At 48.9% G+C, this 57,671-nt stretch carries 47 protein-coding genes (2 of these 47 running past the window's edge); 25 read left to right on the top strand and 22 right to left on the bottom strand.

What is annotated here, in order from left to right; all coding sequences use genetic code 11:
* Positions 1-341 carry the end of a pyridoxal-phosphate-dependent aminotransferase family protein gene (locus BCT27_RS15665; RefSeq protein ID WP_102396185.1) on the top strand. Its footprint begins 778 nt before the window's first position, so the window shows 341 of its 1,119 coding nt (coding positions 779-1,119); the start codon falls outside the window, past its left edge; its stop codon occupies positions 339-341.
* Between the two features lie 77 nt (positions 342-418).
* On the opposite strand, the gene BCT27_RS15660 is transcribed toward BCT27_RS15665, so the two are convergent.
* The 21 genes from BCT27_RS15660 to BCT27_RS15560 all read right to left on the bottom strand — a co-directional run bounded on the left by BCT27_RS15660 (position 419) and on the right by BCT27_RS15560 (position 28,461).
* The gene (locus BCT27_RS15660) at positions 419-1,951 is read right to left on the bottom strand and encodes a Wzy polymerase domain-containing protein (RefSeq protein ID WP_198597575.1); all 1,533 of its coding nucleotides are present in this window, start codon (positions 1,949-1,951) and stop codon (positions 419-421) included.
* A 242-nt stretch (positions 1,952-2,193) separates the two neighbouring features.
* The gene (gene uvrA / locus BCT27_RS15655; protein WP_017008089.1) at positions 2,194-5,028 is read right to left on the bottom strand and encodes an excinuclease ABC subunit UvrA; all 2,835 of its coding nucleotides are present in this window, start codon (positions 5,026-5,028) and stop codon (positions 2,194-2,196) included.
* A 163-nt stretch (positions 5,029-5,191) separates the two neighbouring features.
* Positions 5,192-6,052, bottom strand: a complete 861-nt coding sequence (gene galU / locus BCT27_RS15650; protein WP_102260008.1) for a UTP--glucose-1-phosphate uridylyltransferase GalU — start codon at positions 6,050-6,052, stop codon at positions 5,192-5,194.
* Positions 6,053-6,169: 117 nt separating this feature from the next.
* Positions 6,170-7,480, bottom strand: a complete 1,311-nt coding sequence (locus tag BCT27_RS15645) for an oligosaccharide flippase family protein (RefSeq protein WP_102396183.1) — start codon at positions 7,478-7,480, stop codon at positions 6,170-6,172.
* Between the two features lie 7 nt (positions 7,481-7,487).
* Complete coding sequence (locus BCT27_RS15640; protein ID WP_102318031.1) at positions 7,488-9,209, bottom strand: SLC13 family permease; 1,722 nt, start codon at positions 9,207-9,209, stop codon at positions 7,488-7,490.
* A 3-nt stretch (positions 9,210-9,212) separates the two neighbouring features.
* On the bottom strand, positions 9,213-10,277 hold the full coding sequence (locus tag BCT27_RS15635; protein WP_102396182.1) for a glycosyltransferase family 4 protein: 1,065 nt from the start codon (positions 10,275-10,277) through the stop codon (positions 9,213-9,215).
* Complete coding sequence (locus BCT27_RS15630) at positions 10,277-11,089, bottom strand: putative capsular polysaccharide synthesis family protein (protein ID WP_102318033.1); 813 nt, start codon at positions 11,087-11,089, stop codon at positions 10,277-10,279. Before BCT27_RS15630 ends, BCT27_RS15635 begins: the two co-directional genes overlap by 1 nt.
* Entirely contained in the window at positions 11,089-12,372 is a 1,284-nt protein-coding gene (locus BCT27_RS15625) for an O-antigen ligase family protein (protein ID WP_102396181.1), read from the bottom strand. The genes BCT27_RS15630 and BCT27_RS15625 overlap by 1 nt, the downstream gene beginning before the upstream one ends.
* A complete protein-coding gene (locus BCT27_RS15620; protein ID WP_102318035.1) occupies positions 12,356-13,408 on the bottom strand; it encodes a glycosyltransferase in 1,053 nt (350 codons plus the stop codon). Before BCT27_RS15620 ends, BCT27_RS15625 begins: the two co-directional genes overlap by 17 nt.
* Before the next feature lie 71 nt (positions 13,409-13,479).
* The gene (cysN, locus tag BCT27_RS15615) at positions 13,480-14,889 is read right to left on the bottom strand and encodes a sulfate adenylyltransferase subunit CysN (protein ID WP_102396180.1); all 1,410 of its coding nucleotides are present in this window, start codon (positions 14,887-14,889) and stop codon (positions 13,480-13,482) included.
* 54 nt (positions 14,890-14,943) lie between these two features.
* On the bottom strand, positions 14,944-15,861 hold the full coding sequence (cysD, locus tag BCT27_RS15610) for a sulfate adenylyltransferase subunit CysD (RefSeq protein ID WP_102260015.1): 918 nt from the start codon (positions 15,859-15,861) through the stop codon (positions 14,944-14,946).
* A 13-nt stretch (positions 15,862-15,874) separates the two neighbouring features.
* Positions 15,875-16,846 carry a DHH family phosphoesterase gene (locus BCT27_RS15605; protein ID WP_102396179.1) on the bottom strand — a complete coding sequence of 324 codons (972 nt, stop codon included), beginning with the start codon at positions 16,844-16,846 and terminating at the stop codon, positions 15,875-15,877.
* Positions 16,847-16,878: 32 nt separating this feature from the next.
* Positions 16,879-19,104 (bottom strand): GumC family protein, encoded by a 2,226-nt coding sequence (locus BCT27_RS15600; RefSeq protein WP_102396178.1) that lies wholly within the window; start codon positions 19,102-19,104, stop codon positions 16,879-16,881.
* 33 nt (positions 19,105-19,137) lie between these two features.
* Positions 19,138-19,656 (bottom strand): polysaccharide biosynthesis/export family protein, encoded by a 519-nt coding sequence (locus tag BCT27_RS15595; RefSeq protein ID WP_102318039.1) that lies wholly within the window; start codon positions 19,654-19,656, stop codon positions 19,138-19,140.
* On the bottom strand, positions 19,657-20,859 hold the full coding sequence (locus BCT27_RS15590) for an outer membrane beta-barrel protein (RefSeq protein ID WP_102318040.1): 1,203 nt from the start codon (positions 20,857-20,859) through the stop codon (positions 19,657-19,659).
* Between the two features lie 10 nt (positions 20,860-20,869).
* Positions 20,870-22,267 (bottom strand): undecaprenyl-phosphate glucose phosphotransferase, encoded by a 1,398-nt coding sequence (locus BCT27_RS15585; protein ID WP_102318041.1) that lies wholly within the window; start codon positions 22,265-22,267, stop codon positions 20,870-20,872.
* 419 nt (positions 22,268-22,686) lie between these two features.
* The gene (locus BCT27_RS15580) at positions 22,687-23,976 is read right to left on the bottom strand and encodes an HlyD family type I secretion periplasmic adaptor subunit (protein WP_102318042.1); all 1,290 of its coding nucleotides are present in this window, start codon (positions 23,974-23,976) and stop codon (positions 22,687-22,689) included.
* Positions 23,976-25,685, bottom strand: a complete 1,710-nt coding sequence (locus BCT27_RS15575; RefSeq protein WP_102318043.1) for a type I secretion system permease/ATPase — start codon at positions 25,683-25,685, stop codon at positions 23,976-23,978. Before BCT27_RS15575 ends, BCT27_RS15580 begins: the two co-directional genes overlap by 1 nt.
* Before the next feature lie 124 nt (positions 25,686-25,809).
* The gene (locus tag BCT27_RS15570) at positions 25,810-26,427 is read right to left on the bottom strand and encodes a calcium-binding protein (RefSeq protein ID WP_102390669.1); all 618 of its coding nucleotides are present in this window, start codon (positions 26,425-26,427) and stop codon (positions 25,810-25,812) included.
* 530 nt (positions 26,428-26,957) lie between these two features.
* On the bottom strand, positions 26,958-27,575 hold the full coding sequence (locus BCT27_RS15565; RefSeq protein WP_102390668.1) for a calcium-binding protein: 618 nt from the start codon (positions 27,573-27,575) through the stop codon (positions 26,958-26,960).
* 208 nt (positions 27,576-27,783) lie between these two features.
* The gene (locus tag BCT27_RS15560) at positions 27,784-28,461 is read right to left on the bottom strand and encodes a LuxR C-terminal-related transcriptional regulator (protein ID WP_017008108.1); all 678 of its coding nucleotides are present in this window, start codon (positions 28,459-28,461) and stop codon (positions 27,784-27,786) included.
* Between the two features lie 396 nt (positions 28,462-28,857).
* On the opposite strand from BCT27_RS15560, the gene ssb reads away from it, so the two are divergent.
* Positions 28,858-29,394, top strand: coding sequence for a single-stranded DNA-binding protein (gene ssb, locus BCT27_RS15555; protein ID WP_017014374.1), 537 nt, complete (start codon positions 28,858-28,860; stop codon positions 29,392-29,394).
* A gap of 273 nt (positions 29,395-29,667) precedes the next feature.
* Here the strand turns inward: ssb and BCT27_RS15550 are convergent, their stop codons facing one another.
* A complete protein-coding gene (locus tag BCT27_RS15550; RefSeq protein ID WP_102396177.1) occupies positions 29,668-30,546 on the bottom strand; it encodes a LysR family transcriptional regulator in 879 nt (292 codons plus the stop codon).
* A 252-nt stretch (positions 30,547-30,798) separates the two neighbouring features.
* Here BCT27_RS15550 and csrD point away from each other — a divergent pair, with 252 nt between their 5' ends.
* The 23 genes from csrD to BCT27_RS15435 form a co-directional block, all read left to right on the top strand.
* On the top strand, positions 30,799-32,751 hold the full coding sequence (gene csrD, locus BCT27_RS15545) for an RNase E specificity factor CsrD (protein ID WP_198597574.1): 1,953 nt from the start codon (positions 30,799-30,801) through the stop codon (positions 32,749-32,751).
* 142 nt (positions 32,752-32,893) lie between these two features.
* Positions 32,894-34,345 carry an MSHA biogenesis protein MshI gene (locus tag BCT27_RS15540; protein ID WP_102396175.1) on the top strand — a complete coding sequence of 484 codons (1,452 nt, stop codon included), beginning with the start codon at positions 32,894-32,896 and terminating at the stop codon, positions 34,343-34,345.
* On the top strand, positions 34,342-34,998 hold the full coding sequence (locus BCT27_RS15535; protein WP_102318049.1) for a type II secretion system protein GspM: 657 nt from the start codon (positions 34,342-34,344) through the stop codon (positions 34,996-34,998). The genes BCT27_RS15540 and BCT27_RS15535 overlap by 4 nt, the downstream gene beginning before the upstream one ends.
* A complete protein-coding gene (locus tag BCT27_RS15530; RefSeq protein ID WP_102318050.1) occupies positions 34,982-35,308 on the top strand; it encodes an MSHA biogenesis protein MshK in 327 nt (108 codons plus the stop codon). Before BCT27_RS15535 ends, BCT27_RS15530 begins: the two co-directional genes overlap by 17 nt.
* Positions 35,309-35,313: 5 nt before the next feature.
* Entirely contained in the window at positions 35,314-36,936 is a 1,623-nt protein-coding gene (gene mshL / locus BCT27_RS15525; protein WP_102318051.1) for a pilus (MSHA type) biogenesis protein MshL, read from the top strand.
* Positions 36,937-36,950: 14 nt separating this feature from the next.
* Positions 36,951-37,784: an ExeA family protein gene (locus BCT27_RS15520; protein WP_102396174.1), complete on the top strand. Its 834-nt coding sequence runs from the start codon at positions 36,951-36,953 to the stop codon at positions 37,782-37,784.
* A gap of 6 nt (positions 37,785-37,790) precedes the next feature.
* Positions 37,791-39,071 carry a tetratricopeptide repeat protein gene (locus tag BCT27_RS15515; RefSeq protein ID WP_102396173.1) on the top strand — a complete coding sequence of 427 codons (1,281 nt, stop codon included), beginning with the start codon at positions 37,791-37,793 and terminating at the stop codon, positions 39,069-39,071.
* Entirely contained in the window at positions 39,061-40,776 is a 1,716-nt protein-coding gene (locus BCT27_RS15510) for a GspE/PulE family protein (RefSeq protein ID WP_102396172.1), read from the top strand. Before BCT27_RS15515 ends, BCT27_RS15510 begins: the two co-directional genes overlap by 11 nt.
* Positions 40,776-42,008 carry a type II secretion system F family protein gene (locus tag BCT27_RS15505; RefSeq protein WP_102396171.1) on the top strand — a complete coding sequence of 411 codons (1,233 nt, stop codon included), beginning with the start codon at positions 40,776-40,778 and terminating at the stop codon, positions 42,006-42,008. Before BCT27_RS15510 ends, BCT27_RS15505 begins: the two co-directional genes overlap by 1 nt.
* Positions 42,009-42,017: 9 nt before the next feature.
* Positions 42,018-42,623, top strand: coding sequence for a hypothetical protein (locus BCT27_RS15500; RefSeq protein WP_102396170.1), 606 nt, complete (start codon positions 42,018-42,020; stop codon positions 42,621-42,623).
* Positions 42,620-43,042, top strand: coding sequence for a type II secretion system protein (locus BCT27_RS25980; protein WP_102396169.1), 423 nt, complete (start codon positions 42,620-42,622; stop codon positions 43,040-43,042). The genes BCT27_RS15500 and BCT27_RS25980 overlap by 4 nt, the downstream gene beginning before the upstream one ends.
* Positions 43,043-43,495: a type II secretion system protein gene (locus tag BCT27_RS15490; protein WP_102396168.1), complete on the top strand. Its 453-nt coding sequence runs from the start codon at positions 43,043-43,045 to the stop codon at positions 43,493-43,495.
* Positions 43,482-44,102, top strand: coding sequence for a type IV pilus modification PilV family protein (locus BCT27_RS15485; protein WP_102396167.1), 621 nt, complete (start codon positions 43,482-43,484; stop codon positions 44,100-44,102). The genes BCT27_RS15490 and BCT27_RS15485 overlap by 14 nt, the downstream gene beginning before the upstream one ends.
* Positions 44,102-44,860 carry a PilW family protein gene (locus tag BCT27_RS15480; protein ID WP_102390656.1) on the top strand — a complete coding sequence of 253 codons (759 nt, stop codon included), beginning with the start codon at positions 44,102-44,104 and terminating at the stop codon, positions 44,858-44,860. The genes BCT27_RS15485 and BCT27_RS15480 overlap by 1 nt, the downstream gene beginning before the upstream one ends.
* Entirely contained in the window at positions 44,850-45,290 is a 441-nt protein-coding gene (locus BCT27_RS15475; RefSeq protein ID WP_102396166.1) for an MSHA biogenesis protein MshP, read from the top strand. The genes BCT27_RS15480 and BCT27_RS15475 overlap by 11 nt, the downstream gene beginning before the upstream one ends.
* Positions 45,287-48,280 carry a DUF6701 domain-containing protein gene (locus BCT27_RS15470; RefSeq protein ID WP_241908581.1) on the top strand — a complete coding sequence of 998 codons (2,994 nt, stop codon included), beginning with the start codon at positions 45,287-45,289 and terminating at the stop codon, positions 48,278-48,280. Before BCT27_RS15475 ends, BCT27_RS15470 begins: the two co-directional genes overlap by 4 nt.
* A gap of 116 nt (positions 48,281-48,396) precedes the next feature.
* On the top strand, positions 48,397-49,440 hold the full coding sequence (gene mreB / locus BCT27_RS15465) for a rod shape-determining protein MreB (protein ID WP_002537278.1): 1,044 nt from the start codon (positions 48,397-48,399) through the stop codon (positions 49,438-49,440).
* A gap of 41 nt (positions 49,441-49,481) precedes the next feature.
* Entirely contained in the window at positions 49,482-50,420 is a 939-nt protein-coding gene (gene mreC / locus BCT27_RS15460) for a rod shape-determining protein MreC (protein WP_102396165.1), read from the top strand.
* A complete protein-coding gene (mreD, locus tag BCT27_RS15455; RefSeq protein ID WP_017008130.1) occupies positions 50,413-50,901 on the top strand; it encodes a rod shape-determining protein MreD in 489 nt (162 codons plus the stop codon). The genes mreC and mreD overlap by 8 nt, the downstream gene beginning before the upstream one ends.
* 12 nt (positions 50,902-50,913) lie before the next feature.
* Positions 50,914-51,501, top strand: a complete 588-nt coding sequence (locus BCT27_RS15450; RefSeq protein WP_102390652.1) for a Maf family protein — start codon at positions 50,914-50,916, stop codon at positions 51,499-51,501.
* The gene (rng, locus tag BCT27_RS15445; RefSeq protein ID WP_017008132.1) at positions 51,498-52,967 is read left to right on the top strand and encodes a ribonuclease G; all 1,470 of its coding nucleotides are present in this window, start codon (positions 51,498-51,500) and stop codon (positions 52,965-52,967) included. The genes BCT27_RS15450 and rng overlap by 4 nt, the downstream gene beginning before the upstream one ends.
* Before the next feature lie 16 nt (positions 52,968-52,983).
* On the top strand, positions 52,984-56,904 hold the full coding sequence (locus tag BCT27_RS15440; RefSeq protein WP_102390651.1) for a YhdP family protein: 3,921 nt from the start codon (positions 52,984-52,986) through the stop codon (positions 56,902-56,904).
* A protein-coding gene (locus tag BCT27_RS15435; protein WP_102318065.1) for a carbon-nitrogen hydrolase family protein crosses the window boundary here: on the top strand, positions 56,904-57,671 show its 5' portion. The gene runs 51 nt beyond the window's last position; the window shows 768 of its 819 coding nt (coding positions 1-768); its start codon is at positions 56,904-56,906; its stop codon lies beyond the right edge, outside the window. Before BCT27_RS15440 ends, BCT27_RS15435 begins: the two co-directional genes overlap by 1 nt.

Below are 57,671 nucleotides of genomic sequence, written 5' to 3'. Positions count from 1 at the left end.
TGCATGAATCATTGCTGATGCTACAACAAGAAGGCTTGGAGAATGCATGGCAACGTCATCGTGATATGCATGAATTGTTGAAATCAGAACTTGAAGCATTAGGCATTAAATTTTTGGTTGATGAGGCTTATCGCCTTCCTCAACTCAACGCCGTGGCGATCCCTGACGGGGCTGATGATGCGCTCGTTCGTCAGCGCTTGTTGAATGAATATAACCTTGAAATTGGTGCTGGCCTTGGCGCGTTAGCGGGCAAAGCATGGCGTATCGGGTTGATGGGATATGCCGCGAGAAAAGAGAACATCGCGCTGTGCGCCAAAGCGCTGAAAGACGTGCTCGGTTAACGGATTTATCCTCGCCGTTACCAACACTAAAATCAAAAAAACGCCCTGATTTGTCAGGGCGTTTTCTATGGGAGCATTTACGATTTTTCAGCGTCAGGCTCTGACTCTTCAAAATGTGAAAAGTTAGGCTGAAACGTCACGTACGGAAACAATGCGCTGGCTTCTTGTTGTATCTGTTTTGCAATCTCGCGATCGCCTGTCAGCAGCGCCAATTCAATCAGAGATTGATATCCTTCTGCCGCTGGACGTGTTGAAAGGTGTCGGATTTGCTCTCTGAGGTATGTCGTTTGAGCGCGTTTGTCGTTATGTTCGACATTTTCCAAAAAGGCGCGTTTCCCTGCTTCTTGTTGATAAAACGATGTCCACCAAGGGTGTGTTTGATACTGGGTTAACTTGTTATCGCTGATGTCATAGGTGCGCAGTGCTTGCTCGCCTAAATAGATAGAACTCACCACCAAGCAAATACTTGAAGCCAACAGCGTTGTCGAGCCAATGGCGAGCAGTTTAACGCGTGTTAGGTTGATGCGCTCGTAGCGTGCAGACAGGTTATCAATCCAGTAGACCAAGACAACAAACAGCAGAGCCAGAACAGGGTTGGTTGACACAAAAGATGTTGCTGCAATGCCGACAATGGAAGGAAGGATGATTGCCGTAAGCATCAATCGTGTGCCGCCCGGTGCGTCAGCGATACGTTTAATGATCAACCCACCTAAGAGTGCAAAGCTTCCCCATATGGCGATCCCCCCCTCTGTGATAGTCGCAACTAACCAGCTTGGATAAGGCTTATCAATGGGCAACGTGTTTCCTTGTGAAAGCCCAAACTGCAATTGCGCCAACGTAAGCTGACCAAGACCTACGCCTTCAAAGTGAGCCGTTTTCGCTAGTGCTGTTGTTTGTGCCAAAAGCTGCCATTCGTTTGGTGAGAATCTTTCAGCAAACAGCGCGCTTGTTGGGAGCCAGTTTGCTTGTCCTGCAATCACAAATGCAGCGAAGACAACGAGGTTCCAAAGCCCATGATGTAGTTTGGGGCTGAAGCGAAACAGGAAAGGCTGTGCGAGCGCAATCATCAACAGGGTGAACGTAATTAGCCAAGGCTCACGAAGTGCCATCAACGCGGTAATGCACAGCAGAGGCGTGAGCAGTAATACAATGTGTTGAGAGATGATGGTGCGTTTGTAGGCGCGGGTTCGTGCAAGCAGGTAGGCCGACAAGGCGAGCGCTGTGAGCAACACCATGGCGGTGGTGTTTTTTGCAATGCCTACGCGCTGAACCGTTAGAAAATAAGGAGCATCGTGTTCGAATGCTTCAATGAGAGGCGGTACAACGAAAGGCAATGCGAATATCCACCCAGCGATCAGTGGCAGCCAAAGCAAATACTGGCGTTGGACATGGTTGAAACTAAATTGCTGTAAAGTAATAAACAGCAACAAGCTCAACAGCGCGAGCCCTGTATGCCAAAGCGCTGCGCTGGTATCCGCATGAAGATAAAACGCGGGTAACACGGCGAGCAAGGCACTGAGTGCAATCCATCCCGTGAGTTTGGTCAGGCTAAATCGGTGCTGTCGAGCCACCTCTAAGCCACCAAAGCAGATCATTGCAATTGACAACATGAACGATGTCGATATCGCGGGATGTTGAATCCCCGTGACTGACAGCGGTATTTGATTGAGTGGAAAACAGAGTAAAAACAGTGTCGCCAGTACAATGAGTACCGGTTTAACTAAAGGTTTGTTCGCCACTTTGGATGGCCAGTGAAAAGGAATACGCGTTGTCGACATGCTTTCTACTATCAATATAAAACCACCTCTTACGAGGTGGTGAGTGAGAGGGATAGGTTACCGAAAGTATCGCTCTATTTACCCTTTTTCTTCAATAAGGGTTTTAAGAAGCGTGCGGTGTGTGAGCCTTTCACCTTCGCAACGTCTTCAGGTGTGCCTTCTGCGACAATCAAACCGCCACCGTTTCCGCCTTCAGGGCCAAGGTCAACGATCCAGTCCGCCGTCTTGATAACATCCAAGTTGTGCTCGATGACCACAATGGTATTGCCGTGATCACGTAGGCGGTGAAGCACGGTCAGCAATTGTTGAATGTCGTGGAAGTGCAGACCCGTTGTTGGTTCGTCGAGTATATACAGCGTTTTGCCTGTGTCTCGTTTTGACAGCTCTCTCGCCAACTTCACGCGCTGCGCTTCACCGCCGGACAAGGTGGTTGCCGCTTGGCCTAAACGGATATAGGACAGGCCCACGTCCATCAAGGTTTGAAGTTTACGGGCAATCGCTGGCACGGCGTCAAAATACTCGCGTGCATCCTCAACGGTCATTTCCAACACTTCGTCGATGGTTTTGCCTTTGTAGCGAATTTCCAAGGTTTCGCGGTTATAACGCTTCCCTTTACACACATCACAAGGCACATAAACATCCGGCAGGAAGTGCATTTCAACCTTGATAACACCATCACCTTGGCAGGCTTCACAGCGTCCGCCTTTCACGTTAAAGCTAAAGCGTCCTACTTTATATCCGCGAGCGCGAGATTCTTGCGTGCCTGCGAACAATTCACGGATTGGCGTGAAAATCCCTGTGTACGTGGCAGGGTTAGAGCGAGGTGTGCGTCCAATCGGGCTTTGGTCAATATCGATCACTTTATCGAAATGGCCAATGCCTTCAATGTCTTTAAACGGCGCGGGTTCGCCTGTGGTCGCGCCATTCAGTCGCTGGTGGGCGATTTTGTAGAAGGTGTCGTTGATCAGTGTGGACTTACCCGAACCGGATACACCTGTGACACAGGTAAACAAGCCGACAGGGAGAGTCAAATCCACACTGTTAAGGTTGTTGCCCGTCGCGCCAAGCAAGCGCACGACTTTTTCTGGGTCATACGGCGTGCGCTCGGCAGGCATCATGATTTGTTTTTTGCCGCTGAGGTATTGACCCGTCAGCGAGTTTTCATTGGCAATGATGTCTTCATACGTGCCTTCAGCCACGACATAGCCACCATGAACACCGGCGCCTGGGCCAATATCAATGATGTGGTCAGCGGCGCGAATCGCATCTTCATCATGCTCTACCACCAAAACGGTATTGCCAAGGTTTCTCAGGTGATCCAGCGTACTTAGCAGTCGCTCGTTGTCTCGCTGATGAAGACCAATAGAGGGTTCATCTAACACATACATCACACCGACAAGCCCAGCACCTATTTGGCTAGCAAGACGAATACGCTGCGCCTCACCGCCTGAAAGGGTATCGGCGCTGCGGTACAAACTCAGATAGTTAAGACCCACGTTGACCAAGAAACGGAGACGGTCGTGGATTTCTTTCAGTATCTTGTCGGCGATTTGTGCACGTTGGCCTTCAAGCTGCAAACCTGCGAAGAAATCGAGTGCATCGTGAATACTCATCTCACAGACGGTCGGAAGATTAGTATCGGCAACAAACACGTGGCGAGCTTCTTCACGAAGGCGAGAACCGCCACAGCTTCCGCATGATTTATTCGCAATGTATTTTGCGAGCTCTTCACGCACAGCCATGGATTCAGTATCGCGGTAGCGGCGATTAAGGTTATTCAAAATGCCTTCAAATGGATGTTTGCGTACCGTGATATCGCCACGGTCGTTAACGTACTTAAAAGCAACCTCGGTGGTACCTGAGCCGTTTAGCACCACATCGCGGATCTTGGGTGTCAGGCTTTCCCAAGGCGCTTCAATGTCGAACGCATAATGTTCGGCAAGTGAGGTGAGCATCTGAAAGTAGTAAAAATTGCGTCGGTCCCATCCACGTATCGCACCGCCTGCAAGACTCACGGCTTCGTTTTGCACCACGCGGTTTTCATCAAAGAATTGTTGAACCCCTAAACCGTCACAGGTTGGGCATGCCCCTGCCGGGTTGTTGAAAGAGAACAGGCGGGGTTCCAGCTCTTGCATGCTGTAACCGCAATGCGGGCAGGCAAAGTTAGCCGAAAATACCATGTCATCACCGTCGCCATCCATGTGGCTGACCACGGCAGTGCCGCCTGTTAGTTCAAGGGCGGTTTCAAACGATTCAGCCAAGCGCTGCTGTAAATCATCGCGAACTTTAAAACGGTCAACGACGACTTCAATGGTGTGCTTTTTATGAAGCTCCAGTGTTGGCGGATCGGACAAATCACACACTTCGCCGTCGATGCGCGCACGGATAAAACCATGTGCGACCAAGTTTTCGAGTGTTTTAACGTGCTCACCTTTGCGTTCTTTGACGATAGGGGCGAGCAACATCAACTTGGTGCCTTCGTCACGTTCCAACACTTTGTCGACCATCTGGCTGACGGTCTGTGCCTCCAGCGTGACATTGTGTGTTGGGCAGCGAGGATCGCCGACGCGTGCATACAGTAGACGCAGATAGTCATACACTTCGGTGATGGTGCCTACAGTAGAACGCGGGTTGTGCGACGTGGATTTTTGTTCAATAGAAATGGCCGGTGATAAACCATCAATATGGTCAACGTCTGGTTTTTCCATCAGTGACAAGAACTGGCGAGCGTAGGCGGAGAGCGATTCAACGTATCGGCGCTGTCCTTCAGCGTACAAGGTATCAAACGCGAGTGACGACTTACCTGAGCCTGACAGACCGGTAATCACAATCAGCTTGTCCCTAGGGATAGTCAGATTGATGTTCTTTAAATTGTGGGTGCGAGCCCCTCTGACGTCGATCGTATCCATGTCCACCTTGCCTATTGGTCAGCGCGTTGTCTGATGAAGTGACTAATGTATTGAGTATCCCATAAATAGACGCCATGAAAAAGAACAAAGCTGTATAAACATACAGCTTTGTTTGAGTCTACTCTGAGCAGATATTAGCGTCTAAAAGCGCAAAGAAACGTGATTAACACTTCACGGTTTTTGGCTGGTTTGGCGCGTCAGATTGCAGATAGATGTTTTGGTAGCAGTAGTTGGTGGCTTCAATAAAGCCTTCTACGCTGCCGCAATCGAAACGCTCGCCTTTGAATTTATAGGCCAGTACACAACCGTCTTGTGCTTGCTTGAGCAGTGCATCGGTAATTTGAATCTCGCCATTTTTACCTGGCTCAGTATTTTCGAGAATGTCGAAAATGTCTGGTGTCAGGATGTAGCGGCCGATGATTGCAAGATTACTTGGCGCTGTGCCCGGCTCGGGTTTCTCAACCATGTTATCTACGCGGAACAAGTCATCTTTGATCTCTTGTCCTGAAATAACACCGTATTTGTGGGTTTCGTCTTCTGGTACTTCTTCAACAGCCACGATTGAACAACGGAATTGCTTATAAAGCGCAACCATCTGAGTCAATACACCTTCACTTTGGTTTATGCACAGATCGTCCGCCAGTACCACAGCAAACGCTTCATCACCAACCAAATCACGCCCTGTTAGGATGGCATGACCCAAACCGCGCATTTCTTTTTGGCGAATGTATGTGAAAGAAGCGGCATCGATCGTTGCACGGATATCTTCAAGAAGGGCTTCTTTGTTAGTGCCTAGAATTTGATGCTCGAGTTCGTAGTTTTTATCGAAATGGTCCATTAGGCTGTGTTTGCCACGGCCGGTGACGATACACATGCCATTGATGCCCGCTTGAATAGCTTCATCAACACCGTATTCAATCAACGGTTTGTTCACGATTGGCATCATTTCTTTTGGCATGGATTTAGTTGCTGGCAGGAAGCGTGTTCCGTAACCAGCCGCTGGAAATAGGCACTTGTTAATCATCAGATATCCTTACTTAATTACATCCGAGCTATCAGCATTTGTGTGCAAAAGTAGACAGCGCAAATAGTATCATTTACCAATTATAAAATTATTTATTTCTTTCAGTATGGGGTGAGGTTAACCAATAGGCCAAAAGCCTAAGCGCGATTTCACTTTATGGAAGGCAAGTAAGTTCTGCGTACTTAGCCCCACACTGACGGCGATAGCTGCACCGAGCGTGCCCCAAATGTGCGTGAGTATGAAGGTCAACGCTAGGGTGAGCAAGCCTGCGAATACCGTAACATTCCTCATGTCTCGTTCGTGGCCGCACATGGTGAGAAGAAACCCAACGGAGCCTGTCATCACATTAATGGTTTGACCTATAGCGAGGATCACTAATAGCGGTGCGCCGAGAACAAAATCTTCCCCAAACAATCGCATAATCTGCTCAGGCCATACCAGCACGGCGAGCAGTACGGGCAGCGAAAAGGCGATCATTAACCGCGTTGAAAACTGCGCAAGGCGTTTTAGCTTCTCCATTTCCCCTGCGTGAAATAAGGCAGAGAAACGGGGCGCTGCAACGAAATTCACAACCATCAACATAAAGGTGATGAGCAACGAGGTACGTTGTGCGGCGGAGAAATACGCCACATCCTGCGACTGCGTATAAAACCCTACGATAACGACAGACGCCCACGGGATGGCTTGACCTGTTGCTGCAATGAGCCACAAATTTGGGGCAGCTTGCCACAGGGCAGGTTTGCCCAAATCGCTGCTATCGATGCGGTGTGCGGGTTGTCGGAACCACAACACCAAACCTGATAGCACCACAATGGCTGCGGCCTCCGTATACAGCGTGGCGGCAACACTGGCACTTGGCTCGATGGCATAAAGGGATAAGCCATACAGTGCGGGTAGTAGCAGAACCGTTACCCCGAGTTGCATGGAGCACACTGAGGCAATGACGCGTCGGGTTGCTTGCAGCGCATAGCCATTGAGGAAAAACAGACTGATAAGCGGTATCGCCACTGCGAATGCGCGCATGGCATCAACGGCATCGGGTTTATCGAACACGCTGGTTGATAACCAAGGTGAGAGAACAAACACGATGAGACCAACAACAGTGCTGGTGGGCACAACCACGGCATAGGCGTTGGTGAACACCTGGTTGGTTTCTGTTGCATCTTCCGTCGATGACTTTCCAATGAACCGCAATAGCGCGTTATCCATACCCAGTAAGCTTAGGGTGCCGAGTAAGGTTGCTAAGCTCAACGCAAGGAAGAACAGACCTGATTGGTGTGTTCCCAGCGTTCTAGCTGCCACAACACTCAGCAGAAAGGCAGCGCCTGCAGAAAATACCCGAAACAACGCCGCAAGCGCAGCGTGAAACAGGAACTGCCGACGCTCCGCAGGGAGCTGTTGGAATCGGCTGACAAGGCTTGCGATCATAATTACTTCACCAAGGAAAAACGTAAGGCACGAGAGTAATGACACCCAAGCCATAGGCCAGTGTTAATGGAAAACCCGCTTTCAGATAATCCTGTGTTTGGTAGCGGCCGGCTGTAAACACCATTAAATTGGTTTGATAGCCAAACGGCGAGAGAAAGCTCGCACTTGCTCCAAACGCAACCGTCATGATGTAGGGCAGCGGATCCACCCCATACTGACCCGCCAAAGCAAGGCCGATGGGGAAGGCAATCGCTGCTGCTGCATTATTGGTAATAAGCTCCGTCATTAGCCACGTAGCAATATACAAAATGACCAAGGCACCAAAAGGCCCCCAATGCTGGCTAACTGACATCATGCTGGTGGCAATGATGTCTGCTAACCCTGTCGTCGATATTGCTTGAGCAAGGCCAAGTGCAGCGCCAATCACCACCACCAATTCGAACGGGAACCGACGGCGTAAATCATGAATAGTGACAATACGTGATGCCACGGCTGCAGCGATCAAAAGTACCAATCCTTTGTACAAGGGCAACACGTCCATCGCGCCTGCCAGCAACACGGTAACGGCCCCTAAGCAAAACAGCGTTGATTGGCGCGACGTGAGCAATGCATGTCGACTGCGTTCACCCACCAACACAAAGTTCTGAGTGATGTTCTCTCGACTGTGAAAGTCAGCGCCGACTGCCAGCACCAACAAATCACCACCACGCAAACGCACTTGACCGAGGCCACCCCGAATTTGGTGGTCGCCCCGTTTTACCGCCACCACTGCCGCGTCAAACTGCGAGCGGAAGTTCAACGATTTAATGGTTCTTCCCGCCACCATGGCTTGGGGGGTAACGACCACATCCACCAAGTTATCCGATGGCGTTTCTTCCCCTTGTGTCACCAAGGTTAAGCCCTTGAACCTTGCCAGTAATGCGGTAGCTTCAAGATCCCCTGAAAACACCAACACATCATTGGCTTGCAATGGCTCTGTCGGGGCAACAGGAGAAATCACGCGATGTTTGCGAATGATTTCGACCAAAAACAAACGCTCGAGGTGCCGCAAACCGCTGGCCTCTACCGTTTGTCCGATAAGTGGCGATTCCGACTCCAATCGACTTTCCAGCAAATAGGACTGTGAGGTTGATTGTTGAGTCACGTCATTTGTAGGCAAAAGACGAACAGAAATTAAGACAATGAGTGCGATGCCAATGAAAAACAGTGGCGCCCCAACTAAGGTGAAATCGAAAAAGCCCAGCCCTGGCAGGCCAGCGCTGAGCGTAAAACCGTTGACCAGAAGGTTGGTGGACGTTCCTATCAAGGTCATGGTGCCACCCAAGATGGCAGCATAAGAAAGGGGTATCAGGAGTTTGCTGGCAGGGTACGCCGTGTGAGTGAGGCTTCGCATCAAGGTCGATACCACTGCCGTGTTGTTTATCACCGCAGACAACAAACCTGCCGCTAACGTCGATTGCAAGGTGACACGGCGAAGGCTTCCGCGTGTGCACCAATGTCCGAGCGCGCTAATCAAGGCTGTGCGTTCGAGTACCACTGACACCAGAATCAGCAATACCAGTGTAATCAGTGCAGGGTTCGTGAAATGGTTAAACAGTTGAGTGGCAGGCACGATGTCGAGCAGCAGCAATACAGCAAACACAGCACCAAATACCAAAGCTGGGCGGACGCGGGTGAGCATCAAAGTCACAAGAAGCCCGACAATGAGCAACGCCACCACCCATATCATGGTTTATGCCCCATAAATCTCAATGAGCGCACTGCGTTGTTTTTCCGCGCTGAACTCTTCGTTAATGGACACCAATGAAGATTGATAGTCAGGGTGGTGAGGGTGTCGGCAATACTCCACGATTTGCTGCGCCATGGCATCCGGTGTGCTGACGAGGAAGGGATAATGCAGGCTCTGCGTTGCGCCGATGATCCGTAACACCATCGGAACCTTGAGGCGCGCAGCTTCAAGCAAGGTCAACGGCATGCCTTCCCACGCCGCGGTGTGTAAGTACAAATCTGCGTCTTTCAGGGTTTTCATGAGGACGTGATGGGGAATCATGCCAGTGACCTCAACGCCTGCTGCTCGTAGTTCTTGCTCTTTGTCTTGATCGCCACCACCAAGCCACTGCAGTTGGATGTGGTTAAACTCAGGAAAGCTTCGGAGGTGATCAATGGTTTCTAACAAAAACTCAGGATCTTTTTGTGGTGAAACACGGCCCACAATGACCACTTTAGTGCGTGGGCTTTCTGCGTTTTCATCGCTGTCTTGAGAGGGCGCTTGCGAATCCGCCATCAATTCAGGACTGAGTTCGGCATAGTTATTGAGATGAACCGCGCGCTTTGCCCCCAGTTCTAAACCCAACTGACACTCTCGCTCGCTACACCCTGCAATCACATCAATGCGTGATAAACCAAAGGTCTCCAAACGCATGTAGACTTCTTGTTTCCAATCAGGGATGTCGCGACGCTCAAAGGCATAGCAATGCGGGGTATATACAAGCTTTGCATTGCCTTTGGGAAGAAAACGGCACAGAAATCCGGCGAAGCTTGAGTGAAGGTGAATCACATCCGGTTTGTGCTGAAGCACGGCTTTACGCGCGCAGCGATAAAAGTGAAGCAAACCGCCATCGACCGTTTCGACTTCGTCAAACAAGTTCTTGATGGCCAGGCCCGTGTCATCTTGAGGGCGCAACCTCGCCAAAAGAAGGTGACGTATAGGGTCACCTTCGGTGGATTTTGCGTAGCTGCACAGTGCTGTCTGAATGCCGCCACCAAAGGCTTCTGTAATATGAAGAATCGTCTTCATTAGCGTCCCCACTTTTGCTTAAAGCGTGCGATTTCATCGTCGCTATAAACGGCCTTGTAAATCGGCGCGTCGTAAAGGCAAAACAAACGCTCGAATGGGTACGTCTCTTTGAAACGTTGATACAAGGCTGAGTACCATTTGTTGGAGGCCTCATTGCTTGATTGCAGCGAGAAATCCGTTTGATCCAAAAACGTCCCCAACACCTCTGCGGATTGGTTGATGGCTTCGCATTTCATCAGCAGCACATCACAACCATTTTCTTGAATACGCCAATGTGTTTGCGTCGCATCCGTCAGGTGTGGCATCACATCTACGCCAAACTGACGCTTTAGCTCTCTGTCGAACCATTCCGTAAAGTAGTCATGGCGCAGCTTGTTATCAAACGCATCGATGAGGTGGTTGAGGGTGGCATCCATGTCGCCATGAATGGCATTGTTTTTCTTTCCTTCGATCAATTGAATGTGAAGGTCTTGGAAAAAGCGTGAAACCACGGTGGCAACAGGATCGCGAACAAGCGTGATGATCTTAATATGATCGCGCTTTTTGAGGATACGCAGTCTGTGCGCGAGCGTGAGTCGGTAAGCCGCGCGGATGTGCCAATCAAAGAAACAGCCTACATCGGACGTATTGCGGTACATCTGAAATTCTTCGTTATCGTCGAAGGTATGAATGTGCCAGCTTGGAATGTTGCAATGCTCTAATGATGCCTCAATGGAGGATGAGCCAACTTTACCCATTTGGTACACCAACACAAAATTAGGCTCTCGCAGTGTTTGGTCAAACGCGCGTTGTCGGGCAAGGCTGAACTTCATTACTTCTCCTCGTGAGGGGGGATTGGGTCTGTGATAATGGATGCACTCGTCGGGAGCGATGAGGGTGTTGATTCGCGATTCGTTGAAACAGCACGATAACGGCTTGTTTTCTGAGAGAGACGTCGTGCGAAAGATTCACTGCGAACATTGATAAATAAGGGCAATAAGAACATCAACATGATGGTGCTGTTTACGGCAACAAATAACACCATAGAAAGAATGTATACCCCCAGTAGGAAGGCAACAGGGTTTTCCATGCGAGCGCGAAAGAGGCGCATGAGTGCAAGCAGAAAGCCACCGATCAATATAGATAAGCCGACCGCGCCGTATTCAATGGCCACGTCAAGTGCAAAGTTGTGGGTGTAAATGGCCAGCGCTTCATTTTGAAAGTAGGGAGCTATGTGCTCAGGGAGCATTTTGGGGCCAACACCAAAAATGGGATATTCCAAAAACAGTGACAATCCATTGGCAAGCAGAAGTTTGCGCCAGGCTTCCGAGTCCCAACGCGCCGCTTGTTGGTCGGCAAACAAAATATCAAATTGGGTGAATTCGAACCGGTCTAAAATGGCCGGCAATCCAACAATATACCAAATGGAGAATGCTGTTAGCAGCCCACCAAACAACACAAAAGTCATGATGGCGACACGAGTGGTTCTCTCTCTTGGGTGATGAGTTTGTTGGCAAAAGAGGTGATCGCAGGCAATCATCATCACAACCCCTAACAACGCTTTACGCTCTTCTGACATCACCAATAGAACAAATGCGACAGCAAATAAAATACGGCTATAACTGATGTGATGTCGAAGCAAGTAGAGCATTGCGCAGGTAAACCCAAAGAAGTACTTAGTATTGGAGAGCTGCTTAAAGTCGGGCAAACCGGGCTGAGCCAAGTGCCAAACCGCGGTGTACAAAGAGCCCGCTAGCGCATACAAGGCGACGAGCGAGAGAAATCGTGGTGAGGCTAATAGGCCCGCTTGATGTAACACTCCCAAAAAAGCGGCAACGGACAGCCATTGCACCATTTCAATAAGCACAAGTTTGGCGGGAACATCACTGAGTGTGCCAGCCAGCAATATGTAAAGTACAAACAAGAAAATGAAGCTAGAGGCTTGAATGGTTGAGTGGTGCAAGCGCCCACGGGCAGTCGCAACACCCATTACGCCTAAAGAGGCGATGCCAATAAGATCGGCGATATACAGTTCAATGCCCGAGAGATTGGTTTTAAACGGGACAAAGAAAAGGATAACTGCAAACGCAGCAAGATGCTCAACTGACCGTGCCATCTACCAATCCTTGATATGTTTGATAGTAATGCGTGCGGAAGGCATCAAGCGTAAATACCTGGCAACGAGAGATCGCATATTCAGATGCGGTTTGGTACGTGCTCTCGTCATCGCACAGGCGTTGAATGGCCGATGCTAATGCGTGTGCATTGCCAAGCTCGAACAGGTAACGTTCATCGCCCATGACTTCGCTAAGGCCTGGAACATTGCTTGCCAGCACCGGCAAACCTGCCGCCATGCCTTCGACGGCAGCCAAGCCAAACCCCTCTACGCTAGAACTTTGTACGTACAGGTCGAGCGAATCTAAAAACGCGGGAATGTCCGTTAACACACCATGAAAAATGACGCGTTTTTCCAGCCCTAACTCTTTTACCAACGCCATGTATTCGTCACGACGATCACCATCACCTGCAAAGTGCAGTTCGTAGTGCTCAGGCAATTCAGCCAAGGCGCGGATCACAGTTGGGTGGTCTTTGTAGGCATGAAACCGTCCCACCATGCCAATGCGACGCGGTTGATCAGGTGCGGGCTGCGATTTTATTTCCAGGGGATACTTTGTCAGATCGACGCCGTTAAAAATAACACGATAGTGCTTTTTATATAGGGGTAAGAAATCTTCCAGTGCGTCTTTCACTTGTTCAGTGATGCACACGGTGACGTGATAGCGCCAATAAAGAAACAGCTCGAACGGCTTCATCCAGACATGATCACGTCGGCGATTATGGGTCGCGTGTTCGGTCTGGACACGTTTTTTACCAAACGCCGCCAATGCGAGATAAATCGAAGGGAAAAGGTGGCCGTGAATGACATCTGGCCAGCGCAAAGCCTGCCACTTTTCTTTCCATGACAGGTGCTCCCACACATCGCATCTCACGCCGAGCGCTTCCAACTCTTCGCAAAAATCATTGGTGTCTTCAAGCGTGATAACACGAATGTCATAGCCTTGCGGTGGCGGTGAAACTAAATCAATCACAAACCGCTGAGCGCCGCCATTTCGAGACAGATCATTAATGATATGAAGTACTTTCACGCTCATTGTCGCGGCACTCTCCCTGTTGGCATCGCACGCTATGCTGTTCACCGATTCCCTTCCTCTCGCTCGTCGTTTTATTCGACTGACTTCGCTTCCCATTCAGGGAAGTTTTCGCGAATGTAGCGGTTCAACGCAATTTCTGCATCGGTATATTGGCGTGTTGCTTTCGCGTCTTTTTGCGAATGCAGCGCTTCAACCATACCCGCGGCAATGGTGATGTTGGTGAGCCTATCGATAATGATAAAGGCGCCCGTTTTCTTCACCGTGGCGTAATTATCCGCCGCGACAGGGGCATTCAAATGCAAATCGACAACGCCAATTTCATTGAGCGCGAGTGCGTCAGAAGAGAGTTCCTCAAACGTATTGATATCAATCTTGTGATTCACCTTCGTCACGTGTCCGGTCAGGCTGTGGCTGGCAAATTTGAAGTCATAGTCGCGGCCTGTTTTCAGCGCGTCTTGTGCCATCCATACCAGTGAAGCCGAAAGGTGGTCAGTGAGCTTTGGTGCTGTGTCGGCATGGGTGATCATGTCGCCACGCGAAATATCAATTTCATCAGCGAGCGTAACAGTGACGGCATTGTTTGGCGCAACGGCATCAAGTTCCCCATCGTAGGTCACAATGCTGGTGACTGTGCTGGTTTGACCGGATGGTAGTGCCATCACTTCGTCACCTTTACGCAAAACCCCTGACGCTAACGTGCCGCAGTAACCACGAAAATCAAGGTTAGGGCGGTTGACGTATTGCACGGGGAAGCGCATCAATTCGAGGTTTTGGTCACGGCTTATTTCAACCGCTTCCAACATGCCCATCATTGGCAAGCCTTTATACCAAGGCATGCTTTTGCTCGCGGAAACCACATTGTCCCCATCCAGCGCAGAGATCGGCACATATTGAACGTCTTTGATGCCGAGTTGCGTCGCCATGGCTTGGTATTCCGCTTTGATATTCTCAAAGACGGTTTCGTCGAAATCCACCAAGTCCATTTTATTGATCGCAACCACCACATGGCGAATGCCAAGTTTGCTGACGATGTAGCTGTGACGACGCGTTTGGGTGAGCAAGCCTTTGCGCGCATCAACCATCACAATCGCGAGTTCGCAGTTCGATGCACCGGTGGCCATGTTTCGGGTGTACTGTTCGTGCCCTGGGCAGTCAGCAATGATGAACTTACGCTTTTCTGTTGAGAAATAACGGTAGGCAACGTCAATGGTGATGCCTTGCTCGCGCTCTGATTGCAGGCCATCGACCAGCAATGCGAGGTCAAGGCTTTCGCCTGCATTACCGACGCGCGCGTTGTCTTTATGAAGGCTTGAGAGGTGATCTTCGAAGATCAACTTGGTGTCGAACAATAGGCGTCCGATCAAGGTGGATTTACCGTCATCCACGCTGCCGCACGTAAGTAGGCGCAGCAGGTCTTTGTTTTCGTGCTGGTGAAGATACGCTTCAATATCTGATGCTATCAAATCTGAGCTGTGGCTCATGAGTCACTCCTTTGCAGGCAAGCAATAATCTAAATGGGTAATAGTGAGGCTTTGTTAGAAGTAGCCTTCTCGTTTTTTCTGCTCCATTGAGCCCGCTTGGTCATGGTCAATCACACGGCCTTGACGCTCTGACGTCTTGGTGAGCAACATTTCCTGGATGATTTCAGGCAATGTTGCCGCCGTTGACTCCACGGCACCTGTCAGTGGGTAACAGCCCAAGGTGCGAAAGCGCACCGACTTCATTTCAGGCTTTTCACCATCTTCAAGCGGCATGCGATCGTCATCGACCATGATCAAGGTGCCATCACGCTCAACCACTGGGCGCTTCTCTGAGAAGTAGAGTGGAACGATTTCGATGTTTTCCATATAGATGTATTGCCAGATATCCAGTTCGGTCCAGTTTGAAAGCGGGAATACACGGATGCTCTCGCCTTTGTTTACTCGGCCGTTGTAGGTATCCCACAGCTCTGGACGTTGGTTTTTAGGATCCCAACGGTGGTGTTTATCGCGGAACGAATAGACTCGCTCTTTGGCGCGGCTTTTTTCTTCATCACGGCGAGCGCCGCCGAATGCGGCATCGAAACCGTATTGGTTCAGCGCCTGTTTTAAGCCTTGGGTTTTCATGATGTCAGTGTGTTTCGCACTGCCATGCTCAAACGGGCTAATGTTCATGTCCACACCGTCTTGGTTGATGTGAACTTTCAAATCTAATCCGTGCTTTTTGGTGAACGCATCACGGAAGGTAATCATTTCCTTAAACTTCCACGTGGTATCGACATGGAGCAGAGGGAAAGGTGGCTTTCCTGGATAGAATGCTTTCATCGCTAGGTGGAGCATGACTGCCGAATCCTTACCAATCGAGTAAAGCATCACAGGGTTATCAAACTCTGCGGCGACTTCTCGAATGATATGAATCGACTCGTTCTCGAGTTGTTTCAAATGGGTTTGGTTCAGCGAAATCTTGTCCACCATGTTCAGTCCCTTCTTACGTTGCCAGCAAATATTGCTGGTGGAACGCATTGATAAATTCAGATAGTTGTTCTGCAGGTAGTGCGTTGATACCTGCGGCTGCTTTGCGTCCGCCCCCTGTTGGGAACTTCGCAGCGAGTTCGTCGGCGCCGATGCGGTTCTTGAGTGGCGCGCGAATGCTGACCAAGTAGTTGCCATCGGCTTTTGCTGTAATCACGGCATTTGCACGGGCAGGGTCTTGGTTGGCTAAATCGTTGGAGAACACGCCGCTGATTCGTCGAGCCCATGCTTCATCGGGCAGCATAAACACGCGCGATCCCGCTTCTTCAGAAATAGGCACAATCGATGCGGCTTTCTCAGAATCGCTCAAATAGCCTTGCTCTAACGTGGAATACACATCAGGGCGCTCGGCGATAAAATTGAACGGTGAAGGATAAGGCGCAAGAAAGCGGTAGAGCTCTGCGGGAGAAAACAGTAAATCAGCCAAAGAGGCGCCATAGCCGTTGTAGTTTAGGTAGGTACCAAACTGCTTGAGCTTTTCTTTGTCTGCGTCGCTTAGCCCTGTTTTGTTCGCCAAGGTATCTGCGACGGCAAACAGGTTATCGCCATAAGCTCCAACCAAGGCCCATTCGCGATACTTGCCTTCGAGCAATTTATCGACAATCAGGCTGGTGCAGGTGTTGGCTGCGGTGTTGATGTGCGTGGTCAGCGCGTTGTGTTCGGGGATCTCATCGGGGTTGTGGTGATCCACGTAGAACACGCGCACACCTTGAGACAATAAATTGTCCAATGCTGCGCGGTTCTTTCCCATCGCCACGTCTAACACGGTGACATCTTGTGCCACGGCGGGATCCACTTGTTTGAGTAAGGCGATATCTCGCTTTACGCCCGTGATCAACTTGCTGTTCTTGGGGGTCGCAAGTCGGAGTTGTATCAGTGCACAAATCCCATCGGCATCGCCGTTAAATACATCAAAACTTGTTTTCATTATTATGGTATTTCCTTATTACCTTGAGGTGCTTAACTCGCCTCTAAGGTACCTTCGTCCCTTGTATTGTTGTTGTAGTAACCATAGTGCAGCTTGTATTTTTCCTCTGCGTATTTGCTTGATAGCTGGTTCAGTACAACGCCATCCACAGGAATGTCATGACGGACAAGTTGCCCGACTGAATGGTTAATTTGTTGTTCGGTGGTCACTTCCGCTTTCACCACCAAAATCATGCCGCCAGCCAGTCGACCTAAGATCAGACTGTCACTCACAACGTGAATCGGTGGTGTGTCTAACACGATGCGGTCGTATGTTTGTTTGAGCTGCTCAAGCAGTGTGGCGAACTTCGGTGAGCTCAATAGTTCTTGTGGGTTAGGCGGCAGTAGACCAGCTGGTAACACATCAAGTTGAGACTCGTCGTCGTGGAAAATACACTCGGTCACGTCTGTACCCATGACCAAAACATTGGTCAATCCTGGCTGGTTTTTAGGCAGTCCATAACGTTGACCAATGGCTGGCATGCGAAGGTCACAGTCAATAAGAAGCGTGCGTTCCATTTTTGCCAGTGACTGCGCAAGATTCAGTGCCACTGTGGTTTTACCTTCTGAAGGAAGAGAAGAAGTGACAGAAAGAACATTGCGTTTCGAGTTAGTAAGCGTCAGCAGAATCGACGTGCGAATGGTTCGAACGGATTCGCTAAATAAGGTGGCGTCGGGATCGTAATACAAGGTGTGATCCAACGGGGTGTTCTTAAAGCGGCGCGCCTTGACACGTGGCAGGAATCCTAAATGCTGCAATCCTAGCTTCTCCTCAATATCATCAGGTTTTTCAATGGTATTGCGGTATGCATCAGCAAGGAAAGCGCAGACTATGCCTAACAGTACTGCGAATGCGGCACTGATCACGATCAGCTTCGATGTTTTTGGTAAATACGGGTTTTGCGGCGTCTTGGCTGTATCTGTAAAACGAGCCTGGACATCTTGGAAATCGCTGGTGGCGTTGGTTTCTTTTTCTCGGTTCAAGAAAATTTCGTAGAGCTGGCGGCTAGATTCGACATCGCGTTTAAGCGAATCATATTGCGCGCGCTTGCTGCTGATGTTTTGGTATTCGCCCTTCTTTGCGTTTAATTCAGCCGTCAGTGCTTTCTCATTTTTACGCGCACTGGATAACTCTTTCTCAATGCCGCGAGCCAGTTCTCTGATGACGGTGTTTGCACGATTTTGAACGGCAGTAAGTTGAGCACGCGCTTGGATCATCTTGTCGTGTTTTGGGCCATAGCGTTTGGACATTTCAGACACTTTACGTTCTGCATCTGTCTCGGCATTTTTAACATCACGCACCTGTGGGTGATTGGAAATTTCAGGCACTGACAGCAAGCCATCGCCAGTCGCTCCTTTGTTTTGCAACAAAGAGAACAGGCTTTCTGCGGCAACACGACGTTCTTTGGCTTCAGAGACGCGAATGGTTAAGTTCGTGAGTTCCGTGCCCGCCAGTTCATCGATATCACTGAGCTCGATAAGGCCTTCACGTTTTAAAAATTGCGTTAGTGCGGTTTCGGCATCGGCAAGGTTATCTTTCAAACCACCAAGGCGCTCGTTAATCCAAATCGAAGCCGTTTGTGTCGCGACCAATTTCGCTTCTAAGTTGGACTCGATATAAGCCTGACCTATCGCATTGGCCACTTTCGCTGCCAGCATAGGGTCGGCGGAGCCAAAGTGGATCTTCACTAATTGTGTGTTTCGAATGGGTTCAATCGACATGTGCGATTTGAATTTTAGCAATACAGCCTGCTTGGCCGCATCGCTGTTAGGATCTTCTGATGGTTGCGATGCAACAGGTAGGTAGTCACCTAACAACGGAATATTTTTAAGTACGCTAAGTAACTTATCCCGGCCTGTGGGTTGACCGACGGAATTGTTAAACTCACGCAATTGGCCAAGACCTAATTCGTCGATCACACTTTCAGCAATGTGGTTGGAGCGAAGGATCTCGAATTGGGTTTGGTAATATTCTTTCTTACTGGTATCAAGCGCGTAAACTTCTTCGATAGAAATGGCGTTACTGGCTTGTGCCTCAATCAGTAAGGTGGCGGTTGCACGGTACACAGGCTTGATCATCAAAATGAGCAATGTTGATATGAAAGTAACGATCACGACAAATGCGGTGATCGGTATCCAGTATCGTGCAATAACACCAAGATAGCGTTTTAGGTCGAGACCTGACGGTTCCGATCCTTGGTTAGGCTCTATCAATTTCATTGAGCGATGTCCTTTCGTTTACTTACAGCAGCGCTAAAAAAAGCTCTGTTCAACCACGATGATGTCACCAGGGCCAACAGATTGAGACAAACCGACGTTCTTTTGAGTCGTGGATTTTTTACTGTCTGTCTTTTGAATTTTGTTTCTGGATGCACGGTCGGTAAAACCACCGGCAATCGCAATGGCTTTCGCGACCGTTAGGCCGGGCTGAAAGTCGTATCCTCCTGGATGATTGACTTCGCCATTGACGTAGAACTTGCGGAACTGAATCACATTGACCGTTACTTTTGGGTCAATGAGAAAATCACCGCGAAGGCCTTTTTCGATTGTACTTTGCACCTGCCCGACGGTTTTCCCCGCCGCTTGAAGACGCCCTAAGTACGGGTAATCGAATCGACCTTGTGTACTGAGAAGGATGTCCATGGAGAGATCTTCCTCACCATAAACCTTGATAGAAATACGATCGCCATCATCCAGTACATATTGTTCAGTTTCCGCATGAGCTATGCCCATGGAAAACAGGAACATCCATATCCATAGTAATTTTTGCATTTAAAGGCTCACTTCCATTCCCAAGAAGAACCGAGTTTGATCATAACTAAACCCAGTGAACGTAGAGTCTCGGTCAAATTTACTGACGCCGACAGTGACATCCCACCAGCGTGCCAGACTATAAGTTGCCGAAACTTCAGCCAGCGTATCGTCGTCTACGCGGATATCGCCGGGGTATTCATTTTTTCCATATCTGACCGTCGCGAGCGTGCTCAGTCTCGGTGTCCAGTAATGCTCCCAATCCACTTTTACTGAACGGTCTTTTACGTAATCAGCGTTTAAATCGGGGTCACGAGCGTAATCGCGTGTTTCCAAACGTAGTTCGCTGTATTCCGCAGGTCTCCAACTCAAGTTAGCGCGCCAACTAAAGCCTTGGAATGTTTCTCTACCGCTATCGTCAAAATCTTTATTTTGAACACCTAAGAGCAATTTACCCTGTGTTTTTCCTGTAATGTCCCACTCCAAACCGCCATAAAGTGTTGAGTTGGTGTTGTCGCGAGAAATCACATTAGGCGCAGCTTCGTCATAGGTTCTATCTGCGATACGTCCGATCGCAACCGCATAGAAATAATTGGATACAGCGTAGTAAAATTCACCACCCACATAGGGTTGCTTCCAATTGTAGTAACGAGATTGTTGAACGGACCTCGTTGTGAAAGTAACGTCATCGTAGGCTTTAGCATCGTAGCCAGCGATACCGACAAGACGCCCCTTCGCGCCAGCAGCTCCATAGGTATAACGCGTGTTGAATTGGTGGTAATCGAAACGTAAAGGTTCATCCACAGAGAGGCTATAACCTTCCGTTAACCCAGTTCCACGCTCTTCATTAATACTTTGATAGGTATAGTTAATGCGCAGTCGATGTCGAATATCGAACATCCAAACTGTTCCAATGTGAGCTTGGTGATCTGCATAACTGTCCTCACTGCTATCTGAATAACTGACCGCGTCAAGGCGGTAATCAAACTGATACGTCCCCATGTCTGTCTGAAAAAGTGCAATAACCTTCGGCGAGATCTTCAGCATTGGAGAACTGACGGTATCAGTGGTTGTGCGGCGAACGTTGTCGTTGTGCCCCGCACTCATTTCCACTGTGGGGGTAACGTCGATGCCGTTTTCAGTTTGGTACGCCAAGGGCTCTACCGCTGCGACAGACAGAGGCAGCGCACTGAGTGTTACAAGACAGCTCACTTTGTAATTCACACAACTCTCCTTAGTAGGCCGTTTTACCAACGAACCCTTTAAATACCGTCGCGAAGACGATCTTTATGTCCATCCACAGTGACCAGTTTTGAATGTATTCCAAGTCGAATTGGATACGTTTTTCCATTTTATCTAGCGTGTCTGTCTCGCCACGGTAGCCGTTGATCTGCGCCCAACCTGTGATGCCTGGCTTCACCTTATGGCGAAGCATGTAGCGATCAACAATCGCGCGGTATTGTTCATTGTGCGCCACGGCATGAGGGCGAGGACCAACGATAGACATCGAGCCTTGCAGTACGTTGAAAAACTGCGGTAACTCATCCAATGACGTACGGCGAATGAACGCACCAAACCGGGTGACGCGAGGATCATTCTTCGTGGCTTGTTTCACGTCATCGCCGTTATCCATGACGGACATGGAACGAAATTTCCATACATCAATTTTTCGACCATCTAAGCCATAACGATATTGCTTAAAGATGATTGGGCCTGATGACGACAGTTTTACGCCAGCAGCAACGAACAACATGACGGGAGATATCAGCAACAAGATAAGAAGCGATAAAATGATATCTTCCATGCGCTTGGTCCATGCAGCTAAACCATTAAAAGGCGTGTCGTGCACACTCAAGGTGTGAACATGCCCCACCGTTTGCCAGCGACTATGTAGTAAGTTGTAAGTGAAAAAGTCTGGCACGAGATACGTGGTAGCCGTGGTATCGGCAAACAGGTTGAGGTAGCGTGCTATGCGGTCTTTCGCGTGCATAGGCATAGCAATATAAACATGCTGTAACTCGCCGCGTTTGGCTTGCTCTAATGCATCCTCAACTTTGCCGAGCATGGGGGCTGGCAAACTGCCTTCAATGCGATCCGCGCCACGGTCTTCATAAAAGCCCGTTAGCTTGATGCCCAAGGCATGGTTGCGTTGGAATTCACGCGCAAGATCAATGCCGTTTGCCGTGGTGCCTATGATGGCTGCGCGACGGGTATTGATACCGCTGTTGCGAAGGTGGCTAAGTGCCATACGCGCACTATAGCGCCACAACACCAGGCTGATTGAGCCGAGTAAAAACCACAGCATCATGACGGCACGCGAATACTCAATACCGCTTTGGGTAAAGAAGAAATAGGTGACGAGCACGGCACTGGCACCAAACCACGGAAGTAGGGTGGCAACCATTTGTCCTTGGAAATTACTGACACGCCAAGAGCGATAAAGGTGCGCACTTTCAGCAAACAGCAAAAAACACACCGCTGTTAGCGTAACAATGAGCAGATAGTCTTTGTACAGTTGTCCCAAGTAAAGCCAGCTTGCTATCGCTAGCGTTCCTCCAATCACGGCCAAATCACATATTCGGTAGAGGATGGCGAATTCTGTGCCGTGTGTGCGAATTTTTCTGCTGTCCATAAAATGCAGGCTCACAATGTTGTTGCATGAGTTTGAATAAGAGTGGTTTTTTTATTTCTTATACTTAAAAAGTAAACCACTCATCCCAAGCTCGCTAGCGAGGGAAGCGTTTGTTCTAGTTGCTATCGGTTCCCAACAAGCGTGCACAGTAAAACAGCATGCGATAACTCAGAGAAGATGAAGTTTGTCCTATTTTTAAACATGACATTTCAGTTGCAGTGCACTAGCGTTTTTATGCGTAAAGAACAGTTAGTTAACAAAGTTCCCCCTCAGTGTGATATCCATCACGCGCATATGCATTTCTTGTGTTTTTTTTAAGATAAAGTGTGAAAGAAATAAAATTTAGTCGTCAGCTGAAATTAAATTCCAATAAAAGTCACTCAGTCTTTAGTTGGTGTTAAGACTGAGTGGTGTCTAGATTATTCTTCACGGAATGCGCGATTAAAACTCTCTGTCAAAGGCTTTGTCAGGTAGTTAAGTGGAGTGCGAGGTTCCGTCAAAAGCATGACTTCTGCCTGCATTCCTGGATAGAGAACGATGCCGTTTAGCATTTCTTGCACGTTATCCACTAACTCAACGCGCGCTAGGTAGTAAGCTAGGCCTGATTGTTCATCAACGAGTCGGTCAGCAGAAACTGTCAGCAATTCGCCATTCAAGGGTTTGACACTGCGCATACTTAGCGCAGTAAGGCGAATCTGTGCTTTCATGCCAGCACTGACCTGATCGATGTCTGACGGGTCGACACGGGCTTCAATCACCATACGTTCGTTGTTAGGCACAATGTCGAGCAGTTCTTGCCCCGGAGAAATAACCCCTTCCTCAGAGAAGACTTGAAGGTTAAGTACGGTACCGTTGAGCGGCGCGAGAATCTTCGTTCTGTTGAGGACATCGGTCGCTGCTGCGATCTGTTGGTCAAGCTCATAGCTTTCTTGACGACTTTCACGCAAGCCTTCCACGATTTCCTTAATGCGCTCTAACTCTTGTTCTTTGAGCTGCGCTTGGCTTTCTGCAACGTTCTGCGCAAGGCGGGTGGCATTGGATTGAATTTGGCTAATGGTACTGAGTATCTGGGTCTCTTCACGCTCAAGGCGAAGTACCTGTGTTTTACTCACATACCCTTTTTCTGCCAACTTACGGTTACCCGCGATTTCTTCGCCGATGATTGAGAGGCGACGCCTCTCAATGGTTAAGCGCTTTGATTGACCATCTAACTCCGCTTCATTTTGCGCTAGCTGTTTATTGATGATTTCTTTTTGGGATTCGAAGAACCCACGACGAGCGACAAAAATGCGGTGTTGGTTAGTCAGGAGTTCTTCAACGCGAGGGTCATCTTCATCGTCCAGCAAAGACTGGGGGAATACGATGCCTTTGACATTGTCACGCTCGGCGATTAAACGCGCTTCGCGAGCCTGTGCATTGCGTTTATTGTTAACCAGAAGTTCAAGCTGTGAACGGGCTTGGGTATCATCAAGCATGATGAGTGTTTGCCCTTTTTCGACGGTATCTCCTTCGGCGACAGTGAGCCGGGCTATGATGCCGCCTTCTAAATGCTGGACAGTTTTACGCTGACTATTAATGGTCACGATACCTGGGGCAATCGATGCACCATCGAGTTTGCTAAATACTGCCCACACACCAAAGGTGCCAAAGAACAATGCGATGACGGCGAAGCCTGTGATAGCAAGCGGACGAATTGCTGGAATTGCCATTACTTACTTCCTCCTTTTGATGTAAGAGCAGCGCTTTGATCAAGCAGAGGTTTCAATACTTCGTCACGATCGCCAAAGGCGCGAATTTGGGTGTCTTGCAGCACCATAAGTTTATCCATTGATTGCATCATGCTTGGACGGTGCCCAACCAAAATAACGGTGGCTTTACGCGATTTGAGATAGGTAATGGCGCGTTGTAATGCCACTTCACCGACACCATCAAGGTTGGCGTTTGCTTCATCAAGAATGACAAGACTTGGGTTGCCATAAAGTGCACGAGCAAGGGCAATACGCTGACGTTCGCCCCCCGAAAGCCCAAGGCCTCGTTCACCAACCACGGTGTCGTAGCCTTGTCGCTGGCGCAGGATCAAATCATGGCACCCAGCAAGCTTCGCGGCTTGGATGACAAGATCCGGCTCGCCTTCTGACATACGCGCAATGTTCTGGCGAATCGTGCCAGGAAACAGTTCAACATCTTGAGGCAGGTAGCCACAGTGAGGGCCAAGATCATCAGGATCCCATTTAGCTACGTCCATATTATCTAGGCGCACACAACCCGCATTTGCGGTTAAGTTGCCGAGTAAAAGTCGTGCGAGGGTTGATTTACCTGTTCCTGATGGACCAATCACGCCAAGTGCTTCACCAGCTGCGAGCTTAAATGTGATGCCATGAAGCACAGGTTCTGCTTGCCCTGGGTGAAAGTACGTCACTTTCTCAACTGACAGCGCACCGTTAGGTTTTGGTAGCGGCATGGATTTCGCACGCTCAGGGAACATTGGGATTTGCTCTCTCAATCGTTGATAGCTTTGTCGGGCTGAAATCGCGGTTCCCCAAGCCCCAATGGCTTGTTCAACCGGCGCAAGGGCGCGAGACATCAAAATAGAGCTCGCAATCATGGCACCCGCCGTGAGCTCGTTTTCGATCACTAACCATGCGCCTACACCCAGCATCGCAATCTGCAGTAGCATGCGAATGAACTTTGACGTGGCGGTGAGGGTCGCGCCTTTTGAGTTCGCAACGATTTGCCCTTCGATGCTTTTACTGTTCAATGCGGTCCAGTTCTTGATGAAGTTCGGCATGATGCCCATGGCTTCAATGGCGTCAGCATTGCGCGCAGCAGATTCCGCTTGCTGCATAGCAAGAATGGCGGATTCATTGGCTGTCTTGTGGGCTTTACGTGTCACGGCATCATTCACAAGGGCAATGATGAAAAGGATGACAGCACCGATGGTAGCGATAAGGCCGAGAATAGGGTGCAAAAAGAAAACGAACGTCAGAAACACCGGCGTCCAAGGTGCATCGAGCGCGGGGATGACCGAGTTCCCGCCGATGAAGCCGCGGATTGCTGCGACATCACGCAAGCTCTGCACGGAGGCTGAAATGCCTTGGCGAAGTTGTGCCGCGATGCTGCCGCTGAGAATGTCAGGTGACAAACTTTGGTCAAACCAAGCACCAATTCGCACCATGACACGGGTACGTACGCTTTCTAGTACTGCCATTGTGAGGAGTGCGAACACCGTGATGACAGTCAGTAATAAGAGGGTATCAATGGAGCGCGAGCCGATAACGCGATCGTAGATTTGAAGCATGTAAATGGGTACAGCAAGAACAAGTAAGTTGATTACGCAACTGAAGGCTATCACCAAAAGGAGCGTTTTCTTACATTGGTCTAATGTCGTTTTTAATTGATTTTCTGTAGTCAAAGACATGGCAAACCTAGCGCAAATGCCTTGCTCCAAATTGATATTTTCAATCGATGCAAAGGCTTAAAGTGAATTCTAAAAAAGACAACCAGCATTCGTGCTGGCTGTCTTGAGTATAGTTCGCTTACCGTCAGACAATCTGAAAGTCGTCAGCAGTAAGATCTGTAACCGAAATATTGTTAAGGGTAATGCTTGATCCGTTGTCCAGATCAATCACTGTGTTATTGCCTACTTGTGTCATATCAAGTGACGCAAAGTCAGTGTCACCCGATGCGCGGATAAAGATCAGATCGACGCCGACTTCGAAATCTGTCACGCGGTCGCTACCTGTACCTTCACCCAAGATGTTGTCGAATAGGAAGGTGTCAGCACCACTTCCGCCGATCAGAAAGTCATTGCCAGTGCCACTAACAAGTAAATCGTCACCTGAGCCACCAAACAAACGGTCGTTACCTGAATCCGCATATAAAGTATCGTTACCCGTTCCTCCCAGCACGGTGTCGTTACCCACGCCACCATAGAGGATGTCATCGCCGCTACCACCACCAACGAAATCATCACCTCTACCGCCACGAACCACATCGTTCCCAGCGCCACCGATCAAGAAATCATTGCCGCTTCCACCAAAAATATCGTCGTCGCCACCAAAACCAATGATGCGGTCATCGCCACCAAAACCATTGATCGTGTCTGCATCGCGAGAACCGTCGAGAGTATTCGCTCCCGATGTACCGTTAATTGAAGCCATATTTTCTCTATGTCCTTTGCAAAGTTGCCTAAAGCAATTGAATGAATACCAACGTTGACGTTTTTTATATTTTTATAATGTTTGGCAAGCGTTAAAACACGGGAAGGCTTGCCAATTTTTGAGCAGGTATACTTTGACGCAGTCGACATTTTTATGTTGTCTCAATCTTGAGTGGTATTGAGAAAATGTCGTCATGGCTTGAAGCGGATTTATTGGTACAAATCAGCAAGTTCGTGAATGTGACACGACCATGTGACTTCTTGTTTTTTCCTATTTTTCTATGTAAATCAAGGTGATTATGCATGCCTTGGTTTTTAAATATGTGCTGTCTAGGTTGTTAAGCATAGGGTTTAGTAATGGGGTCTTAATATTGAGTCGAAGTCGCAACTTAGGCGCAAGGGGTGTGAGGTTTCTTTTCAGTGCTTGTAAAAAAGTCTGCAGGCTCGGTCAAAGGGGGAGGGATAATGAATTGTAAAGTAGGCAACTCACAATCGGTGGGCTGCCTACTTGCTAAACGTGGTGAAAATTATTTAGACAATATGGAAATCACTCGCAGATAAATCAGTGGATGTAATGCCGTTGAGGATGAAGCTTGATCCATCCGCAAGGCTTACTAACGTATTGATACCCACTTGGGAGATGCTGAGTGACGCGAAATCAGTGTCACCTGTCGCGCGAATAAACAATCTGTCTATGCCTATTTCAAAATCGACAACACGATCATCGCCAGTACTGTTGCCAAGAATGTTATCGAAAAGAAATGTATCGGCACCTGAACCCCCAATAAGGAAATCATTGTCGATACCGCTTACTAACCAGTCATCGCCGCTACCACCAAACAATTTATCGTTGCCAGACACAGCTAATAACAAGTCGTCTCCAGTGCCTCCAAGCACATAGTCGTTACCTAATCCTCCGTAGAGAATGTCATTACCGCTACCACCACCAACAACATCGTCGCCTCTACCACCGCTCACGAAATCATTGCCAGCACCACCAGTCATTAGGTCATCGCCTCTGCCGCCGAATACATTATCGTCTCCGCCGAACCCTACTTTTACGTCATCTCCTCCAAAACTAAAAATATTGTCAGATTCGTTTGTGCCATAAAGCGTTTCCGCTACCGCGGTGCCATTTATGTCAGCCATTGTCCTGCCCCTTTCTTAAATTAATTACTAAGAAAGCCAACTGGGTCGTCATCTATTTTTGTTATTTTGCAGGGTGCACTGAGGGTGAATAGATGTGAGGATAAACGTACACCATGCTCTATCACTATGGTGTGTTAATCTATACAGAGGTGTCTCGATAATGCGGTAATATAAGGAAACACTTATAAAAGTCTTTCCTTATAACAGGTTAGCCTTGGTAGTCGAGACCGATGACTGAAAGGTTGTTTTTTGCCCAGAATACTGCTTGAACACGGTTCTTAACGTTAATTTTCTTAAAGATATTATAGAGGTGAGACTTAACGGTATGTTCAGACACGAACAAGCTGTCTGCGATTTCGCTGTTGGAAGCACCCGTGACCAGCTTACGTAGAATCTGCTGCTCTCGGTTAGTCAGACAAATCTCCGAATAATCGATCGCGTTGTTGTTGTTCTGTTGGTAATAGTGGATGAGTTCGGCCAGTTTCTGGCGAGGTAGCCAGTATTCGCCAGAAAGCATTTTTTCGATGCCGTGGCACAGATGTTCGAGATCATCTTCTTTTTTGAATACGCCCTTGATAAATGGCCAGCTTGCAAGCTCCTTGGCAGACAAGTCGTGAGCATTAAACAATGCGAAGACATGTTGCTCGCTAAATGGAGCAAGACTCTGCTTCACATAGTTGACTGCATCACCTTCAAATGCGCTCAAATCGATAAGCACGAGGCCTGAGGAGGTTGCGAGTTTATCGCCAATTTCTTGCTTTTCCACCAGTGCAACACTGCTCTCTATTTCTTTCTCGAGGCAGGAAATCAACGCGTTGATTGTCATGCTAGGTTCAGAAACAAGCAGGATAGTGTATTTGTCTGAGGTGGTTTCAATGATTGGCATGTGTATCCCTAATGCTTTAAATAAGTACGAAGTGGTTTCCCTCACCGACACACGTTGGTGTATCTGGAACATGGTTCGCAAAATATATTAAGTCGCAGCATTCTAACTGCACATGCTGGAACCAATCCGTATCATTTCTTGAACTCTTTGATGAACAGCGCATTGCGATGTTTCACTCAAACTCTTTGTAAGTCTAATACAATTTGCACTTTTTCGTTGTTTCTTCACTCGATGTTTTTGATTTCATTCGTGCAAACATGAAACGCATTGAGGCTTTTTAACGTGCCCACAGAATCAATGCAAAGCTGTGAAGAATTTTCTCGCATCTGTTATCATCATCGTTTAAGCGCGAATCGCGCATTTCGATGCCGTAATGAAAAGGTTTGGGAGCAAAATATGGCCAGCCGTGGTGTAAACAAAGTAATTTTGATTGGCAACTTGGGCAATGACCCTGAAGTTCGCTATCTGCCAAATGGCGGTGCAGTTGCTAATCTGACCGTTGCGACCTCAGAAACGTGGCGCGACAAGAGCACTGGCGAAAACAAAGAGATGACAGAGTGGCACCGTGTGGTGATGTATCGTCGTCTTGCTGAAATCGCGGGTGAGTACCTGAAAAAAGGGTCAAAAGTGTATTTGGAAGGCCGCCTGCAAACGCGTAAGTGGCAGGGTCAAGACGGTCAAGACCGCTACACGACTGAAATCGTTGCGAACGAAATGCAAATGCTAGACAGCCGTTCTGGTGGTGGCATGGGCGGTGGTCAAGGCCAAGGCCAACAACCGGCTCAACAAAATGCACAGCAGCAAGGTGGTAACTGGGGTCAACCTCAGCAGCCTTCTTACCAGCAGAAGCCGCAGCAGCAAGCACCTCAACAACAAAATCAAGCACCTCAGTACAATGACATGCCTGATTTTGATGATGACATTCCGTTCTAATCACTTCGTGATGAAAACACGCTCAATCGCCTTGGCATGATTGACATGAATGCATAAACAAACCCTGCTTCGGCGGGGTTTGTTGTTTTTGGTTTAACGATTATTCCCGTCTACCTTCTGCACCTTTCATTCGCGTTCACCTTCACCACAAACGTCAAAATCCTTCTGTATTGAATATGAGTCGAGTTGTTTAGAGAGCATGAACAATACTCTTTCGAATGCATCATGGAGATAAAGCAATCGGTGCTTACGAAGGCGCTTTCTGTTGCAGGTTCATTGAGCCACTTTGTTCTTCATGAAGTCGATGAACAAGCGTGTTTTCGTGTGGTTGTATTCGAGTTTTGGGTAATACGCATAAGCAGCACTTTTGGGCTGACGGAGTTCAGGTAATACGGGAACCAGTAACCCCTGATCCAGCTCCTTGCGTATGGTGACATCGCCGACCAAAATGATACCCAGCCCCGCAACGGCGGCGTTCACCAAGGCTTCAGGATTTGGCGAGACAAAGTTACCTGCTAATCGCAGCTTTCTGCCATGTTCAAATTCATGTTCCTGAGGGTGGCTTGTTGACCCATAGAGCAAACAGTTGTGCTGCAACAATTGCTCTGGTTCTAGAATCGGCGAATGCTGTGCAAGGTAACCTGGCGAGGCAAAAAAGCGCGGTTGGAAATCAAAAAGCTTGGTAGCAATAAAACTCGCAGAATTAAAGTCAGCGAGTTCGCGAGTAATGACCACATCCAGATTCGGATCGGGCAATTGCCCTGGTGCAAGGGTGTGCATTTCTACCTGAATCTTCGGGTGAGCGGTTAGGAACTCGCCAATATTGTTAATCAGAAGACGACTGCCTGTGGCGAGTGGGGCGGCAATGCGCAAAACGCCGCTGACTTCACCATAGGTGGAGGTGGTTTCAGACACCAGTTGGGTCCAGTCATCAATCAGCAGTTTCCCGCGCTGGTAAAATAGGCGGCCTGCATCTGTCATGGTAAGGTTTCTCGTTGTGCGTTTGAGTAGCTGAACCCCGAGTTGATTTTCAAGCCATGCGAGACGCTTAGAGAGTGCAGAACTTGATGTGTTGAGCTTCGTGGCCGCTTGAGCGAGCGACCCCATTTCAACCACGGTGACATAGCTTTTAGCGCAGGTGATCCAATCCATTTAATGATTCATTCCAATAGTGTTGAGATTGCGTTCACTTTCGTTTCGGGAAGAACGATAATAACCCCAAACTGTTGATTAGGTCTGAGATTCATACAAGATCGCACTGCGTCAGTCAGAGAGACATGTGGAACAACGCGTGCCTGTAAACGCGTACCAATATTCTAAAACACTTGCCGAAATGCAACCTTGGCCTCGCTAAACTGCTTTATAAGGATTTAGAGAGTGGCCAATACCAACAATGGACTTTACATGAGAAAAGTTGTCGGGATGAAGCTCACCAATCGATTGGTGGCTTTTGTTACGCTTATCGTCGTCTGTGCGATGTTTGTGCTTTTTATTGGCGGTGCCGTCAGCTTCCGTAAATTGGGAACGGACTTTCTCTCCCATTACCTGAAACAAGTGGTCGTGCAAATCGACGACGCAGTCACTAATCCTGTCGAAACTGAAAACATTGGTATGTGGCTACCGAAATTGCTGAAAGCCAGTGATGTGGTAGAGCTTGAAATCAGCAGCCGCACAGGGCTTTTGTACCGCTACGATCAAATCCAAATTGCAGTTCGCCCGGTGGAATTGGTGGAAAACCGCTATGAATTGCCGAACAACCCCGGTTTCTTCGTGACGGTAAAAGCCGTACCACCTTACGCAGATTTTGCGTATTCCGTCGGCCCCATGTTCTCCCTTTCTCTTGCTGTTTTGTTTATCGTGCTGTCGTTAGCTTGGGGCATTCGTTGGCTCAAAATGCAATTGCACGGTGCAGAGCTGCTTGAAGACCGGGGGAGAATGATTCTCGCTGGTCGCGCGGAAGAAGTGCAGAAGGGAGACGAGCGAGAGTGGCCAGTTACCGCCAGCATTGCACTTGATCAAATGATTGCTGAGCTCCGTGATGCAAGGCAGGAGCGCAGCCGCTTCGATACCTTTATTCGAACCAATACCTTCCTCGACAAACTCACTGGTGCTGCTAACCGCGTGATGTTCGACAACCGTCTTCAAACCCTGCTGCAAGACAAAGGTGCACAGGGTGCAGTCATGATCATCCGAATTGGCGAGTGGGACGCTTTAGTGCAAGAACTTGGGAAATCCGGCGCTGACGAATGGGTCAAAGAAGTCGGCAATGTGCTGTCGAATGCTGTGCAGCGTTTCCCTGATGCGATCTTGGCGCGCTACTACGACACTGAGTTTGCCATCTTGTTGGTTCACCAATCGGGCAAAGAAGCGCGATTATTTGCCAACCAGCTCATGAAGGCGTTAGAGCGTTTAACCCCTCCAGAAGTACTTGAGGAGGAAAACTGGGCACATATGGGGATGACCTTCTTTACCACCGGCGAACGTCGCGGTCGTTTGATGGAAGAGGCCGACATGGCAAAACGCAGTGCCGTTTTGCAAGCTTCTAATGGCTGGTATGCCTTTAAGAAAGATGTGGTAGCAGAAGATGCTCGAGGCAGCGTGCGCTGGCGTACGCTACTGACACGTGTTTTTGAAAACGGTGGACCAGATTTATACCGTCAAACCGTGAAGGACAGCCTGCAGAATGATCTTCACACTGAGCTTCTTGCGCGAATAAAAGACGAAAATGGTTTAGTGGTCAAAGCATCTCGCTTCATGAATGGGATAGATTTAATCGGTTTTAACAGCCGACTCGATCGTACTGTTGTGACCAAGGCCTTACAGCAACTTCGCCAAGGCGATGGCAGAGAAATCCTCGCCATTAACGTGTGTGCCGAATCATTGCGTCAGCGACCTTTCCAAAAATGGCTGCGAGATGCATTGCTCCAAACACCGCGCAGCGTGCTAAATCGATTGATGTTTGAAGTGTCAGAAGGGCCGCTAGTCAACCACTTCGATGCCGTGCGTCCAACGCTTCGCATGATCCGTGCATTAGGGTGTCCGTTGGTGGTCGATCAGGCGGGTCGTTCCGTTGTCAGCACCCATTACGTGAAAGACATTCAACCTAAATATATCAAGCTGCACAGAAGCCTGGTTCGCGACATTCATCTGCGCCCTGAAAATCAACTTTATGTGCGCAGTATGTTGGGGGCTTGTGAGCCAACACCAACGCAAGTGTTAGCAGTTGGTGTCGAGTCAGAGCATGAGTGGAAAATTTTGATGCAACTCGGCGTACAAGGAGGTCAAGGTCGATGGTTAGGTGCGGAGCTTTCAAGTAGCCCTGCAACCCGCAAAAGACAACGTTGGCGTAAACAATAATGTACGCACTGTGATGGATAAATTTTATACGTGAGTGTCATGATTTTGTCGCCATAACCACTTATTTTTTGGCGTAAATTTTGATAGAATATGCCGTACTTCAAACATGTTTTTAACAAACCTTAACTTGTTGTAGACGTAGATGGCACTCTCTTCTTTGATCGCAAAAATTCCGACCCGAAAGCAGCGTCAAGTTGTTAGCTTGATTGTGTCTGCAAATCAGATAGTTATAAGCCACTTGTTGCATGAGGTTAAGCATGTGGCGAGCTTGCCTGTGACCGGAACGGATGCTACGCGTGTTGTTGCGCAGTTGTTACAGCAGCAAGGCGTCAATCATTCGGATGTGCATCTCGTGCTTGGTCACGGTTTGTACCAATCACTGCTGATCGATAATCCGGGTTTGTCTGATGAAGACAAACGTTCCGCATTGCCTTTTCAGATCAAAGATTATATTTCTGACTCTCCTTCTGAGATTGTCGCCGATGGCTACGGGTTACCCGTTGCAAATCGCTACCAAGTCTTCGTTTGTAACAAGTCTCTGCTTGCTCAACTTGACGATGCCTTAAAGAAAAACCATTGCCGCTTAACAAATGTGTCTGTTGAAGATGTGTTACTCCGTCAATGGACTGCACTGGATAAAGCAGAAATGGTGCTCAGCCAAGACGGCCAAGGTGCTATCCAATTAAGCGTCTTTAGCTTGGGCAAATTGTGCTTCCAGCGACAAGTCCGTGGCGTGATGTTTGATGGCGTTTCGCTGTCGCCATCGGTTGTTGATGATTTGGCGTTAGAAATTCAACGCTCATTGGATTATTTACGCTCGCAACTGAAAGAAGCACAGGTCAGTGGATTGGTTGTTAGCGTCCAAGCGGCGGACAATACAGAACTGGCTTTTCAGCTCTCTTCTCGCCTGACGGTGAAGGTTCGACCTCAAACCTTGTTTGACTCGGATGACCACCTGCACAACATCGCGCTCGCAGCCCTCGACAATGACAGTTCGCCAGACATTAACCTTTTCAGTGATGATCTACGCCAATCGACACCTTTGCTTTCATTTGAACGTATGTTGCTTTGCTGGGGCGTGTCTGCATTCATGCTGGTGTTAGTGGCTGCTTACCAACAGTGGCAGTTGTCGAATGCAAACCAAGCTCTAAAAGTATCCGCGTCTGAACTTAAGGTCGCGCAGACACTGTCGGATGAACTCAATAGCCAGCTTAAGCTGCATTTACCGTCGGTCAGCATGGTCAACGACACTCAGCGCGCACAAGAGTCGGTTCGCATGAAAAAAGCCGCGCTCGATGCTGTGCGTCAACACGATAAAGCCTTGCAACAGGGCCATGCTGATACCTTCCGCGCGCTTGCAACGTTATCGCGCAGAGATGTGTCCGTGTCAGACATCTTTGTTAGCCAAGGCGCATTGAACATTCAAGGATCGGCGGCGTCGCCAGATGCCGTGCCAGCTTGGCTCCAATCCTTCGAAACACAACCACCGCTGTCGCACCGTGTGTTTGAGCACATGGCATTGGTCCGTGATGAAAACGATCGACTGACGTTCAATTTGCAATCTAAGCGTGAGAGCGAGGAAGGCAAGCAATGAACGCATTTTTGGAAAAACTAAAGCAAGAGTTTGAAGGTTTAACAGCTCGTGAACAATGGCTGATCGCCAGCGCGGGATGGTTGCTGATCATGGGCCTTGGTGTGTTCATTTTCCTTGAGCCGATTGCCAAAACATTCAGTGCGGCAAACGTCGAGCTTTCTCAGCAGCAACAAACCACGAAAGATTTGTTGGCGCTAAATGTTATGAAGCAAGGAAAGCTCAATACGTCTGCGAATGCGGAGCTTGAAAACACACTGGTATCGTTGAATCAAGAAATCACGCTTTTAGATGCGGAAATGGCGCGTAAAACAGAAGGTTTGGTGAGTGCGCCGCAAATGGCAAGCTTGATGGAGAGCGTTTTAAAGCAATCAGATAAATTAACCTTATTATCAATGACGACGTTGCCAGCGGCGCAATTGACCGAGAAAGATCAAGCGGGTTTCTATTTACACCCCGTCGAAATTGAACTGCAAGGGCGCTATTTCGACATCGTTGATTACTTAGCGGCACTCGAAGCGCTCCCCGTGAAATATTATTGGCGAAGTGTTGATTATCGCGTCAAAGCGTATCCGCTAGCAGAAGTGACATTGCAGGTTTACACCCTTGGTGAAAGCCCCGTCTTTATTGGAGGTGTGCATGCAAACAATGGCTAAAAGCGTCATTGGTATGTGCTTGCTTTTTCTTGCATTGCCGTCTTTGGCGGCAACCGATCCAACCGCACCGCTTGGCTTTGAAGCGCCGAGTCAACCTACAAAGCGCACCAAGGTTCGGCTTCCTCGTTTGGATGCGATCTTGTGTGCTAGCGAAAACGATTGTTCTGCTGTGCTGAATGGTCGGGCGCTTGCGAACGGCCAATCGATCAATGGCTATGTCATTCGCGCCATCAACGAAGAGGCCGTCACGCTAGTGCGTGGCAATCGCCGTTGGTCCTTAACCGTATTCAATGAGCAGGTGGTACAGTGAGAAATATGAAGATGTTAGGCAAAGTCTTGCTGACTTGCTTAGCGGCAACCTTATTGACTGCGTGCCAAAGTGTGGGGCATCAAAAGCCGACTGATGTGCAAGCGGCGTTGAACGAAGCGTATGCGCAAAGTACCACTCAGCCTTTGTCGGCATTGCCTGATGCGGTAACGGACGATTTGATGGGGGACTTTTCTGACCCTGCGGGCGGCGCGATGGTGACTGAAAAACGTTTGCGCATTAACGCCAATAACATCGATGCCAAAGCTTTTTTTGGTAGCCTCGTTCAAGGCACGGATTTCAACCTCGTGATGCACCCTGATGTCAGCGGTAAAATCACAGTATCGCTGAAAGACGTGACGGTAAAAGAAGCTTTAGACGTGGTCTCTGATATCTACGGCTACAGCATTGAAACACAGGGTCGCCTGATCCAAATTTTCCCAGCGGCACTTCGCACTGAAACCTTCGCTGTCGACTATTTACAATTGCAGCGTGCAGGCGTGTCATTAACGTCTATCAGCACGGGGGCGATATCCACTGACAGCGGAAGTTCAAGTGGTGACAGCGGTGAAGACAGCGAACGTGCGTCGAAATCGACGGGCGGCACTGTGATTGAAACCCGTTCAGAAAGCAGTTTTTGGATGCAACTTGAACGCGCGGTGAGTGCCATGATTGGTTCGGGGGAGGGGCGCTCTATTGTCGTTTCTCCGCAAGCGAGTTTGATCACTGTGAAGGCATTTCCGAACGAGCTTCGTGAAGTGAAACGCTTTCTTGAAGTTTCTGAAAAACGTCTAAAGCGCCAAGTGATCTTGGAAGCCAAAATCCTTGAAGTGACGTTGAGTGATGGCTACCAACAAGGCGTGAATTGGTCAAACATCAGCAAAAGTATCGGCAGCGGTGGTGTTGATGTGAGTCGTCCTGCCTCTGATTTGGCGGGCGATCTGATTTCCAATGTGATTGGCGGACAAACCAATATCACCATCACGGATGGGCATTTCGAAGCCGTACTGAACTTCCTGGATACCCAAGGTGATGTGAACGTCCTGTCTAGCCCTCGTGTGACGGCAGCCAATAACCAAAAAGCGGTGATCAAAGTCGGTGGCGATGAGTATTTCGTGACAGACATTTCATCCAGCGACAGTTCTGGCGATAACTCAGAGTCAGGGCCAAACATCGAACTCACCCCTTTCTTCTCTGGTATTTCTTTAGATGTCACGCCACAAATTGATGACGACAATGGCGTGCTGCTTCATGTTCACCCTGCGGTTATTGATGTGGTGACGGAAGAGAAAACCATTCAATTAGGCAGCGCGTCTGAACCGTATGTGTTGCCGTTGGCGAAAACCTCGATCCGCGAGTCTGATTCGATTATCCATGCGCGCTCTGGCGACGTGGTGGTGATCGGCGGTTTGATGAAATCAAGCTTCGACGAGAAAGTGTCGAAAGTACCGCTACTGGGCGATATTCCGGGGCTGGGCCATCTTTTCCGCAACGTGAATCGCTTGAAGCAGAAAACTGAATTGGTCATCTTGCTTCAACCTTCCGTGGTGGGCGAGCAAACGTGGCAAGAAGAGATTCAGCGTTCACGTGAGCTTCTTAACGAATGGTTCCCTGAGAACGACGCGAAGTAGGCGAAATTAGCACAATGTACCTTAATCACTTTGGCCTAAATGCCGCCCCTTTTAGCTTAACGCCGGATACCCGAAGCTTTTTCGGGACGCAGTCGCACGTTGACGCCATCAATACCAGCGTCATGGCGGTGAGAATGGGTGAAGGCTTGGTGAAGATCACGGGCGAAGTTGGCACGGGTAAAACCATGGTGTGCCGCCTTCTTCTGTCGACACTTGCCGAAGAATGTACCTTGGTTTTTTTGCCAAACCCTGCGAATACCGTGTCTGTGTTGTATCGCATGATTGCGGATGAGTTAACTTTGCCGGAAGCCTTGTCAGAAGACAAAGTCTTGGGCGCAATTCAACAAGCCGCCATTGCGGCTGCGCATGCTGAAAAGCCAGCGGTGATTTTGTGCGATGAAGCACAAGCCTTGCCTGATGACGTGCTTGAAGCCATTCGCTTGCTCGGAAACCTTGAAACTGAACAGCGTAAGCTGATTCAGATTGTGTTGTTTGGGCAGCCTGAATTGGATGAGCGTTTGTCGCAGCACAATATGCGTCAGCTACTGCAACGCATCAGTTTTAGCGCAACCCTATCGCCGCTCACCTATGCCGAAGCGTCAGCATACATTGACCATCGAATGAGTGAAAAAGGCGCTTTGTCGCGACACTTTAGCGGGTGGGCGAAACGTCGTATTTGGGTAGCAAGCCAAGGCATTCCCCGATTGATTCATCAGCTATGCCATAAGTCCCTGTTATTGAGTTATGGCAAAGGACGCCGTCAGGTTTCTGATCGCGCCGTCCGTTTAGCGATTAAAGATACACCGCTGGCGAAGCAGCACTCTGCGCTGCGTGCTTTGTGGGGGTAGGAACACATGAGTGAATTGAATCGAATGCTGAGCGACCTTAGCGCGCCAGCTCAAAAAGAAAATACCGTCTCCGTGGCAGCGATCCCGGCTACGTGGGGATTCCGCGTTGTACGTGTGGTGCTAGCGATTGTTGCGACCTTGATGGGGGCGTCAGGCATTGCCTGGGCGATTGCTGCCAATGGCGATAATGCTGAACGTGAAGACAAAACCGTTATCGTCCAGCCTCAAGTGATTGCGCATGTGTTGGCCAAAGAGCCTGAAATTGACGTGACCATCCATGAGCTAGCCGTTAAAGCGCCAGCTATGACGTCGAGTGTGACGAAAAAAGTGGCAACAAAAGACATCGCTTTTGTCGCGATGAATGATTCTCCAAAAGCGTCAGTGCCTTCGTCAAAACCGCCAGCCGTGGTTGTTGAGAACGCACCAGCACCCAAAGCGACACTTGTTACGCCTGTTGAATCTATAGAGCCGACAGTAGAACTTGCGGCTATCAGCACAAAAGCCGAAGTGAAAACATCTGCGAGCGCGCCACCTGAGGCATCAAAGCGTACACCACGCGTTGTCGCGGTAACAAACCTCGAACCGTCTGTGAACGCAGCATCATCTTCAGATGCTGAAAATGATGCTGTAGAAAACACATCTGAGTCCTCACTGACGGTCGAAACCGTTGAGCTCAGCAGTGAAGACTTGGCGGCTATCGCGTACAAGAAAGCGCAAAAACGTACGCAAGTGGGCGATACCCAAAAAGCGATTGTGTACCTGCGTGATGCCGTGAAATACCAACCGAACCATGTTGGAGCCACTAATCAACTTGCGGGCTTGCTTTATGGCAGAGGAAAGCTGCGTGATGCAGAAAGCGTGCTGCGAAAAGGCATCAGCGCGAACCCGCAAGCGGCGTCACTCAAGCTGACCTTGGCACGCATGTACCAGCAAAATAGCCGTGAAGAATCAGCATTGAATGTGCTGATGACCCCGGTAGACACGTTAGACGGCGAACAGCGTCGCTACATGTCGATGCGTGCTGCCTTAGCGCAGAAACTGGGTCGTCATGGGTTAGCCAAAGACAGCTACCAATGGCTGACGCGCAATGAGCCACATGATGGCCGTTGGTGGTTAGGGTATGCGGTGTCTTCCGAACGCCAAAGCGAACTATCGACAGCAAAAGACGCGTATCAATCGGCGATTCAGGCGGGTGGTTTAAGCGATAAATCCGTGCAATTCGCCCGTCAACGTTTGGTGTATATCAATAACCAAGCGCAGAAAGAAGGAGACTCAGATGGCCGTTAAACTACGAAAACGTCTGGGGGATTTGTTGGTTGAAGAGCAAATCATCTCTGATCATGATTTAAGTGCTGCCTTGCAACGCCAATCTCAAACTGGCCGCAAGCTTGGCGACACCTTGATGGACATGGGGATCTTGTCAGAGCATCAGCTGCTCGACTTCCTTGCGCGTCAATTGAATGTACCACTGATCGATCTGAGTCTGACGCAAGTGGATCCAAGCGCGGTGACTTTGTTGCCAGAAGTGCATGCGAGACGTTTGCGCGCGCTGGTGATTGGTCGAGTGGATGACACTGTGCGTGTTGCCATGTCGGATCCTGCGGATCTTGCGGCGCAAGAAAGCGTGCTGAATTTGCTGCATCAATACCGTGTTGAGCTGCTGATTGTGGCAGAACAACCTTTGGTTGATGCGTTTGATCGCTACTACCGCCGCACCAGTGATATCGCCTCGTTTGCAGAGCGTCTGCAAGCAGAGCATGGGGTTAAACTGGAACAACATTTCGGTGCGGAAGACGACCAGTCTGAAGAAGTGACGGTCGTTAAACTCATCAACTCTTTGTTTGAAGATGCTGTGCAGGTGAATGCCTCGGACATTCATATCGAACCTGATGCTGACGCATTACGTATTCGCCAGCGTATTGACGGCATTTTACATGAAACCCTATTGAAAGAACGCGCCATTGCGTCTGCCCTTGTTCTGCGCTTGAAGCTAATGAGTGGCATGGACATTTCTGAAAAACGTCTGCCGCAAGACGGGCGTTTTAATATCAATGTGCGTGGCAATGCCATTGATGTGCGTGTGTCGACCTTGCCTGTTCAGCACGGCGAATCTGTGGTGATGCGTCTGCTTAACCAATCCGCGGGTGTGTTGAGCTTGACCCAAGTGGGTATGGATCCAGTGATGTTGCAGCGCTTCCGAAATCAGTTGCGTCGCCCTCACGGCATGATCTTGGTGACAGGGCCAACGGGCTCGGGCAAAACCACCACCTTGTATGGCGCATTGAACGAACTCAATGTGCCGGGTAAGAAGATCCTGACGGCGGAAGATCCGGTGGAATACCGTCTGCCGCGCATCAACCAAGTACAAATTGCCAACAAGATTGGCCTAACGTTTTCCTCCGCGCTGCGTACTTTCTTACGCCAAGATCCAGACATCATTCTGGTGGGGGAAATGCGTGATCTTGAAACCGTCGAAATCGGTCTGCGCGCATCACTGACGGGTCACTTGGTGTTATCCACACTGCACACTAACAATGCTATCGACAGTGCATTGCGTTTGCTGGACATGGAGGCGCCAGGGTATCTGGTTGCCAGTGCGGTACGTGCAGTGTTAGCGCAGCGCCTGATTCGTCGAATCTGCCCCGACTGCAAAGTGCCTCACGCCTTGGATGAAAGCGAGTCTCTATGGCTGACCACGACCATGCCGGAATCGGCGGGCATTGGTTTTTACAAAGGCCGTGGCTGTCAGCATTGTAATTTCACCGGCTATAAAGGCCGAATTGGTGTGTTTGAACTGCTCGAAATTACCCCTGATTTGATGGATGCACTGCGCGCCAATGACACGCGTGCGTTTGCGTTACTTGCCGAGCAGCAACCTGGCTATAAGCCGTTGGTGAACTGTGCGCTAGATTACGCCAAGCAGGGCAGTACCACCCTGGAAGAGACGATGAAGCTCTCTGAAGGTGCCGCTATGTCATTAGTGAGTGCGTAATGGCACGTTTTCGTTATACCGCCCGTGCGGCCGATGGTAAGCGCGTTTCTGCCGTGGTAGAGGCGGGCTCAGAACGTGAAGCGATTGCGTCCATCGTTGATGGCGGCATGGTGCTGTTATCGCTGACGCCAACAACGGCACGCGCGCAAAAAACGTCATTGAATCAATCATCGTTGTCTTTGTTCCAGCGCCCTGTGAAGCTGGAATCCTTGGTGATCCTTTGTCGCCAGATGTACAGCCTGACCAAAGCGGGCGTGCCATTGATGCGCGCCATCAAAGGCTTGGCGCAAAGCACCGCGGATAAACCGCTTCAAGCGGCGCTATTGTCGATTTGCAATGAGCTGTCGAATGGCCGCGCGTTATCGACGTCGATGCGAGACCACCCTCATGTGTTCAGTGATTTGTTTGTGTCGCTGATCCAAGTGGGCGAGAACACAGGGCGACTAGACGACGCCATGCTGCAATTAGCGGAGTATTTCGAACAAGAAATGGAAACCCGTCGCCGCATCAAATCGGCGCTGCGTTACCCAAGTTTTGTCCTCATGGTCATCATCTCGGCCATGGTGTTTTTGAACGTAAAAGTTATTCCCCAGTTCGCGGGCATGTTCGCGAAGTTCGGTTCTGACTTGCCGCTGCCAACCAAAATTTTGATGGCAACATCGAGCTTCTTCGTCGATTTTTGGTGGCTATTGCTGATCTCAAGCGTGTGCTCTTTTGTTGGCTGGAGCCTATGGAAGAACACGGATAAAGGCCGTGTGTCGTGGGACAAATTCAAACTGCGCACTCCCCTTGTTGGGCCATTGGTCAACAAAGCATTGATGTCGCGCTTCTCGCGCACGTTCGCCTTGATGCTTCGTGCGGGTGTGCCCATCAATACGGCGCTACAGATGTCCGGTGAAGCGTTGGATAACCACTTTCTTGCCACGGAAGTGGATCGCATGAAAAGTGCGATTGAATCGGGGGTGAACCTGAGTTCCGTCACCGAAGGCAGCAAACTTTTTACGCCATTGGTTCACCAGATGATTCAGGTGGGTGAAGAAACAGGACAAATTGACAGTTTGTTGCTTGAAGCCAGCGAATTTTATGACCGCGAAGTGGATTATGACTTGAAAACCTTGTCTGCACGGATGGAACCCATACTGCTGTTGATTGTGGCGGGTATGGTGTTGATTCTCGCGCTGGGTATTTTCTTGCCAATGTGGAACATGCTAGACCTTATCCGTGGTGGATAAGCAGCGATCATGAACGTGCTTAACACGTCTGTTCTATGGGGAGTATTAACGATCATGATCGGGACAATGGCGACTGCCGCAATACCCGCTTATGAACGCATTATTCGTTACGCCGATGCCGTGGAATTTCGCTATCTGGCCAATGCTTTTCAAGGCGCAGCACAGAATGTGTATTACCACAGCCGTCTGAGTAACACGGCTTCCGGTGAGCAGGGCAAAAACATCGTGGTACTGGATGGTGAGCGTTTTCGCCTAACGGATGGAACAATAGGCAATGGGCAATATCCCTTTGCCTTAGAAGGCGGGGCGAAAACCCTGTCAGCGTTGACCGCAGAAGATTGCGGTGCGCTATTTGAAGCATTAACTGGCCAATCTTATTGGCTAGAACAAGACACTCGGCCTAAGGCGCTTTCTCGCCCCCAGCCAAGGGTTCGTGCAGTAGCGGTATTGGAGAACGGGACGCAACCTTCTCCCCCTTATTGCCGATTTGAACGACCGGTAAATGCCGGTTTTTTGAGAGATGGTTCACCCGAAGAATCGGTTAACCATGTATTTGCCTACTATCCCGCTTCGGGCAGGACAGAGGTATTGAATAAATCAGGAGAGACACAATGAAACGTCAAGGTGGTTTTACGCTGATCGAAATGATCGTGGTAATCGTGATTCTGGGTATTTTGGCTGCGACAGCAGCACCTAAATTCTTTGATTTTAAAACTGATGCACAAAATGCTGCATTGCAGGGATTAAAAGGTGCAATTGATGGTGCAGCCAATGTAACTTTTGCTGAAGTTCAAGTTAATGGCAGTGCTGCTGGTATTACCGTAACGGATGAAGGTTATCCAACAGCAGCTGAACTAGGAATCGGTGCTGCAGTTACTGGGCTATCGACGGATTGGGTATCTAATTATGATGTGGCGAATAAAGCTCAATATGCACTGAAAGGCCAAACAATTGGTACAGATGTAACTTGTGTGATTTATGAGTTTGACGCTAATAAGTTTCCTAAAACAACAGTTAAAGCCTGTGAGGAATAGGTGAGCAAAGGCTTCACCCTAATCGAGCTCATCACCGTCTTGGTGATCCTCGGTATTATTAGTGTGTTTGCCGTACCGCGCTTATCGGGAGCTGAAGCTTTTTCAGTGATCGGGGCGCGGGATACTGGCTTGTCTGTTGCCAGACAAGTCCAGCTTCGTGCTATGCAGCAGGAAGATCCTTCGCATAGCTGCTTTGCCTTAAGTATCGCGGCCACCCGTATGGGCGGCAGTGTTTCTTCTGATACCTGTAAGTTGGGTGAGGATGAGAACCGCAGTGATGTGGTTGACCTTTCGGACTCTGATGTCAGGGCTTCTGGCCCATATTCTATTGAGTATGATTTGCTTGGACGTCCATTATGTGGCGGAAATTCCTGCAAAATCACCTTTTCCCAAGGCAGTGCATCAGCCAGCATTTGTGCCAACAGTGAAGGCTATTTCTATGCCTGTGACTGAAAACACCTCTAAGTATTCAACCCCTATTTCCCACCATCAGCGCGGATTCACGCTGGTGGAATTAGTTATCGGCATCGTCGTCTTTGGTGTGGCGATGGTGTTGATCAGCACAACCTTATTTCCTATGTTCGCCAAATCTGCCAACCCTCACTTTGAAGCCCGCGCAGCAGCGTTGGGGCAAGCCGTGATGTCAGAAGTGCTGGCGCGACAATTTGATCGCAATAGCGACCCCAATGGCAGCCAATGGCGCTGTGATGAAAATGCCGATGCGGTAAAAGCCTTGGGCATTCCAGCGCCCGGCACCATTCCTGCCTGCACGCCAACGTTAGTTGCAGTAGACGGCTTTGTGGCCACCGAAGACTACATTGGCTGTTGGGGGGCAGATAGCAGTGCTTGTACGAGTAAGTACGAAGGAGGCTTACACGAGTTGATAGGCGGGAGCGCCGATGATTACGTGGGCTTTACGGTGAACATTAGTGTCACCTATGACAATTCAACTTTTACGGGTAGCACGAAGAATACTCAGCTCTATAAACGCATCGACATGGTGGTTGATACAGGGCAGTTTGGCCGTTTTGACTTCAGCGCCTATCGGAGCAATTTCTGATGAAACGGCATTATCAATCAGGATTTACGCTGGTTGAACTCATCGTCACCATGACGATCCTCGCGATTGTGTCTGTCGGTATCTTTGGCTTTATCGAAAGCGGTACCAGTGGGTATGTGGAATCAAAAAATCGCGAAGCGTTACAATCCCAAGCCCGCTTTGTGGTTGAGCGACTAGGGCGCGAATTGCGCCATGCCGTACCAAACAGCATCGCCACATTTAGAAGTGGTCAATGTTTGGTGTATACACCAGTCAGATTCACAGGTTTGTATAACACTCGCCCAGAAGGGAAAAACACCTTTGAGGTTGGCATGTCGACAACCGATGAATATTGGGAGAAAACGGTGGGTAACGGCAGCCACCGCCTTGTATTTTCTCCAATGAAACCGGATGACCTTGCGCCGAAGAATAACGGTCTAGATCCGGATAACAGCTTCACGATCTTATCGGCTAAAGATAATCAAATAACCGTCAGTCGAAACAGTGATGATCCTTGGCCTTCTGGTTCTCCTTCCAAACGCTTTTATGTCTATAGCAACTCTGTGACTCTGTGTTTTGATAATGGCAACTTAGTCCGCCGTGTTAATGGCACAAACCGAGATATCACGCTTGCTCAACACCTCACAACAGGAAGTGGGTTCTCAATAGATTCGACCTCTTTATCTCGCCGTAACCTTGTGAAAGTGGTTTATCACTTCAGTCAGTCCGGTGAGACATCCGTGTACAACCAGAACATTCAGGTGATGAATGCGCCGTAGTATCTCTCCATTCCGCAGACACCAAAAAGGCAGCATGTTGATTGTCTCTGTTTTTACGATCACAGCGCTTGCAGCTTTAGGGGCTGCACTCATGCAGATTAACTGGTCACAAAGCGACACCACCGCGCGTGAAGTGCTTGGTGCTCGTGCTTGGTTTGCGGCAAATAGCGGAACTGAATCTGCGATGGCGCGGCTGTTTCCGCATGCAATGGATGTGGCTAAGCCGCCAGTCGCCGATTGCGATGAAACGCCTCGAGTCACGAAGTTTAACACTGACGGATTACGAGGGTGTTCTGTGTCAGTGACTTGTAAGGTGATTGGAGAGAATGAACTTGCTCAATATCGCATAGAGAGTAAGGGCGAGTGCGGAAGCGGGCATTTGAAAGTGGTTCGTGTGCAAGAGAGTTGGGCGAAGGAGTTGATGCTGTGAGTATTCGTTTGTGTTTATTCTTTATCGCTGCGCTATTTAGTCTTCAGGTTTTAGCTTCGGATGTTCGGTACTTCCCTGGACCTGCACAGTCACCTACTGGCACGAGTTCTATCTTGGATATGCTTGGGAAGGGACATATTGTTTATCCTGGCAATCCAAATTTTAAAATTGGGTTTAATGAATATAAACCTCGTTGGAACTCCGATCATTGCTCTGCAGATGGTAAAGTTTACTTTGAGTGTAATAATAGCGACTCATCGTTTCGAGGGGCGAATGCAAATTTAAAACTTATTGATGATGATGAACTTGACCCGAGAGAGTTTCCAGGTCAATGGAATGGTTCTAGAGATAAACTATCACCAAAAGATCCTCACTTCAAAACAGTTAGGGTGAGTCAGAATCTAGAATTAGAACCAGGCGTTTATTACTTTGGTCAGCTGATTGTAAATAATGGAAAATCAATAAAAGTAAACGGTAAAGTTGAAATTCATGTGAACCAGTTACACATGAGTAATGGCGCTAAATTCAATTATAATGGCACCCCGGAAGATGTCACCATATGGGTCCATGGCTATGATGAAGTAATTGAATATTTACCTTCTGTTCAAATGAATAATTCAGCTAATATTCAAGGTTATATCTACTCTGAAGCGACGGTGGCTTTTTCTAATAACAGCCATGTCATTGGAGCTGTGACTGCAAGAAGAGTCACCATGAATAATGATTCAAGTATCACTTATTCGCCATTGGATATGAAATATAAACTCATGATGACACCGAAAAATACGTATTCAAGTTCATGTTCTAGAGTTCCCATTACTTTTCAAGTCGTCGATGCTGATGGTAATGTAGATGCGGATATTTCAGGTAAGCTTATCGCCAGAATAACACGTCAAGAGGAATACTCTTGTTTGTCGACATCGTTGACGTCTCCATGTTTATCTAATCCGACAACCGTCAATCTTTCCAAGGGTAGAAGAACGCTTTGGTTGCAAAGTAATGCGGACAATACTGTGAATGTGAATGCAAAGTTTGATAGCACTGAAACAGGGGAGCTCTTTGAAGTCGGTGGGCGATATCGTTTTGCGCCGGTGAGCTTTAGGGTTAATCCTGAACCTGCAAAAATGGTAGCGGGTAAACCTCAATTTTTGTCTCTCGAAGCAGTAGCATCAACTTCAGGGAATTGTGAGGTAGTAGGAAACTACAAAGGGATAAAAACACTTGCTATTGGAAAGGTAAAATACCAATCCCCAAACTATCTTGATGACATAGAAGCACCTGAGAAAATCCAGTTTCTTAATGTTCCACTTATTAAATATAAATATGTCGAGTTTGTAAATGGGTTGGCAAAGAATGCTTTCGAGGTCAAATATGATGACGCTGGGCAAGTGAGTTTTGATTTGTACGAGTTTGATTTGAGTGAAATAGAACCACCATTACCTCAAAATAAAGAAACAGTCGATGAAGATGATCGTGTACGAGGCACAGCTTTTCTAGATGTTCGCCCCTACACCCTAGCAATTTGTGATATTAACGCTTCTGATAAGGGACACTCCACAGCATCAGATGCTTTTACTTATGCGGGAGCGCCGTTTAGTGTCAATCTAAAACCCGTCATATGGCTTGATGGCGACAAAGACGACGAGTCTAAAATAAATTTATGGTCGGAAGATTATTGCTCACGCCCTTCAACGCCTAGTTTTTGGCATGTAAATGCACCCGAAGCAACAGTAACTATTCGAAATAAAGCAAGAATTGCTTTTCCTGTTCTTGGTTCAAGTACAAATGTAGAAGGTGCTGTTGTTCAATCAAATATCGATGCTGTTAATGGTGTTTATGCATTTCCTTCGTTGAAGGTTAACGATGTTGGCATATTTAAACTCCGCTCTAAAGTTAATGGAAGATATTTGGATATGAAGGTGAACCGAGGTGATATGCACATTGGACGGTTCTATCCATCACATTTCTCTCTCGCATCTGCATCTAAAGTTTCACCGGGCGTAGAAAAAGCATACGACGAAAAGGCTAACGGTTTTACGTATCTCGGTCAGCCATTTGAAGGGATGTTTACCGTTTACGCGATGACAGCACAAAATAAGCCAGTGAAAAACTATCATCGTTACTTAGATGCCGGGGAGAAGGCATCTTTTACTGATTGGGTAATACATTCCAATTCACACTATCCCTATACTGGGCAAGACTTGTCTTCTCGTTGGAGCCATCCTGAACTGCCTAGCGTTCAGTGGACGTCTGGTCCAGGGGGGTATAGTGAAGTTTCTATCGGTGGATTGATGGAGATTCAGAAAGCTTCTTCTCCTGATGGGCCTTTTGATCCTCTTCATTTTGCTGTCGGTGTAGCTCAGTCAGATCGCGATAACACTGACTTCAAATATTGCCAGTCACCAGATGGGACAAACTGTGTCGATAAAGTACAAAACCCTCAATCGAAAAATTTTGGCGCAGAATTCGGCAGAGGCGACTTCCTCTTCGGCCGCATGCGTATTGAAGGTTTTACGGAAACCCAAAACTTAAAGCGTGAACAAACCCTGCCTGTGACTGTCGAAGTGTTCAACGGGTCTCACTTTGTGACCAATGAACGAGATAACGCGACCAATATTTCCACTGAGGCAGGCGTTGCTCAAAAAGACGTACTTTTTAGTGACACAACCGTCGAGGCTGACCGCGCCAAGATAGTGCTAAAAAACAGCGCGAATGAGGTTGTTCAAACGAAACGTGTCGAAAAGGGCACTTCTGTTTTTCAGGTTATTCCGCCAAATCAGAGTAAAGGGCCAAATCGTGAGCAGTTTCGATTCTGGCAAAAGCTCGGTGCGCCAACAAAAAGTGGTCTGCGTCAAACTTGGCTGCAATACCGTTGGCAGGGCGACAGCTTTAATGAAGATCCGTCAGCAATAGGAACATTTGGTTTCTACAGAGGCAGCGATCGCGTCATATTTAAAGGTGAAAAAAACATCACTTTGACAGGGGAATGAAAAAAAAGACTGATCTCATTCAGGTTTGTAGATCATCGCCTTGCCGCGCCCCGTCAGCATTGGTACATTTAGCGGAATTTGAAGAATTTTAACGCTTGCAGGATTAACCGAAGATTATGTTTAAGAAACTTCGTGGCATGTTCTCTAATGATCTGTCTATCGATCTAGGAACCGCTAACACACTTATCTACGTTAAAGGACAAGGCATTGTTCTTGATGAACCGTCCGTTGTCGCTATTCGCCAAGATCGTGCAGGCTCACCAAAAAGCGTTGCTGCTGTAGGCCATGAAGCCAAGCAAATGTTGGGTCGTACCCCTGGCAATATCGCAGCTATCCGTCCGATGAAAGACGGCGTTATCGCTGACTTCTATGTGACCGAGAAAATGCTGCAGCACTTTATCAAAACGGTTCACGATCATAGCTTTATGCGACCAAGCCCACGTGTATTGGTTGCTGTTCCTTGTGGTTCTACCCAAGTTGAACGTCGTGCAATCCGTGAGTCCGCATTGGGTGCAGGTGCACGTGAAGTGTATTTGATTGACGAGCCTATGGCGGCGGCAATCGGTGCGGGTCTTCCTGTTTCCGAAGCAACCGGTTCTATGGTGGTCGATATCGGTGGTGGTACCACGGAAGTCGCGGTTATCTCTCTGAACGGTGTGGTTTACTCATCGTCTGTACGTATTGGTGGCGACCGTTTTGACGAGTCAATCATCAACTACGTGCGCCGTAACTACGGTAGTTTGATTGGTGAAGCAACGGCTGAGCGTATCAAGCACGAAATCGGCTCTGCCTACCCTGGTGATGAAGTACGCGAGATTGAAGTACGCGGTCGTAACCTTGCAGAAGGTGTACCACGTAGCTTTACCCTGAATTCAAACGAAATCCTTGAAGCGCTGCAAGAGCCGCTAACCGGTATCGTTTCTGCGGTCATGGTTGCACTGGAACAATGTCCACCAGAGCTTGCGTCTGATATTTCAGAGCGTGGCATGGTGTTGACGGGTGGCGGTGCATTGCTTCGCGACCTTGATCGTCTACTGACTGAAGAAACCGGTATCCCTGTGGTTGTTGCTGAAGAACCACTGACGTGTGTTGCGCGTGGTGGTGGTAAAGCGCTTGAGATGATCGACATGCACGGTGGCGATCTGTTCAGCGAAGACTAATTCGCGTCCACCTATTTACAGGTTTAACAGGTTGTAAGTGAATGAAACCGATATTTGGCCGTGGGCCATCGCTACAATTACGCCTGTTTTTCGCTCTATTGATATCAGCCAGCCTTATGCTGGCTGATAGTCGTCTTGGTGCTTTCACCAACTTTCGTTATCTTCTGAATTCCGTTGTCGCGCCGTTGCAGTATGCCTCTAACGTGCCGCGTGACTTATTGGATAACGTCTCCCGTCAGTTTACCTCTCACCAGCAATTGCTGATTGATAACTCCAAGCTGAAAGAAGAAGTGTTGATGCTTCGAAGCAGCCAGTTGCTGTTTACGCAAATGGAGCAGGAAAACCAACGTCTTCGCGAGCTACTCGGTTCTCCGTTTGTGCGCGATGAGCGCAAGATGGTGGCGGAGGTCATGGCGGTTGACTCTGATCCTTACAAGCATCAGGTCATGATCGACAAAGGGCGAACAAACGGTGTGTATGAAGGCCAGCCGGTGCTTAATGAGCGCGGTATCGTCGGCCAAGTCTCTTATGTTGGGGCGCATAACAGCCGCGTGTTGCTGATCACGGATCCTACCCATGCGATCCCTGTGCAAGTCGTGCGTAACGATGTGCGAGTGATTGCGGCAGGCCGAGGTCAGACCGACAATATCCAACTCGATAATATTCCAAGTAGCGCTGACATTGAGCCGGGCGACATGTTAGTCACGTCCGGCTTGGGCGGTGTTTTCCCTGAAGGGTATCCGGTGGCGAAGGTGAGTTCGTTTTCCTTTGATAACCGTCGTCCGTTTGCGCAAGTGGATGCGAAGCCAGAAGTGCAGTTTGATCGCTTGCGTTATTTGCTGCTGGTGTGGCCAACCAATGTCGATAAAGACGAAGCCCCCGCGAATGACGAAAGCCTTGAAGGTGCACAAGAGGGTGATGCTACTCCTACTGTGAACCCAGATGTTGCTACAGAACAACAAGAGACCACCAATGGCTAATTCTACTGTGCGCGGTCATACGCTTATTTGGCTGTCATTCATTGTTGCGCTGATCCTTCAAGCCGCGCCTTGGCCTGGTGAGTTAGCCCCGTTTCGTCCTTCTTGGGTGTTGCTGGTGGCCTTTTACTGGGTATTGGCATTACCACATCGTGTGAATGTCGGGACGGCGTTGGTGCTTGGGTTGCTTTGGGATTTGATGCTGGGCTCGACGCTCGGTGTGCGTGGCCTCATGATGTCGGTGCTGATTTATATTGTCGCGCTCAACTTCCAGTTGTTGAGAAATATGTCCCTTTGGCAGCAAGCAGCACTGTTGTCGTTGCTCACGCTGGCAGGAAAGGTGTTAGAGTTTTGGGCGGAATACTTGGTGTCAGATGTACAGTTCGACCCCAATATCCTTTGGTCCGGGGTGCTTAACTTCCTGTTGTGGCCATGGCTATTCCTTTTACTGCGTCGCGTTCGTCGTCAGTTTTCCATTAAGTAATCTGGAGCCTTTATGTCTGCGCTTCACGTGTATCTTGCCTCTGCCTCGCCGCGCAGAAAAGAATTACTCGAACAGCTCTCTGTGTCGTTTTCTATTTTACGTGTTGATGTTGAAGAACAACGTCAACCTCACGAAGAAGCGGCGGACTATGTCCGCCGTTTGTCTCTTGATAAAGCCAAAGCGGGTGTAGACGCTGCGCCCACGGATTTGCCTGTTTTAGGTGCTGACACCATTGTGGTTTGTGATGGTGCTGTGCTTGAAAAACCACAAAACCTTGATGACTCACGACGCATGCTGCGCCAATTGTCGGACAGACAACATCAGGTAATGACGGCGGTAACCTTTGCTGATCGGAACCAAACCCTCACCACGCTTGTCACAACTCATGTATGGTTTAAAGCATTGAGTGATGAAGAAATTACGGCCTATTGGCAAAGTGGTGAGCCGGCTGATAAAGCGGGAAGCTATGGTATTCAAGGCTTAGGCGGGCGCTTCGTGACGCGCATTGATGGCAGCTACCATGCTGTTGTCGGCCTCCCCCTATTTGAGACAGATGCTCTGTTGACCGAATTCAAAAAATTACGCGGTGAAAAGCTATGAATGCAGAGTTGTTGATTAACGTAACACCGACTGAAACGCGTGTTGCGATGATTGAAGGCGGAAACCTTCAGGAAGTTCATATCGAGCGCGAAGCCAAACGCGGTATTGTTGGCAATATCTATAAAGGTAAAGTCAGCCGAGTGCTGCCAGGTATGCAAGCAGCGTTTGTTGATATTGGTTTAGACAAAGCGGCTTTCCTTCATGCATCAGACATTGTTCCGCACACGGAATGTGTGTCTGAAAACGAAAAGCAGCAATTCCAAGTCAGGGACATTTCTGAACTGGTACGCCAAGGACAAGACATTGTCGTGCAGGTGGTGAAAGACCCGTTGGGCACGAAAGGCGCGCGTCTAACGACTGATATCACGTTGCCTTCCCGTTATCTGGTCTTTATGCCAGGGGCATCCCATGTGGGTGTATCTCAGCGCATTGAAAGCGAAGAAGAGCGTGAGCGTTTAAAGCGCATTGTCTCTGATTATTGTGATGATTTGGGCGGGTTCATTATCCGTACCGCTGCCGAAGGTGCATCGGATCTGGAAATGGCACACGATGCCGCGTTCTTAAAGCGTCTTTGGAACAAGGTGTTGGAGCGTCGCAGCAAACGCCCTTCAAAATCGATGCTTTACGGTGAGCTAGGCTTGGCGCAGCGTATATTGCGTGACTTTGTTGGCACGGAGTTGAAGCTGATTCGCGTCGATTCACGAGCAACGCTTGATGCAATCAGTGAGTTCACTGAAGAGTTTGTGCCTGAACTGAATGACAAACTTGAGCTTTACACCGGTGATAAGCCTATTTTCGATATGTTTGATACTGAGAATGAAATCCAGCGTTCACTCGACCGTAAAGTGGAGTTGAAGTCTGGCGGATATCTCATCATCGATCAGACCGAAGCCATGACCACCATTGACATCAATACGGGTGCGTTTGTTGGCCGTCGTAATCTCGAAGAAACCATTTTCAACACCAATGTGGAAGCGACCGGCGCCATTGCGCGTCAACTTCGGCTTCGCAACTTGGGCGGCATCATCATCATCGATTTCATCGATATGAACTCTGATGAGCACCGCCAGCGCGTGCTTCAATCGTTAGAGCAGGGGCTATCGAAAGATCGTGTGAAAACCAACATCAACGGTTTTACCCAGCTTGGTTTGGTAGAGATGACGCGTAAGCGCACGCGAGAAAGTATTGAACATGTGCTGTGTGGTCAGTGTCCTACGTGTATAGGCCGCGGCTCAGTGAAGACGATTGAAACGGTTTGCTACGAAGTATTGCGTGAAATCACCCGAGTAAACCGTGCGTATGATGCGGACAAGTTTGTGGTGTACGCATCACCTGCGGTCGGTGAAGCGCTCGAAGGCGAAGAGTCTCATGCTGTTGCTGAGCTTGAAGTCTTTATCGGTAAGCAAGTGAAAGTCCATGTTGAGCCGCTGTATACCCAAGAGCAATTTGACGTCGTCATGATGTAATGAGAACACACTGTAAATGGTAAGCTTTACTCGACGCTTGGCGTTGATTGTTAAATGGATCTTGATCGTTTTAGTCGTGAGCGCTGCCGTGCTCACGGCTTCTATGCGAATTGTTCTTCCTAACTTAGATACCGCGAAAGCGCCGCTGCAACGATGGGCGAGCGATGCCACGGGATTTAACGTCGATTTCAGTACCGTAAAAGGTCACTGGCGATATCTGGCTCCTTCACTTTCTCTACACGATCTGTCTTTATCGGCCCGAGAGGGTGAGCAGTCTGTTTTGACGGCTGACAGCATTGAAATGCAATTCGATGTGGTCGAGAGCATCAAACGCCGAGAACCTACCTTTTCTCATGTCAGCATTGACGGCTTGAATTTAGATGTCACGCAGCTCCCAGAAGATGAAGGCAAAGAGACGAAACCGCTCACTGAACGGTTAGAGAATCTGTTCCTCGTCGGCCTTGGGCGTTTCTCTATTCAAAATGCCGATATCACGGTGCTTTCTCCTTCTGAGCAGCGCAAAACCATCGATGTGCGTTCCTTGTTATGGGAAAACAAAAACGGCACCCATCATGTGCAAGGGGTGGTGAGTGTTGAAGGTACATCACTTAACCTCATTGAAGTGCGTGGCGCGTTTTCAGAGCACAACGGTTTAGCCTCGCTTGATGGCGACTTCTATCTCAAAGCGGATGACTTATCGCTGAAAGATTGGATTAAGCGTTTCATCAACCCGAACATTGCGATTGCCAGCGCCAAAGTGGGCGGTGAGGCATGGTTTACCTTGAAAAAAGGCGAGCCAGAAAGCGTCTTGTTGAACCTGACTGAAAGTGGCTTGGTTTGGCATGCAAACACGCCAGCAATATTACCGTCAGAACGTGCAGCCGCGAAAAGCGTGCCACTGCAAGAACAAAACCAATCTCTGACCATAGAGCGCGGCAAAGTGCTGCTTGAGAAGCAAGGCACGTCGACATGGCGTGTTGCGAGCCAAGATTTTTCAGTATCAACCGCGAATGCGCCTTGGCCGTCATTGTCGGTCAACGCGACATATTCTCCACAAGGTTGGACGGCAAACATCAATGAACTTGATGTCGCCCTCTTATTGCCGCTTCGAGAGATTGCCGACATTCCCAAAGATATCGATGACGCCATTACCGCGCTTGCAATAAAAGGAACGGCCAAAGATATTCGCGTCGCCCAAGCGAAAGAGCAGCCACTGTCTTATTCATTATCGCTGACGGATGTTGGCTTCCAGCATTGGACCTACCTGCCTGAAGTGCACAAGCTTGGCATTGATGTGGTGGGGCGCGGTGCCAATGGTAAAGCTTCGCTTTCAATGGTCGACGATCAATTGCCTTATGGCGATTTCTTCCAAGCGCCACTGGATATACAGCAAGGTGATGTAAATCTTTACTGGCACCTTGATGACCTAGGTGTGGTGCTTTGGTCTGATAAAGTGTCTGTACGTGCGCCTCACATTAATGTGCTGGGCGAGTTCAGGCTAGACATTCCCAGAGAAGGCGACTTGTGGCTGTCTTTTTATGGTGAAGCGAACGCCAATGATGCGGGTGAAACCTGGCGCTATTTGCCAACACTGGCGTTGGGTGATGAGTTAACCGATTTCCTTTCCGCTGCAATTCGTGGTGGTACGGCAGACCACGCGAAACTGCTGTGGTATGGCGGCATTTCGACGTTCCCTTACCTCGAACATGAAGGCATGTTCCAAGCTGACGTTCCCCTTCGTAAAGCCAAGTTTAGTTTCGATACGCAATGGCCAACATTGACGGAACTGGATTTGAACTTGTTGTTTGAAAACGATGCCATGTATCTGAATGCTACCAACGTGGGGTTAATGGATGCACGAGGCTACAACCTGAAAGGTGAAATACCGTCTCTGAGCGCGGAAGATACCGGCATGCTCTACATCACGTCAGACATTGCCGCAAGCGGCGAGACATTGCGTGAGTACATGCTTGCTACGCCTCTGGTGGACTCTGTCGGTGCTGCGTTAACGCATGTTCAAGTGGATGGCTCGGTAGCAGGGTCAATTTCCCTCGACATTCCGTTGAATGGCGATGACGTAAACGCGAAGGGAAGCGCCAGGCTTAACAAGAACATGGTGTCGATCGTTAGTCCTGAAATGACCTTAGAAAGGGTGAAAGGCAAGATCACCTTTGATAATGACAAAGTGACGGCAACAGGGCTTCGCGCCAACTTGCTCAAACAACCGATTACGTTCGGATTCAAAGGCGAAACGGAATCTGAAAACTATATCGTGAACATCGACATCGACGGAAAGTGGGAAGCTGACAAGTTAAAAGCGGCGTTGGATTTGCCAGATTTGTCGTTTATCGAAGGTCAATCTGAATGGGATTTAAACGTCGGTATTGCACTCAAAGACATCGGCTTTACTTACGATGTGTTGCTCGATGCTGATCTGATGGCGATGAGCATTGATTTACCTGCACCATTGACTAAATCATCATTCATTAAAAGCCATGGGTATTTGAAAGCGTCGGGCGATGCCCAGCGTTTGGTGGGGCAAGTTGAACTGCCGAATGTGAAGTACCAAGCGGATGTGGACATTTCGGGTGATATTCCCAAAGTCACGCGAAGCCGCATGGTGATTGGTGAAGGTGAATTGGCGCTGAAACCTCAGGCTGGAAATGCGATCAGTGTTGATGTGCCGTCGATCGATGTTAATGCATGGCGTTCAGTGTTTTCGCGCTATGAAGATAAAAACAAAGGCAAAGACAATTCACTGCCAGTTGATCTTCCAGCGCCATCGCGCATCAATGTGAAAGCTGACAAGATCCATGCCGGAGAGATGGTCTTTAACAACGCGTCGATCGCCGCGCGAGAAAAACGCGACGGTTACCATATTTTGATTGGCAGTGAAGAACTGGCAGGCGATGCATGGTGGGATGGCAGTCGTTTACTCACCGTGTCCATTGAGCACCTATTCCTCAACCTTGATTTAGAAAACAAAAAAGAATCTTTTACCGCTTCACTTCAAAAGGCCGTGAGCGGACGAGTGACAGAAGAAGATCGCGTCATCATGGCGAAGATCCCTGCCACTGATTTAGTGATCGATGAGCTTTGGCTGCAAGGTTACCGCTTAGGGCGCGTGGAAGCTCAACTCTTAAAAGACAAAGATGAAGTCACACTGTCGAAGTTCACTTTAGGCAGTAATGCGCTGAGTATGAAAGCCACGGGTGATTGGCGTTTTACGCCAGAAGGCATGAATCAGAGCCATGTTAAATTTACGGTTGAAGGTAAAAACAGCAGTGATTTGATGGGGCGCTTCTCGGTAACGGGGGGGATTCAAGATGCCAGCTTTAACACCAAAGGGGAGTTAGAGTTTAATGGTGTGCCGTGGGAGATGAATGTTGCCAGCCTGGATGGCATGTTAGATACCCAACTAGAAGACGGTTACATCAGTGGTGTTGGTGGCGCGGGTAAACTTCTGGGTCTGTTTAGTCTCGACTCAATTTTGCGAAAAATGCAGTTGGATTTCACGGGCGTATTTGAAGATGGACTGGCTTTTGATGAAATCAGCGGCAGTGCATCAATCACGAATGGCGTTGTTGTCACGGATAATATCCAGATGAAAGCGCTCGCAGGTGATATGTTTATAAAAGGGATAGCGAATCTGGCGAAAAATCAGGTAAATGCTGAAGTCCGTTTTATTCCTGATCTCACCTCCGGCATTCCTGTCTTCACCGCGTTTGCAGTTACGCCGCAAACCGCGCTTTATGTACTCGCAGTCACGACCGTGATCTCGCCAGTTGTTGATGCGTTTACTCAAGTCAGATATCAGGTAACCGGGCCAATCGATGAGCCCGTCGTCAGGGAAGTTTCACGCCGAAAAGCTGAAGTGACGTTACCAGAGCAGGCCACAGAGCGCCTGCGATCAGAGCAGCAAGGGAGCAAAGACTAATGACCAAATTTGGCGTAGTACAGATGAATTCGGGTGCGAATGCTGATGACAATATGGATGTTCTTGAAGGTCAGCTAAGGCATTTGCGCGCGCAAGGCGCACGACTGGTTCTTACACCAGAAAACGCGATTGTGTTCGGTAAGAAAGAAGATTACGAGAAGTATGCGGAAGAGCTAGGGCATGGGCCTTTGCAAAAACGTCTTTCTCAACTCGCCTTTGAGTTGGGGATTTGGCTCGTGGTCGGATCGTTTCCTATCAGTAATCACGACGGTACTTTGAGCACGACATTGCTTGTCTATGATGCAGCAGGTAATTTGCGTGCGTCTTATGAAAAACTGCACATGTTTGATGTGGATATCGCTGATAACCACCGCAGTTACCGAGAATCTGACACCTTCCGTGCCGGTGATAACCTTGCGCTGGTGGAAACGCCATTTGGAACATTGGGTCTGTCGATTTGTTATGACATTCGTTTCCCGCATTTATACGCGGCGTTGCGTCAACGTGGTGCTGACATCATTGTTGTGCCTGCGGCATTCACCAAAGTCACAGGTCGTGCGCATTGGGAAGTGTTACTGCGAGCACGAGCCATTGAAACCCAGTGCTGGGTATTGGCTGCGGCACAATGTGGATCTCATGAAGGTGGCCGAGAAACCTATGGGCATTCGATGATTGTCGATCCATGGGGGCAAGTGGCCAGTGAACTGCAAGAACAAATCGGCAGCGCTTGGGCTGATATTGATTTGGCAACCAACAGTGCGATCCGA

It is taken from the genome of Enterovibrio norvegicus (assembly GCF_002876705.1).
In the GTDB taxonomy this organism is placed as follows: Bacteria; Pseudomonadota; Gammaproteobacteria; order Enterobacterales; family Vibrionaceae; genus Enterovibrio; species Enterovibrio norvegicus_B.
This window is presented reverse-complemented; position numbering and strand designations above follow the sequence as displayed.

What these genes read in the sequence shown, in the direction of transcription:
- uvrA (WP_017008089.1), bottom strand. Translation starts at nt 5,028, where the DNA reads ATGGATACGATCGACGTCAGAGGGGCTCGCACCCACAATTTAAAGAAC.
- galU (WP_102260008.1), bottom strand. Translation starts at nt 6,052, where the DNA reads ATGATTAACAAGTGCCTATTTCCAGCGGCTGGTTACGGAACACGCTTC.
- mshL (WP_102318051.1), top strand. Translation starts at nt 35,314, where the DNA reads ATGAAGATGTTAGGCAAAGTCTTGCTGACTTGCTTAGCGGCAACCTTA.
- BCT27_RS25980 (WP_102396169.1), top strand. Translation starts at nt 42,620, where the DNA reads ATGAAACGTCAAGGTGGTTTTACGCTGATCGAAATGATCGTGGTAATC.
- BCT27_RS15520 (WP_102396174.1), top strand. Translation starts at nt 36,951, where the DNA reads ATGTACCTTAATCACTTTGGCCTAAATGCCGCCCCTTTTAGCTTAACG.
- BCT27_RS15510 (WP_102396172.1), top strand. Translation starts at nt 39,061, where the DNA reads ATGGCCGTTAAACTACGAAAACGTCTGGGGGATTTGTTGGTTGAAGAG.
- mreD (WP_017008130.1), top strand. Translation starts at nt 50,413, where the DNA reads ATGGCTAATTCTACTGTGCGCGGTCATACGCTTATTTGGCTGTCATTC.
- BCT27_RS15480 (WP_102390656.1), top strand. Translation starts at nt 44,102, where the DNA reads ATGAAACGGCATTATCAATCAGGATTTACGCTGGTTGAACTCATCGTC.
- rng (WP_017008132.1), top strand. Translation starts at nt 51,498, where the DNA reads ATGAATGCAGAGTTGTTGATTAACGTAACACCGACTGAAACGCGTGTT.
- BCT27_RS15570 (WP_102390669.1), bottom strand. Translation starts at nt 26,427, where the DNA reads ATGGCTTCAATTAACGGTACATCGGGAGCGAATACTCTCGACGGTTCT.
- BCT27_RS15535 (WP_102318049.1), top strand. Translation starts at nt 34,342, where the DNA reads ATGAACGCATTTTTGGAAAAACTAAAGCAAGAGTTTGAAGGTTTAACA.
- BCT27_RS15450 (WP_102390652.1), top strand. Translation starts at nt 50,914, where the DNA reads ATGTCTGCGCTTCACGTGTATCTTGCCTCTGCCTCGCCGCGCAGAAAA.
- ssb (WP_017014374.1), top strand. Translation starts at nt 28,858, where the DNA reads ATGGCCAGCCGTGGTGTAAACAAAGTAATTTTGATTGGCAACTTGGGC.
- cysN (WP_102396180.1), bottom strand. Translation starts at nt 14,889, where the DNA reads ATGAGCCACAGCTCAGATTTGATAGCATCAGATATTGAAGCGTATCTT.
- BCT27_RS15500 (WP_102396170.1), top strand. Translation starts at nt 42,018, where the DNA reads ATGAACGTGCTTAACACGTCTGTTCTATGGGGAGTATTAACGATCATG.
- BCT27_RS15660 (WP_198597575.1), bottom strand. Translation starts at nt 1,951, where the DNA reads ATGTTGTCAATTGCAATGATCTGCTTTGGTGGCTTAGAGGTGGCTCGA.
- BCT27_RS15630 (WP_102318033.1), bottom strand. Translation starts at nt 11,089, where the DNA reads ATGAAGTTCAGCCTTGCCCGACAACGCGCGTTTGACCAAACACTGCGA.
- BCT27_RS15530 (WP_102318050.1), top strand. Translation starts at nt 34,982, where the DNA reads ATGCAAACAATGGCTAAAAGCGTCATTGGTATGTGCTTGCTTTTTCTT.
- mreC (WP_102396165.1), top strand. Translation starts at nt 49,482, where the DNA reads ATGAAACCGATATTTGGCCGTGGGCCATCGCTACAATTACGCCTGTTT.
- BCT27_RS15515 (WP_102396173.1), top strand. Translation starts at nt 37,791, where the DNA reads ATGAGTGAATTGAATCGAATGCTGAGCGACCTTAGCGCGCCAGCTCAA.
- BCT27_RS15540 (WP_102396175.1), top strand. Translation starts at nt 32,894, where the DNA reads ATGGCACTCTCTTCTTTGATCGCAAAAATTCCGACCCGAAAGCAGCGT.
- BCT27_RS15575 (WP_102318043.1), bottom strand. Translation starts at nt 25,685, where the DNA reads ATGTCTTTGACTACAGAAAATCAATTAAAAACGACATTAGACCAATGT.
- BCT27_RS15585 (WP_102318041.1), bottom strand. Translation starts at nt 22,267, where the DNA reads ATGGACAGCAGAAAAATTCGCACACACGGCACAGAATTCGCCATCCTC.
- BCT27_RS15485 (WP_102396167.1), top strand. Translation starts at nt 43,482, where the DNA reads ATGCCTGTGACTGAAAACACCTCTAAGTATTCAACCCCTATTTCCCAC.
- BCT27_RS15440 (WP_102390651.1), top strand. Translation starts at nt 52,984, where the DNA reads ATGGTAAGCTTTACTCGACGCTTGGCGTTGATTGTTAAATGGATCTTG.
- BCT27_RS15645 (WP_102396183.1), bottom strand. Translation starts at nt 7,480, where the DNA reads ATGATCGCAAGCCTTGTCAGCCGATTCCAACAGCTCCCTGCGGAGCGT.
- csrD (WP_198597574.1), top strand. Translation starts at nt 30,799, where the DNA reads ATGAGAAAAGTTGTCGGGATGAAGCTCACCAATCGATTGGTGGCTTTT.
- cysD (WP_102260015.1), bottom strand. Translation starts at nt 15,861, where the DNA reads ATGGTGGACAAGATTTCGCTGAACCAAACCCATTTGAAACAACTCGAG.
- BCT27_RS15635 (WP_102396182.1), bottom strand. Translation starts at nt 10,277, where the DNA reads ATGAAGACGATTCTTCATATTACAGAAGCCTTTGGTGGCGGCATTCAG.
- BCT27_RS15505 (WP_102396171.1), top strand. Translation starts at nt 40,776, where the DNA reads ATGGCACGTTTTCGTTATACCGCCCGTGCGGCCGATGGTAAGCGCGTT.
- BCT27_RS15625 (WP_102396181.1), bottom strand. Translation starts at nt 12,372, where the DNA reads ATGGCACGGTCAGTTGAGCATCTTGCTGCGTTTGCAGTTATCCTTTTC.
- BCT27_RS15475 (WP_102396166.1), top strand. Translation starts at nt 44,850, where the DNA reads ATGCGCCGTAGTATCTCTCCATTCCGCAGACACCAAAAAGGCAGCATG.
- BCT27_RS15560 (WP_017008108.1), bottom strand. Translation starts at nt 28,461, where the DNA reads ATGCCAATCATTGAAACCACCTCAGACAAATACACTATCCTGCTTGTT.
- BCT27_RS15640 (WP_102318031.1), bottom strand. Translation starts at nt 9,209, where the DNA reads ATGATATGGGTGGTGGCGTTGCTCATTGTCGGGCTTCTTGTGACTTTG.
- BCT27_RS15580 (WP_102318042.1), bottom strand. Translation starts at nt 23,976, where the DNA reads ATGGCAATTCCAGCAATTCGTCCGCTTGCTATCACAGGCTTCGCCGTC.
- mreB (WP_002537278.1), top strand. Translation starts at nt 48,397, where the DNA reads ATGTTTAAGAAACTTCGTGGCATGTTCTCTAATGATCTGTCTATCGAT.
- BCT27_RS15565 (WP_102390668.1), bottom strand. Translation starts at nt 27,575, where the DNA reads ATGGCTGACATAAATGGCACCGCGGTAGCGGAAACGCTTTATGGCACA.
- BCT27_RS15550 (WP_102396177.1), bottom strand. Translation starts at nt 30,546, where the DNA reads ATGGATTGGATCACCTGCGCTAAAAGCTATGTCACCGTGGTTGAAATG.
- BCT27_RS15620 (WP_102318035.1), bottom strand. Translation starts at nt 13,408, where the DNA reads ATGAGCGTGAAAGTACTTCATATCATTAATGATCTGTCTCGAAATGGC.
- BCT27_RS15600 (WP_102396178.1), bottom strand. Translation starts at nt 19,104, where the DNA reads ATGAAATTGATAGAGCCTAACCAAGGATCGGAACCGTCAGGTCTCGAC.
- BCT27_RS15595 (WP_102318039.1), bottom strand. Translation starts at nt 19,656, where the DNA reads ATGCAAAAATTACTATGGATATGGATGTTCCTGTTTTCCATGGGCATA.
- BCT27_RS15605 (WP_102396179.1), bottom strand. Translation starts at nt 16,846, where the DNA reads ATGAAAACAAGTTTTGATGTATTTAACGGCGATGCCGATGGGATTTGT.